66 protein-coding genes and 1 pseudogene (2 of these 67 running past the window's edge) are annotated in these 56,225 nt (G+C 53.3%); 55 read left to right on the top strand and 12 right to left on the bottom strand.

Annotated features, from left to right (window positions below; genetic code table 11):
- The 4 genes and pseudogenes from KQI17_RS04105 to KQI17_RS04090 all read right to left on the bottom strand — a co-directional run.
- A protein-coding gene (locus KQI17_RS04105; protein WP_216494933.1) for a Bro-N domain-containing protein crosses the window boundary here: on the bottom strand, positions 1-403 show its start. 482 nt of this gene lie to the left of the window's left edge; 403 of the gene's 885 nt are visible here — the first part of the coding sequence; its start codon is at positions 401-403; its stop codon lies off the left edge, out of view.
- Positions 387-869, bottom strand: coding sequence for a low molecular weight protein-tyrosine-phosphatase (locus KQI17_RS04100; RefSeq protein ID WP_216494932.1), 483 nt, complete (start codon positions 867-869; stop codon positions 387-389). Before KQI17_RS04100 ends, KQI17_RS04105 begins: the two co-directional genes overlap by 17 nt.
- Positions 870-957: 88 nt before the next feature.
- A pseudogene (locus KQI17_RS13845) lies at positions 958-1,293 on the bottom strand (DUF1016 N-terminal domain-containing protein); the annotation flags it as partial.
- Positions 1,294-1,591: 298 nt separating this feature from the next.
- Positions 1,592-1,903, bottom strand: a complete 312-nt coding sequence (locus KQI17_RS04090; RefSeq protein WP_177717471.1) for a helix-turn-helix domain-containing protein — start codon at positions 1,901-1,903, stop codon at positions 1,592-1,594.
- Positions 1,904-2,330: 427 nt separating this feature from the next.
- Between KQI17_RS04090 and KQI17_RS04085 the strand changes: the two genes are divergently transcribed.
- From KQI17_RS04085 to KQI17_RS03990, 20 genes are all read left to right on the top strand, one after another.
- Complete coding sequence (locus KQI17_RS04085; protein WP_216494931.1) at positions 2,331-3,110, top strand: DUF134 domain-containing protein; 780 nt, start codon at positions 2,331-2,333, stop codon at positions 3,108-3,110.
- A gap of 1 nt (position 3,111) precedes the next feature.
- Complete coding sequence (locus tag KQI17_RS04080) at positions 3,112-3,768, top strand: Crp/Fnr family transcriptional regulator (protein ID WP_216494930.1); 657 nt, start codon at positions 3,112-3,114, stop codon at positions 3,766-3,768.
- A gap of 66 nt (positions 3,769-3,834) precedes the next feature.
- Entirely contained in the window at positions 3,835-4,377 is a 543-nt protein-coding gene (gene rbr, locus KQI17_RS04075) for a rubrerythrin (protein ID WP_216494929.1), read from the top strand.
- 21 nt (positions 4,378-4,398) lie between these two features.
- Positions 4,399-4,773, top strand: a complete 375-nt coding sequence (locus tag KQI17_RS04070; protein WP_033120174.1) for a desulfoferrodoxin family protein — start codon at positions 4,399-4,401, stop codon at positions 4,771-4,773.
- Between the two features lie 76 nt (positions 4,774-4,849).
- Complete coding sequence (locus KQI17_RS04065; protein WP_033120173.1) at positions 4,850-5,062, top strand: DUF6219 family protein; 213 nt, start codon at positions 4,850-4,852, stop codon at positions 5,060-5,062.
- Positions 5,063-5,151: 89 nt separating this feature from the next.
- The gene (locus KQI17_RS04060; RefSeq protein WP_118601949.1) at positions 5,152-5,310 is read left to right on the top strand and encodes a rubredoxin; all 159 of its coding nucleotides are present in this window, start codon (positions 5,152-5,154) and stop codon (positions 5,308-5,310) included.
- A gap of 125 nt (positions 5,311-5,435) precedes the next feature.
- Complete coding sequence (locus KQI17_RS04055) at positions 5,436-5,681, top strand: ferredoxin-thioredoxin reductase catalytic domain-containing protein (RefSeq protein ID WP_118297397.1); 246 nt, start codon at positions 5,436-5,438, stop codon at positions 5,679-5,681.
- A 12-nt stretch (positions 5,682-5,693) separates the two neighbouring features.
- On the top strand, positions 5,694-5,897 hold the full coding sequence (locus KQI17_RS04050) for a 4Fe-4S binding protein (protein ID WP_005946404.1): 204 nt from the start codon (positions 5,694-5,696) through the stop codon (positions 5,895-5,897).
- Positions 5,894-6,469: a 4Fe-4S binding protein gene (locus KQI17_RS04045; protein WP_216494927.1), complete on the top strand. Its 576-nt coding sequence runs from the start codon at positions 5,894-5,896 to the stop codon at positions 6,467-6,469. Before KQI17_RS04050 ends, KQI17_RS04045 begins: the two co-directional genes overlap by 4 nt.
- A gap of 28 nt (positions 6,470-6,497) precedes the next feature.
- A complete protein-coding gene (trxA, locus tag KQI17_RS04040; protein ID WP_216494926.1) occupies positions 6,498-6,818 on the top strand; it encodes a thioredoxin in 321 nt (106 codons plus the stop codon).
- Positions 6,815-8,509, top strand: coding sequence for an FAD-dependent oxidoreductase (locus KQI17_RS04035; RefSeq protein ID WP_216494925.1), 1,695 nt, complete (start codon positions 6,815-6,817; stop codon positions 8,507-8,509). The genes trxA (KQI17_RS04040) and KQI17_RS04035 overlap by 4 nt, the downstream gene beginning before the upstream one ends.
- Entirely contained in the window at positions 8,506-9,177 is a 672-nt protein-coding gene (locus KQI17_RS04030) for a GTP pyrophosphokinase family protein (RefSeq protein WP_216494924.1), read from the top strand. Before KQI17_RS04035 ends, KQI17_RS04030 begins: the two co-directional genes overlap by 4 nt.
- 182 nt (positions 9,178-9,359) lie before the next feature.
- Positions 9,360-10,454 (top strand): GGDEF domain-containing protein, encoded by a 1,095-nt coding sequence (locus KQI17_RS04025; protein WP_371821946.1) that lies wholly within the window; start codon positions 9,360-9,362, stop codon positions 10,452-10,454.
- Positions 10,455-10,986: 532 nt separating this feature from the next.
- Positions 10,987-11,547 (top strand): Rrf2 family transcriptional regulator, encoded by a 561-nt coding sequence (locus KQI17_RS04020; RefSeq protein ID WP_253285676.1) that lies wholly within the window; start codon positions 10,987-10,989, stop codon positions 11,545-11,547.
- Positions 11,441-13,354, top strand: a complete 1,914-nt coding sequence (locus tag KQI17_RS04015) for an acyl-CoA dehydrogenase family protein (protein ID WP_216494923.1) — start codon at positions 11,441-11,443, stop codon at positions 13,352-13,354. Before KQI17_RS04020 ends, KQI17_RS04015 begins: the two co-directional genes overlap by 107 nt.
- Positions 13,355-13,376: 22 nt before the next feature.
- On the top strand, positions 13,377-14,588 hold the full coding sequence (locus tag KQI17_RS04010; protein ID WP_216494922.1) for an FprA family A-type flavoprotein: 1,212 nt from the start codon (positions 13,377-13,379) through the stop codon (positions 14,586-14,588).
- A gap of 165 nt (positions 14,589-14,753) precedes the next feature.
- Entirely contained in the window at positions 14,754-17,270 is a 2,517-nt protein-coding gene (locus tag KQI17_RS04005) for a ribonucleoside-diphosphate reductase subunit alpha (protein ID WP_216494921.1), read from the top strand.
- Between the two features lie 10 nt (positions 17,271-17,280).
- A complete protein-coding gene (locus KQI17_RS04000; RefSeq protein WP_216494920.1) occupies positions 17,281-18,324 on the top strand; it encodes a ribonucleotide-diphosphate reductase subunit beta in 1,044 nt (347 codons plus the stop codon).
- 34 nt (positions 18,325-18,358) lie between these two features.
- Positions 18,359-19,222 carry a nitroreductase family protein gene (locus KQI17_RS03995; RefSeq protein ID WP_216494919.1) on the top strand — a complete coding sequence of 288 codons (864 nt, stop codon included), beginning with the start codon at positions 18,359-18,361 and terminating at the stop codon, positions 19,220-19,222.
- Between the two features lie 128 nt (positions 19,223-19,350).
- Positions 19,351-20,532 carry an FprA family A-type flavoprotein gene (locus tag KQI17_RS03990; RefSeq protein ID WP_216494918.1) on the top strand — a complete coding sequence of 394 codons (1,182 nt, stop codon included), beginning with the start codon at positions 19,351-19,353 and terminating at the stop codon, positions 20,530-20,532.
- A 359-nt stretch (positions 20,533-20,891) separates the two neighbouring features.
- Here the strand turns inward: KQI17_RS03990 and trxB are convergent, their stop codons facing one another.
- From trxB to KQI17_RS03965, 6 genes are all read right to left on the bottom strand, one after another.
- Positions 20,892-21,821 (bottom strand): thioredoxin-disulfide reductase, encoded by a 930-nt coding sequence (trxB, locus tag KQI17_RS03985; RefSeq protein ID WP_216494917.1) that lies wholly within the window; start codon positions 21,819-21,821, stop codon positions 20,892-20,894.
- A gap of 14 nt (positions 21,822-21,835) precedes the next feature.
- The gene (gene trxA, locus KQI17_RS03980) at positions 21,836-22,159 is read right to left on the bottom strand and encodes a thioredoxin (RefSeq protein ID WP_216494916.1); all 324 of its coding nucleotides are present in this window, start codon (positions 22,157-22,159) and stop codon (positions 21,836-21,838) included.
- A 68-nt stretch (positions 22,160-22,227) separates the two neighbouring features.
- A complete protein-coding gene (locus tag KQI17_RS13765; RefSeq protein ID WP_256445947.1) occupies positions 22,228-22,356 on the bottom strand; it encodes a hypothetical protein in 129 nt (42 codons plus the stop codon).
- A 10-nt stretch (positions 22,357-22,366) separates the two neighbouring features.
- Entirely contained in the window at positions 22,367-22,687 is a 321-nt protein-coding gene (locus KQI17_RS03975) for a co-chaperone YbbN (RefSeq protein ID WP_118601970.1), read from the bottom strand.
- A gap of 12 nt (positions 22,688-22,699) precedes the next feature.
- A complete protein-coding gene (locus KQI17_RS03970) occupies positions 22,700-23,122 on the bottom strand; it encodes an Rrf2 family transcriptional regulator (RefSeq protein WP_253285675.1) in 423 nt (140 codons plus the stop codon).
- A complete protein-coding gene (locus KQI17_RS03965) occupies positions 23,119-23,541 on the bottom strand; it encodes a rhodanese-like domain-containing protein (RefSeq protein ID WP_216494914.1) in 423 nt (140 codons plus the stop codon). Before KQI17_RS03965 ends, KQI17_RS03970 begins: the two co-directional genes overlap by 4 nt.
- A 197-nt stretch (positions 23,542-23,738) precedes the next feature.
- Between KQI17_RS03965 and KQI17_RS03960 the strand changes: the two genes are divergently transcribed.
- Positions 23,739-23,918 carry a hypothetical protein gene (locus KQI17_RS03960; protein ID WP_216494913.1) on the top strand — a complete coding sequence of 60 codons (180 nt, stop codon included), beginning with the start codon at positions 23,739-23,741 and terminating at the stop codon, positions 23,916-23,918.
- On the top strand, positions 23,915-24,424 hold the full coding sequence (locus KQI17_RS03955; RefSeq protein WP_216494912.1) for a ferritin: 510 nt from the start codon (positions 23,915-23,917) through the stop codon (positions 24,422-24,424). The genes KQI17_RS03960 and KQI17_RS03955 overlap by 4 nt, the downstream gene beginning before the upstream one ends.
- A gap of 428 nt (positions 24,425-24,852) precedes the next feature.
- Here the strand turns inward: KQI17_RS03955 and KQI17_RS03950 are convergent, their stop codons facing one another.
- Positions 24,853-25,365, bottom strand: coding sequence for a hypothetical protein (locus KQI17_RS03950; protein WP_216494911.1), 513 nt, complete (start codon positions 25,363-25,365; stop codon positions 24,853-24,855).
- A 166-nt stretch (positions 25,366-25,531) separates the two neighbouring features.
- On the opposite strand from KQI17_RS03950, the gene KQI17_RS03945 reads away from it, so the two are divergent.
- From KQI17_RS03945 to KQI17_RS03785, 33 genes are all read left to right on the top strand, one after another.
- Positions 25,532-25,813: a hypothetical protein gene (locus tag KQI17_RS03945; protein WP_216494996.1), complete on the top strand. Its 282-nt coding sequence runs from the start codon at positions 25,532-25,534 to the stop codon at positions 25,811-25,813.
- 248 nt (positions 25,814-26,061) lie between these two features.
- Entirely contained in the window at positions 26,062-26,601 is a 540-nt protein-coding gene (locus KQI17_RS03940; RefSeq protein WP_216494910.1) for a hypothetical protein, read from the top strand.
- Positions 26,602-26,614: 13 nt separating this feature from the next.
- Complete coding sequence (locus KQI17_RS03935) at positions 26,615-27,577, top strand: relaxase/mobilization nuclease domain-containing protein (protein ID WP_216494909.1); 963 nt, start codon at positions 26,615-26,617, stop codon at positions 27,575-27,577.
- Between the two features lie 109 nt (positions 27,578-27,686).
- Positions 27,687-27,833 carry a hypothetical protein gene (locus tag KQI17_RS03930; protein WP_216494908.1) on the top strand — a complete coding sequence of 49 codons (147 nt, stop codon included), beginning with the start codon at positions 27,687-27,689 and terminating at the stop codon, positions 27,831-27,833.
- Positions 27,834-27,846: 13 nt separating this feature from the next.
- Positions 27,847-28,773 (top strand): ParB/RepB/Spo0J family partition protein, encoded by a 927-nt coding sequence (locus KQI17_RS03925; protein ID WP_216494907.1) that lies wholly within the window; start codon positions 27,847-27,849, stop codon positions 28,771-28,773.
- A gap of 14 nt (positions 28,774-28,787) precedes the next feature.
- A complete protein-coding gene (locus KQI17_RS03920; protein WP_216494906.1) occupies positions 28,788-29,198 on the top strand; it encodes a hypothetical protein in 411 nt (136 codons plus the stop codon).
- The gene (locus KQI17_RS03915) at positions 29,191-29,421 is read left to right on the top strand and encodes a helix-turn-helix domain-containing protein (protein ID WP_253285674.1); all 231 of its coding nucleotides are present in this window, start codon (positions 29,191-29,193) and stop codon (positions 29,419-29,421) included. The genes KQI17_RS03920 and KQI17_RS03915 overlap by 8 nt, the downstream gene beginning before the upstream one ends.
- A gap of 111 nt (positions 29,422-29,532) precedes the next feature.
- Positions 29,533-30,726, top strand: coding sequence for a tyrosine recombinase XerC (gene xerC / locus KQI17_RS03910; RefSeq protein ID WP_216494905.1), 1,194 nt, complete (start codon positions 29,533-29,535; stop codon positions 30,724-30,726).
- 214 nt (positions 30,727-30,940) lie between these two features.
- Positions 30,941-31,135, top strand: a complete 195-nt coding sequence (locus KQI17_RS03905; protein ID WP_216494904.1) for a hypothetical protein — start codon at positions 30,941-30,943, stop codon at positions 31,133-31,135.
- Between the two features lie 13 nt (positions 31,136-31,148).
- Positions 31,149-31,757 (top strand): helix-turn-helix domain-containing protein, encoded by a 609-nt coding sequence (locus tag KQI17_RS03900; RefSeq protein ID WP_216494903.1) that lies wholly within the window; start codon positions 31,149-31,151, stop codon positions 31,755-31,757.
- 324 nt (positions 31,758-32,081) lie between these two features.
- Positions 32,082-32,843, top strand: coding sequence for a phage antirepressor KilAC domain-containing protein (locus KQI17_RS03895; protein ID WP_216494902.1), 762 nt, complete (start codon positions 32,082-32,084; stop codon positions 32,841-32,843).
- Between the two features lie 46 nt (positions 32,844-32,889).
- Positions 32,890-33,741 carry a DUF6017 domain-containing protein gene (locus tag KQI17_RS03890; RefSeq protein WP_216494990.1) on the top strand — a complete coding sequence of 284 codons (852 nt, stop codon included), beginning with the start codon at positions 32,890-32,892 and terminating at the stop codon, positions 33,739-33,741.
- A 100-nt stretch (positions 33,742-33,841) separates the two neighbouring features.
- Positions 33,842-34,333 carry a PcfB family protein gene (locus KQI17_RS03885; protein WP_216494901.1) on the top strand — a complete coding sequence of 164 codons (492 nt, stop codon included), beginning with the start codon at positions 33,842-33,844 and terminating at the stop codon, positions 34,331-34,333.
- On the top strand, positions 34,330-36,099 hold the full coding sequence (locus KQI17_RS03880) for a VirD4-like conjugal transfer protein, CD1115 family (RefSeq protein WP_216494900.1): 1,770 nt from the start codon (positions 34,330-34,332) through the stop codon (positions 36,097-36,099). Before KQI17_RS03885 ends, KQI17_RS03880 begins: the two co-directional genes overlap by 4 nt.
- A gap of 135 nt (positions 36,100-36,234) precedes the next feature.
- Positions 36,235-36,450, top strand: a complete 216-nt coding sequence (locus KQI17_RS03875) for a Maff2 family mobile element protein (RefSeq protein WP_005934794.1) — start codon at positions 36,235-36,237, stop codon at positions 36,448-36,450.
- A 94-nt stretch (positions 36,451-36,544) separates the two neighbouring features.
- Positions 36,545-36,760, top strand: a complete 216-nt coding sequence (locus KQI17_RS03870; RefSeq protein ID WP_005934794.1) for a Maff2 family mobile element protein — start codon at positions 36,545-36,547, stop codon at positions 36,758-36,760.
- Between the two features lie 38 nt (positions 36,761-36,798).
- Positions 36,799-37,668 carry a VirB6/TrbL-like conjugal transfer protein, CD1112 family gene (locus KQI17_RS03865; RefSeq protein WP_216494899.1) on the top strand — a complete coding sequence of 290 codons (870 nt, stop codon included), beginning with the start codon at positions 36,799-36,801 and terminating at the stop codon, positions 37,666-37,668.
- Between the two features lie 10 nt (positions 37,669-37,678).
- The gene (locus KQI17_RS03860) at positions 37,679-38,269 is read left to right on the top strand and encodes an MT-A70 family methyltransferase (RefSeq protein ID WP_216494898.1); all 591 of its coding nucleotides are present in this window, start codon (positions 37,679-37,681) and stop codon (positions 38,267-38,269) included.
- On the top strand, positions 38,238-38,618 hold the full coding sequence (locus KQI17_RS03855; protein WP_216494897.1) for a PrgI family protein: 381 nt from the start codon (positions 38,238-38,240) through the stop codon (positions 38,616-38,618). The genes KQI17_RS03860 and KQI17_RS03855 overlap by 32 nt, the downstream gene beginning before the upstream one ends.
- Position 38,619: 1 nt before the next feature.
- Positions 38,620-41,019 carry a VirB4-like conjugal transfer ATPase, CD1110 family gene (locus KQI17_RS03850; RefSeq protein WP_216494989.1) on the top strand — a complete coding sequence of 800 codons (2,400 nt, stop codon included), beginning with the start codon at positions 38,620-38,622 and terminating at the stop codon, positions 41,017-41,019.
- A 14-nt stretch (positions 41,020-41,033) separates the two neighbouring features.
- Positions 41,034-41,645, top strand: coding sequence for a nitrogen fixation protein (locus KQI17_RS03845; RefSeq protein WP_216494896.1), 612 nt, complete (start codon positions 41,034-41,036; stop codon positions 41,643-41,645).
- A gap of 73 nt (positions 41,646-41,718) precedes the next feature.
- A complete protein-coding gene (locus KQI17_RS03840; RefSeq protein WP_371821949.1) occupies positions 41,719-42,666 on the top strand; it encodes a site-specific DNA-methyltransferase in 948 nt (315 codons plus the stop codon).
- On the top strand, positions 42,666-44,873 hold the full coding sequence (locus tag KQI17_RS03835) for a C40 family peptidase (protein ID WP_216494895.1): 2,208 nt from the start codon (positions 42,666-42,668) through the stop codon (positions 44,871-44,873). Before KQI17_RS03840 ends, KQI17_RS03835 begins: the two co-directional genes overlap by 1 nt.
- Positions 44,874-44,888: 15 nt before the next feature.
- Positions 44,889-45,137 (top strand): DUF4315 family protein, encoded by a 249-nt coding sequence (locus KQI17_RS03830; protein WP_216494894.1) that lies wholly within the window; start codon positions 44,889-44,891, stop codon positions 45,135-45,137.
- Positions 45,130-45,894, top strand: a complete 765-nt coding sequence (locus KQI17_RS03825; protein ID WP_216494893.1) for a DUF4366 domain-containing protein — start codon at positions 45,130-45,132, stop codon at positions 45,892-45,894. The genes KQI17_RS03830 and KQI17_RS03825 overlap by 8 nt, the downstream gene beginning before the upstream one ends.
- A complete protein-coding gene (locus KQI17_RS03820) occupies positions 45,891-47,960 on the top strand; it encodes a DNA topoisomerase 3 (protein WP_216494892.1) in 2,070 nt (689 codons plus the stop codon). Before KQI17_RS03825 ends, KQI17_RS03820 begins: the two co-directional genes overlap by 4 nt.
- Positions 47,957-48,718, top strand: coding sequence for a phosphoadenosine phosphosulfate reductase (locus tag KQI17_RS03815; RefSeq protein ID WP_216494891.1), 762 nt, complete (start codon positions 47,957-47,959; stop codon positions 48,716-48,718). Before KQI17_RS03820 ends, KQI17_RS03815 begins: the two co-directional genes overlap by 4 nt.
- Positions 48,719-48,729: 11 nt before the next feature.
- On the top strand, positions 48,730-50,733 hold the full coding sequence (locus tag KQI17_RS03810; protein WP_253285671.1) for a DUF3849 domain-containing protein: 2,004 nt from the start codon (positions 48,730-48,732) through the stop codon (positions 50,731-50,733).
- Between the two features lie 5 nt (positions 50,734-50,738).
- Positions 50,739-51,935 (top strand): DNA mismatch repair protein MutS, encoded by a 1,197-nt coding sequence (locus tag KQI17_RS03805; RefSeq protein ID WP_216494890.1) that lies wholly within the window; start codon positions 50,739-50,741, stop codon positions 51,933-51,935.
- 1 nt (position 51,936) lies between these two features.
- Positions 51,937-52,152 carry a transposon-transfer assisting family protein gene (locus KQI17_RS03800; protein WP_216494889.1) on the top strand — a complete coding sequence of 72 codons (216 nt, stop codon included), beginning with the start codon at positions 51,937-51,939 and terminating at the stop codon, positions 52,150-52,152.
- A 13-nt stretch (positions 52,153-52,165) separates the two neighbouring features.
- Positions 52,166-53,923, top strand: a complete 1,758-nt coding sequence (locus KQI17_RS03795; RefSeq protein WP_253285670.1) for an antirestriction protein ArdA — start codon at positions 52,166-52,168, stop codon at positions 53,921-53,923.
- A gap of 472 nt (positions 53,924-54,395) precedes the next feature.
- Positions 54,396-54,731 carry a helix-turn-helix domain-containing protein gene (locus KQI17_RS03790; protein WP_216494887.1) on the top strand — a complete coding sequence of 112 codons (336 nt, stop codon included), beginning with the start codon at positions 54,396-54,398 and terminating at the stop codon, positions 54,729-54,731.
- Entirely contained in the window at positions 54,728-55,780 is a 1,053-nt protein-coding gene (locus KQI17_RS03785; protein WP_216494886.1) for a DNA cytosine methyltransferase, read from the top strand. The genes KQI17_RS03790 and KQI17_RS03785 overlap by 4 nt, the downstream gene beginning before the upstream one ends.
- 34 nt (positions 55,781-55,814) lie before the next feature.
- Here the strand turns inward: KQI17_RS03785 and KQI17_RS03780 are convergent, their stop codons facing one another.
- Positions 55,815-56,225: the 3' portion of a restriction endonuclease PLD domain-containing protein gene (locus KQI17_RS03780; protein WP_216494885.1), read on the bottom strand. Its footprint extends 240 nt past the window's final position; the window shows 411 of its 651 coding nt (coding positions 241-651); its start codon lies off the right edge, out of view — the gene reads right to left on this strand; it ends in the stop codon at positions 55,815-55,817.

The raw sequence follows: 56,225 nt of genomic DNA, 5'->3' as shown, positions 1-56,225 counted from the left end.
AGGTTTCCAGAGCGCGGTCAATGGTCAGCTCCGGGTCGATGGTCTCCTCGATACGCTCTCGACCGACCTGTGCCAGCCACAACTTGAACGGTTCTGCCTTCGGGGAAGGAATAGACTGGATGATTCGGAGAAGCTGCTCGGTATCGGCTACATCAGTCAATCGTTTTTTGCCATCCGAAGCGGTCATTTTCAACTGGTTACAAGCTGTAACCGTTTCATTTCCCTCATCCTTCAGGCGTTTCTTCGTTACCTTCCAGTAGTTACGAGCTGCCTGATAATCTGGCTGATCAGTCAGCACAGCTACCACATCAACGACGGAAAAGTACCATTCTTCCTTTTCCTCATCCCATGCGGTTCGAATACGCTTGTCTTCGAACAGTTGGATATTATCGTTTTGTGCCATTTGAATCACCTCGTTCTGTCATGAATTCTTTCAAAAGTCCTTGGCAGCCATCCAGCACATCCTGCCAGGTCGCCTCGAAGTCCTCGGTGTACCATGGGTCTGCCACATTGCCGGGATGGGCGGTGTGATCCATCAGGAGGGACATCTTGCCGACATAGTCGCCGCCGCAGATACGGTACATATCCCGGAGGTTGGCCTGGTCCATGCCGATCAGGAGATCGTATTCGTCGTAATCCCGATTTGTCAACTGCCGTGCGGCATGGCCTTCGCAGGAGATCCCATGCTCGGCCAGCTTGCGCCGTGCCGGAGGATAGACTGGGTTGCCAATCTCCTCCCGACTGGTAGCCGCTGATTCGATATGAAATTGCGATGTCAGTCCCGCCTTTTTTACCAAGTCCTTCATCACGAACTCGGCCATGGGGCTGCGGCAGATATTTCCATGACAGATAAACAGAATCCTCTTCATACTGCGTTCTCTCCGAAATCTCATCGTTGCCCTCATTATACCACACATCGACCTTTTCGTCGAGAACACTTTCCAGATACGCAGAATCCTCGATCATTCGCAGAAGCTCCGCCTTGGATAGATTCCGTGCTGTAGCCTGCCGGATGTACCAGCGGCGCTCCTCTGCGGGCAGCTCTGCCTCCATGATCACAACGTTCTGTGTCCAATTCAAGCGAAGCGCTTCACCCAGCAGTTCCGGCATGCCGCTGTACAACTGCCAGAAATCCCGCATCCGGCGCACATTGCGCGGAGAGAAGCCGGTCATATCCGGGTATTGTTCTTTTATGAACTCCGCAGCAGCTACCGCTGCACCCTTTTCCGAGTGGGCACAGACGGCCTTGCCGATTTCGCAGTACAGCTCCATCTGCGGCAGATCTGCTTTCATGACAGATTCCAGTGTGGCAAACTGAACATATATACCACCTACTATGTTATTAGTTTACACCTCATTTGATTATCCTTGTAGAACTCATCAGTATGGTATATGGCAATCAAATGATGCGTACTTTGTGGTGATATACTATGCAATTCCGGCGTATTACCCAGAGTTAGAACTGCAAATTGTTTTTCTCTCAGGCTTCAATGCAAATCACCTCTATAAAGCAAAATTCCGCAAGGCATGGATTATACACCGATGCCTTGCGGTTTCTCTGTATTTACAAATGTGTTATTTCAGGGAATGGTCACTCACGGGTCAGCCGACGAATATTGCCGATGATGAGCATTAAGTCATCGTCATTCAGCTTTCGCAATTCTTCAATGGCCGTTTGCAGGAGTGCGGGATTTTCTTCGGATTCATCGAAGAATTGGCTTGGTGTAATATCAAAATAGTTACAGATTTGAAGAAATTCTGCCATAGGTGGCAACGATTTGCCAGAGGATATGTTATAAACATAGCTTCTGCTATGCCCGAGATCATAACTCATTTGATATTCAGAGACACCCTTTTTTAGTCTCAGCTGAGTAATTCGATCACGCACGAATTGTGTGTCCATATGATATTCACCACCTATCTTATGATTATTTTAGGTGATGACCGAAGAAAAATAACCCACGATTTTACGCCGTTTGCCTTGAAAGCATACAAGAGTTTATGCTATAATACAAAGAATTATGTTTTTTGCTCTGCGATTCAAGTCATTTATCGAATTGTGCTTGTTTATAGCGTATCAAAAATGTTTTAACCCGCATTGCATTGCAACAAAAAAACGAGTGCCACGGGCACTCGTTCAGGCGTCGCTTCTTTTCGTGAAGTATCTAACTTGAGGATAGCTCACTTGTTGTATTCAACTCCGACTATCAGCCTATCAGCCAGCATCTATATGAGGGCAGAAATTGCAGCGGCTTTTGAAAAGAATATTGCTTTTTCCTTTCCAAAGTGCTATAATCGGTATATACCGAAAACAAAGGAGGAAAGCGTCCATGCCAAGACCGCCACGGTGCCGTCGGATTTGTGGCGCACCACAAGTTGATACCTTCTGCCCCAACGGGTGCGAGAATACCGAGCCGATCCTGCTGACGCTGGACGAATACGAGGTCATCCGGCTGGTTGACTTGGAGCAGCAAACCCACGAGCAGTGTGCCGCACAAATGGACATTTCCCGATCTACCGTGCAGGAGATTTACGAAAGCGCACGGTGCAAGATCGCAGCGTGTCTTGTCCACGGGAAACCGCTGCACATCACCGGGGGAAACTACCGCATCTGCGGAGGACAGGAGGCAGCCCACTGCGGCCGCTGCTGCCGGATGCAGAGAGCCAACACAGAAAAATCCAACAAAAAATGCGAAGGAGATTCCATTATGAAAATTGCAGTTACCTATGAAAACGGTCAGATCTTTCAGCATTTCGGCCACACCGAACAGTTCAAGCTTTATGAAGCTGCGGACGGCAAAATCACTCATGCGGGAGTTGTTGATACCAACGGCAGCGGTCACGGCGCACTGGCAGGCTTCCTGATGCAGAACGGCGTGGACACTTTGATTTGCGGAGGCATCGGCGGAGGTGCGCAGGCAGCTCTGGCCGAAGCGGGCATCAAGCTCTACGGCGGTGTCAGCGGGGACGCTGACGCGGCGGTGAGCGCATTGCTCAGCGGAAATCTGGGCTACGATCCCAATGTCCACTGCGATCACCATGACCACGAGCACGGCGAGGCTGGGCACACCTGCGGTGACCACGGCTGCGGCAAGCATAGCTGCCACTGATATGGAGCACACACTGACACAGCTTCCGTTTTGGTCATCCTTGACTGAACAGGAGCAAGAAACGCTGCGCCGAAGTGCCTTTGTCCGTCATTATGAAAAGGGTGCGTTCGTACACAGCAGCGACAACGAATGTCTTGGAATGCTGTTCATCCTTTCCGGCGAGATCCGCACCTATCTTCTCTCCGAGGAGGGGCGAGAAGTCACATTGTTCCGGCTGTATCCGGGCGAATTATGCGTGCTTTCTGCCTCCTGCGTGATCAGTCAAATCACCTTTGATACGCAAATGACCGCGGGAATGGATACGGAGGTTCTGATTATCCCTGCAAATATCATTGCTGCGCTCAAGGAGCAAAATCTTCATGTCCGCTGCTTCCTCTATGAGTTGGCAACGAAACGGTTTTCTGATGTGATGTGGGCGATGCAGCAGATCATGTTTAAGGGGTTGGATCGGCGGCTGGCAGAATTTCTCCTGGCCGAAGCGGAGCGTACCGGCTCCGACACGATACGCATGACCCATGAGCAGATCGCCCAGCACATCAGCTCGGCGCGGGAGGCAGTGGCGCGGATGCTCAAAGGCTTCTCGGAGGACGGGCTGGTGGAGCTGAAGCGCGGTGCGATCACGCTGCGGGATACAGGCGGATTGAATCACTTAAAATGAAAATATTGTTTTTAACACGAATCCGTGTTATAATATGAGCAGAAAAAGCTGAAAGGAGCATCGACCATGAAAGAAGCGAAATACGCAGGTACTCAAACCGAAAAAAATCTGATGGCTGCCTTTGCCGGTGAGTCCGAGGCACGCAACAAGTACACCTATTTTGCATCTAAGGCCAAGAAGGAAGGCTACGAGCAGATCGCGGCGCTGTTCCTTAAAACCGCCGATAACGAGAAGGAACATGCCAAGCTGTGGTTCAAAGAGCTGAACGACATCGGCGACACCGCCGAAAATCTTCTCGCCGCCGCTGAGGGCGAGAACTACGAGTGGACGGATATGTACGACGGCTTCGCCAAAACCGCCGACGAGGAGGGCTTCCATGAGCTGGCCCAGCGTTTCCGCCTGGTAGCCGCCATTGAAAAGCATCATGAGGAGCGCTACCGTGCCCTGCTGCACAATGTGGAAATGGCGGAAGTCTTTGCCAAGAGCGAGGTCAAGGTGTGGGAGTGCCGCAACTGCGGGCATATCGTGATCGGTGAGAAAGCACCGGAGGTCTGCCCGACCTGCAACCATCCCCAGAGCTATTTTGAAATTCACGCAGAAAACTATTAAAGAAAGAAAAGGAGAATCATCATGGAGCAGAAGTTTTACATTTGCAAGCATTGCGGCAACATCATTGCCAAGGTCAAGGATACGGGCGTTCCCGTCATCTGCTGCGGTGAGCCGATGAGCGAGATCATCCCCGGCACGACCGACGCGGCCGTGGAGAAGCATGTCCCTGTCTGGACAGTGGAAAACGGCATCGTCCATGTCAAGGTCGGCTCCGTGGAGCATCCCATGCTGCCGGAGCACTACATCGAGTGGGTCTCTCTCCACACCAAGCAGGGCAACCAGCGTAAGGAGCTGCACCCAGGCGAGAAGCCCGAGGTCTGCTTCGCTCTCTGCGAGGGCGACGAGGTCGAAGCGGTCTACGCCTACTGCAACCTCCACAGTCTGTGGAAAGCGTGATCGTTCCGCGCATGGTATCTTAGAACCAACATAGAGAACTGAATGACATGTATTGCAGGCAGGAGGCAAACAAGTCATGAAAGCACATAAATATTGGTCAATCGGAGCGGTAATTACCATGTTTGGAACTTTTTGCACTGGATATAAAGGCTCAAAAACAGCGCATAAGTACCTTGCGCTTAGTTCCTTGATCTGCATGGTTATGGCAGTATATACGGGTCATAAAATGATTTCAGGGAATAAGAAAACAAAGAGAGTAAAACAAGCGGAAGCTGTGGATATTCTTTGAGTAAGATAGGAATCGTTATTGTTTCTGATGACGATAAAGTCGGGCTAATGTTGTGTGCGAAATAAAAAACATCAAAGGAGAATTTCATTATGAAATATGTATGTGATGTGTGTGGTTGGGAATACGATGAAGAAAAGGGCTATCCGGAAGGCGGCATTGCACCGGGTACAAAATGGAAAGATATTCCGGATGATTTTGAATGCCCCTTATGTTCAGTTGGCAAAGATCAGTTTTCTGCGGCTGAGTAAGGAAGCACAACAAAACCTATAAACAAAGAGCCGTGAAGCAGTATGTAAGATCCCGCTTCACGGCTCTTTCTCGCTTATATAAAAATTTGCCGTAACGTGACCTCGTCACAGAAAAATGCTTTGTCCTGCGGTATGATAAAGCCACAATCAAGAAAGAGGTGGCGAACATGAAAATCAAGCTCAATCCCGATCAAGAGATTGTCAATACCATCCGGGAAGGACTCAAGCGCACCGGCGGATACTGTCCCTGCCGCAGGGAGCGCACAGAGGCGACCAAATGTATGTGCCAGGAGTTTAAGGATCAAATTGCAGATCCGCTCTTCGAGGGATTCTGCCACTGTATGCTCTATTACAAATCCTTGCAGGATTAAGGGAGGAACGCTATGCTGTCAAAGAAACTGGCCGCCATAGATAAGACGCGGTGCGTCGCCTGCGGTGTGTGTGAAAATACCTGTCCACTGGGGGCCGTCAAGGTGCGCCGTGGCTGCTACGCCGCCGTGGAGGCGGAACGCTGCGTAGGCTGCGGCAAGTGCGCAAAGCTCTGCCCCGTCGGCTGCATTGAGGTGAAAGTGAGGGCTGACGCATGAAAGCGAAGCATTGGTACGATTACCTGTGGGTATATGCCATCATCTATTTTGCACTGGGCTTTTTCAATATCCTGTTCGCGTGGCTGGGCATGATCGATTTTCTCTTGCCGCTGTTCTTAGCCATCTTTGGCGGGAACAAATTCTTTTGCAACCACCTCTGCGGACGGGGACAGCTGTTCAGCAAGCTGGGGACTGACCTTAAATGCTCCCGCTGTAAGCCCACGCCCCGCTGGATGTCCTCCAAGTGGTTCCGTTATGGCTTTTTGCTCTTTTTCCTGACGATGTTCGGCAACATGGTGTTCCAGACCTATCTGGTCGTTGCTGGTGCTGCGTCCCTACGGGAGGCCATTAAGCTGTTCTGGACATTCCGTGTGCCTTGGGGCTGGACTTATACAGCCGGTACAGTCGCCGATTGGGTGGCGCAGTTCAGCTTTGGCTTTTATAGCCTCATGCTGACTTCTCTGCTGCTGGGTCTGATCGTTATGGTGCTCTACAAGCCCCGGACATGGTGTGCCTTTTGCCCTATGGGAACCATGACACAGGGTATTTGCAAGCTGAAAAACAAAGAATAAACAAAGATAACAGAAAGGAGCCTTTCTCATGGCTGAACTGAAAATCACTGCTGCGAATTTTGAAAACGAGGTACTGCGTTCCGACAAGCCCGTCCTGCTGGATTTCTACGCGGACTGGTGCGGACCGTGCAAAATGCTCTCTCCTATACTGCATGAGCTTGCCGAAGAAAAAAGCGGTGCCCTCAAGGTGGGCAAGGTCAATGTGGACGAGCAGATGGAGCTGGCGATGCGTTTTCAGGTGTCCAGCATCCCGATGCTGGTTGTATTCAAGGATGGAAAGGCCGTTGCCAAATCGGTGGGCTATCGGCCTAAGTCGGAGATCGCCGCCATGGTGGAGGGTGCAAGATGAAAGTTGTGATCGTAGGCGGTGTGGCGGGCGGTGCTTCTGCCGCCGCCCGCATCCGCCGTCTGGATGAACACGCGCAGATCGTCATGATCGAGCGCAGCGGCTATGTGTCCTATGCCAACTGCGGCCTGCCGTATTATGTGGGCGGTGTGATCAAGGAGCAGGAAGAATTGACGCTGCAAACTCCGGAGAGCTTCTGGGATCGTTTTCGCATTGATGTGCGGGTACGGCAGGAAGTAACTGCGATCAATCCCACAGAGAAAACCGTCACCGTTCACGCATTGGATAGTGGAAAGGTCTACACGGAAACCTATGACAAACTGCTCCTCGCACCCGGCGCAAAGCCGACGGTCCCTGCGCTTTCCGGCGTCAGCAGTGAGCGTGTTTTCACGCTGCGCACCGTGGAGGACACCATCCGCATCAGGCGCTTTGTAGAGAATCAGAAGCCGAAAAGCGCTGTTTTGGCTGGCGGCGGTTTTATCGGTCTGGAAATGGCGGAAAACCTTGTGGAGATGGGAGTTTCCGTCACCATCGTCCAGCGTCCCAAGCAGCTTTTAGCGCCGCTGGATGCGGATATGGCGAGCTTTGTCCATGCGGAAATGCGCAGACACGGCGTGGCTCTGCGGTTGGGTGAAACCGTCACCGGATTCCGACAGGACGGAGATTCCGTGCTGACGCTGCTGGAGGATAGTGAGCCACTGCATTCGGATATGGTACTGCTGGCCATCGGTGTTACCCCGGATACACATTTAGCAAAAGAATCCGGACTCAGACTTGGTATTCGTGGCAGCATCGCTGTCAACGAGCGGATGGAAACCTCCGTGCCGGATATCTACGCTGTGGGCGATGCCGTAGAGGTCACCCATTTCGTGACCGGCCAAAAAGCATTGATCTCGCTGGCGGGGCCTGCCAACAAGCAGGGACGAATTGCCGCTGACAATATCTGCGGCGGAAACAGCCGCTTTCACGGCTCTCAGGGCTCGTCTGTTCTGAAGCTGTTTGGCTTGACAGCAGCCTCCACGGGAATCAATGAAAAGGCAGCGCAGGCAGCAGGGATCACTTACGACAAAGTCGTATTGTTCCCAGCATCCCACGCCACCTATTATCCCGGCGCACAGTCTATGGCAATGAAGGTGCTGTACGAAAAGGAAACTTTGCGGCTGCTGGGAGCGCAGATCGTGGGCCGCGAGGGTGCAGACAAGCGTATCGACGTGCTGGCCACCGCCATCCGCGCCGGTATGACGGCGCTGGAGCTGACGGAGCTGGACCTCGCCTACGCGCCGCCCTATTCCTCTGCCAAGGATCCGGTCAATATGGCCGGTTTTATGATCGAGGATTTGGAGAGCGGGAAAGTGCGGCAGTTCCATTGGGATGAGGTGGACGACCTGCCCCGCGATGGCAGCGCGGCGCTGCTGGATGTCCGCACGGAGTGGGAGTATCAGCGGGGCCATCTGGACGGCTTTCGGAACGTTCCCTTGGACGATCTTCGGGAGCATTTGGACGAGTTAGACCGGAGTAAGCCTGTTTATGTGAATTGCCAGACAGGGCTTCGCAGTTATCTGGCCTGCCGGCTTTTGACGCAGTATGGTTTTACCTGTGCCCATCTCTCCGGCGGATACAGCTTTTATCGGGTCGTAACAAAAGAGCAGCAGACAGCGCGGAGCGCCTATCCCTGCGGAATGGAGAAGCTATGAGTGAAAATCTATTCGGTTTGACGGTTGCGGCAGATAAAGGCTTGGATGATCTACAATGCCAGCGCCTTTTAAGCGAAAATCGCAGGTATCAGGAAGTCATGCTGCAATACCGCTGCGCACTGAAAGCACTTGAAAGCAGGTTGGAAATTCTGAACGAAGAATTTTCATTGCAGCATGACCGCAATCCGATAGAAAGTATGAAAAGCCGCTTGAAGTCGCCGTCCAGCATTATGAATAAGATGCAGAAGCGCGGACTTCCTCTGGATTTTCCGACCATGCAGGCAAATATCATGGATGTTGCCGGTGTGCGTGTGATCTGCTCTTTCGAGGAGGATGTGTTCTTTTTGGCAAAGTGCTTAAAAGACCAGTCTGACATTGAAATCATCACAGAGAAAGATTATATTTCACACCCTAAGCCAAATGGCTATCGCAGTCTGCACCTGACGATCCGGTTGCCGGTATTCTTTGCGAAAAAAGAGATCCATGTGCCGGTGGAGATACAACTCCGTACAATCGCCATGGACTTCTGGGCAAGCCTTGAGCATACCATCCGCTATAAGAAAAACCTGCCGATAAATACTGAAATCGAAACTGAACTGAAAGAGTGCGCCGATTCCAGCAGAGAGTGGGATGGTAAAATGGAGCATCTACTGCACATCCTAACTTAATATGCACTGAATCAAGGCTCAAAAAACCAGCCCCGCAGCAGGGGGAAAATATAGATTATTTTATCATGCCGATTATTCTGGGGAGACAGTAGAAAAATTTCCATTGTTATTGACATGATGTGCGTTACTGAGTAAAGTATTCATCAAGACTGATTCGCAATAAAGAATATCATGGTCGTTCCGTGATCGAGGTAGTTATGATAAAAGGAAATGTAAAAATAGATCGCAAAAATCTCATCAGCATCCTGCAAAGCTGCCTTGTGCTGATTTTGGTGATCCTTGTCACTCTGATGATGGTCGAGATCGGCAACCTGAAGGGCACGGCCCGCGTCATCAATTATGCCGGGCTGGTGCGCGGAGCCACGCAGCGGGCGGTAAAGCTGGAGATCACAGGCACCCGAAACGATGAGTTGATCGCGTATTTAGACGATATTTTAAGCGATCTGACATCCGGGGATGGGCACTACGAATTGGTAGAGCTCAAGGACGCGGCCTATCAGGAAAGGCTGGACATCCAGCGTGACTACTGGGAGCGGCTCAAGGCGGAGGTCGCGGCGGCCAGACAGCGTGGATATGAGAACACCCAAATCGTTGCCATGAGCGAGACCTATTTTGAAATGGCGGACGAAACGGTGTCTGCCGCGGAACACTATTCAGAAAAGATCGCCATGAAGATCCGCACTATTGAGATCCTCTCGGCACTGGATATGCTGTGCCTGGTGATCCTGATCATGCTCCAGACCGCCATGGCACTGAAAATGGACCGGAAAAACCAACTGCTGGAGCAGAAGGCATACATCGACATCCATACCGGCCTGCCCAACAAAGGCTCCTGCGAGGAGCTTCTCAACAACAGGGAAATTCTCCGGGAGCCTACGGCCTGCGTCATATTTGACCTGAACAATCTGAAAACCGTCAACGATACGATGGGTCATTCGGCAGGTGACCAACTGATCCTGAGCTTTGCCCGGCTTTTACGCCGGGTGATCCCGGAAAAGCATTTCGTGGGCAGATACGGCGGCGACGAATTTATGGCGGTCATTTACCATACGGACCGGCAGGAGGTGGAGGGCATACTGGACAGTCTGCGCAGGGAAGCCGACGCTGCAAACCGTGACGGCAATCAGCTTCCTCTCAGCTACGCCTACGGTTGGGCGATCTCCGCCGATTATGAAGGCTGCGTCATGCAAACGCTGCTGGACAAGGCCGACTATTGCATGTACGAAAATAAGCGGACCTACTACGCCACCCACGACCGGAGAGTGCCCAGGTCATAAGGCTCTTTTCAAACGAAAAACAGCAAGAACGAATTCGTTGCCACTATTGCGAAAAAAGCCTGGCCTGACGAAGAAAGGACAGGGAGGCGGCACTGAACGTCCACGTCGCAGTTGTGATGGAGGTACTGAAGGCTGGTGGCAGCGTGCAGTTCATCTTATTCAGTGCACATTAACTTAATTCGTCGAATATAAAATGAAAAGCACGCACTTTATTGCTTGTTTCGGTTGGATGGCTTAGGCTTGTCAGGGCTCGCCACATCCGCCTTGGGTGGGTGATCGCTGAGAGCCCCAACCGATTTCTCTGTTTTCTGGTTTTCAGTCATAGTCTTTTCTGCTTTCGGCGGGCTGCCACGGCACAGCTTTTTCGGCTTCTATAATTGGAAGGAACATGGCTTTTCGCTGAATGGAAGGCGAAACTGACCCAAATCGGGGCGGTCTGTATTATTGCAATAATCATTTCAAAATTATCTTGACAAAATTTATCGAGATTGATATGATGGCAGTACAAGCAAGCGAAAAGAGGATGCGGGACATGATCATCACCAAAGAGACGGACTACGCGCTGCGCATTTTGCGGGTGCTGCTGGACGGGGAGAAGCATTCGGTGGCCGAGATGTCGGAAACGGAGCTGATCCCTACTCAGTTTGCCTACCAGATTCTGCGCAAGCTCTCCGCCGGCAATTTGGTGCGGGTGAGCCGCGGCGCTCTCGGCGGCTGCGAGCTGTCCTGCGACCTGGACGCGACCTCCCTCTACGATCTCATGGGGGTCATGGGGGAACGGGGCGTTCTGTGCGCCTGCATGGAGCCGGGATTTGAGTGCCGCTGGCAGGACAAGCATGGGCGGTGCGCCATCCACTGTCAGCTGGCGGCCTTGCAGCGAAAGCAGGACGAGGCGTTCTGTGCCGTGAGCCTGCGCAGGCTGCTGACCGGCGGATCCGATCCCCAAGATACAAGCGAGCTGTATAATTTTAAGAGGAGGTACCCGTATGCTGTTTCAAACCACGGCGGCGCACGAAGAGCTGCGCACGAAGATCCGGAGTTTTGCGGAGGAGGAGATCAAGCCCCTCGCGTTTATGATGGATCAGAACAATGAGTTTCCCGAGGAGGCTGTCAAGAAGCTGGGTAAGCTGGGCTGGATGGGCATTCCCTTCCCCAAGGAGTACGGCGGTGCCGGTCTGGACGCCCTGAGCTACGCCATCGCGGTGGAGGAGCTGGCTCGTGTGGACGGCGGCGCGGGCGTGATCCTCTCTGCCCACGTCTCCCTTGGCTCATGGCCCATTTTCGCCTATGGCACCGAGGAGCAGAAGAAGAAATATCTGGTTCCGCTGGCCAAGGGCGAGAAGATCGGCGCCTTCGGCCTCACGGAGCCCAACGCCGGATCCGACGCCGGCGGCACGGAGACCACGGCGCTGGATAAGGGGGACTACTACCTCCTCAACGGCGGCAAGATCTTCATTACCAACGCCCCTAAGGCGGACACCTATGTGGTTTTCGCTGTCACCACGCCGGACATCGGCACCCGGGGCATCTCCGCTTTCATCGTGGAGAAGGGCTGGAAGGGCTTTGAGTTCGGCGACCACTATGACAAGATGGGTATTCGCTCCTCCTCCACGGCGGAGCTGATCTTCAACGACGTGAAGGTCCCCAAGGAAAACCTGTTGGGCAAGGAGGGCGAGGGCTTCAAGATCGCCATGTCCACGCTGGACGGCGGACGCATCGGCATCGCCGCGCAGGCGCTGGGCATCGCCCAGGGCGCGTTTGAGCACGCGCTGAGCTATTCCAAGGAGCGTATTCAGTTCGGAAAGCCCATCGCGGCCCAGCAGAGCATCGCCTTCAAGCTGGCGGATATGGCCACCAAGCTGCGCTGCGCCCGGTTCCTCATCTACTCCGCGGCGGAGCTGAAGGAGCAGCACGCGCCTTACGGCATGGAGTCCGCCATGGCGAAGATGTACGCCTCGGACATCGCGCTGGAGGTCACCAACGATGCCTTGCAGATCCACGGCGGCAGCGGCTTCCTCAAGGGCATGGAGGTGGAACGGGCCTACCGCGACGCCAAGATCACCACCATCTACGAGGGCACTAACGAGATCCAGCGGGTGGTCATCGCCTCCCATCTCATCGGCAGGCTGGGCAAGAGCTCCGGCGGCGAGAGCCGTTCGGCGGCCAAGAAACCCGCGCCCATCACCGGCATTCGCAAAAAGACCATCTTCCGGGAGGGGGACGCCGCCCAGCAGGTGGCCGACCTTGTGGCGGCGCTGAAGAAGGACGGTCACGACTTCTCCGTGGGCATCCCCATGGATACGCCCATCCCGCAGGCGGAACGGGTGGTCTCCGCGGGCAAGGGCATCGGGGAGAAAAAGAACATGAAACTGGTAGAGGCGCTGGCCAAGGCCGCCGGCGCTGCCATCGGTTCTTCCCGCCCTGTGGCGGAGACCCTCAAATATCTGCCGCTGAACCGCTATGTGGGTATGTCCGGGCAGAAGTTTACCGGCAATCTGTACATCGCCTGCGGCATCTCCGGCGCGTCGCAGCACCTTAAGGGCATCAAGGACGCCTCCACCATCGTGGCCATCAATAAGAACGGTAACGCGCCTATCTTCAAGAACTGCGACTACGGCATCGTGGGCGATGTGGAGGAGATCCTGCCCCTGCTCACTGCTGCGCTGGATAGCGGCGAAAAGCTGCCCGCGCCGCCCATGGTAAAGATGAAGCGGCCCATGCCGCCGAAGCCCGCCCCCATCGGCGACCGCTACGTCTGCAGCGGCTGCGGCTACGAGTATGTGCCGGAGTTGGGCGACGAGGACGGCGAGATCGCGCCCGGTACGCTCTTTGAGCAGCTTCCCGCCGAGTGGGTGTGTCCCGAGTGCGCGGAGACGAAGGATCAATTTGTAAAGGCTTGAGCCGTGAAGGAGGTAAGATAAGATGTATTGCGTGCGTAAAGTAACGAACGACCTCTACTGGGTGGGCGCCAACGACCATCGTCTGGCCCTGTTTGAAAACTGCTTCCCCATTCCCCGGGGCGTAAGCTACAACTCCTACTGCCTGCTGGATGAAAAGACGGTGCTCTTTGACACGGTGGACTGGTCTGCCTGCCGCCAGCTTTTGGAAAATCTGGCGTATGTGCTGGATGGCCGCGAGTTGGACTACCTGCTGGTCAACCATCTGGAGCCGGATCACGCCGCCTGCATCGAGGAGATCCTGCTGCGCCATCCCAAGGTGAAGCTGATCTCCAACGAGAAGGCATTCATGCTCATGCGGCAGTTCGGCTTCCATGTGGACGGACATGAGTGCATCGAGGTGAAGGAGGGCGACACCTTCTCCTTCGGCAAGCACACCGTCACCTTTGTGGGAGCGCCTATGGTTCACTGGCCGGAGGCCATGGTGACCCTCGACGTTACCGACGGCGTCCTCTTTTCCGCCGACGCCTTCGGCACCTTCGGCGCGCTGGATGGCAAGCTGTTTGCCGACGAGGTGGACTTCGAGCGGGACTGGCTGGACGACGCCCGCCGCTACCTCGCCAACATCGTGGGCAAGTACGGCCCCCACATCCAGCTCCTGCTGAAAAAGGCCGGCGGCGTTTTGGATCAGATCAAGTACATCTGCCCGCTCCACGGCCCCGTGTGGCGCAAGGATCTGGGCTGGTTCATCGAAAAGTACGACACATGGAGCCGCTATGCCCCTGAGACCCAGGGCGTGCTCATCGTCTACGCCTCTATGTACGGCAACACGGAGAACGCGGCGCAGGCGCTGGCGGCGTCGCTCTGCGATAAGGGCATGAGCAAGGTGGCGATGTACGATGTGTCCTCCACTCATGTCTCCCAGCTGATCTCCGAGGCGTTTAAGTACAGCCACATTGTTCTGGCCTCTGTGACCTACAACCTCGGCATCTATCCCGCCATGCACGATTTCCTCATGGATATGAAGGCACTGAATCTGCAAAACCGCACCTTTGCCATCATTGAAAACGGCTCGTGGGCGGTGAAGTCCGGCGACCTCATGCAGAAATTCGTCAACGATGAGCTCAAGAACATGACAGTGCTCAACGAGCGCCTCAGCCTCGCCTCGTCCATGGGCACGGACAAGTGCACTGAGCTGGAAGCACTGGCGGACGCCATTCTGGAATCTATGAAGTGACTGGCAGGGAAGCCAAAACCAAGACAACAGACAACAAACTGCCCCGCCGCGTCGGCTGCAGAAAAACCGGCTTTCAAAAACAGAGCGGGCAAGCGTGATACTGCGCTTGCCCGCTCTTTGCCCAAAAGGACATGAGAAGTGACCGGAGAAGATGAGAGGATCGAAATGGAGATCAGAAAACGAAACGGGGAGTCTGTTCCCTTTCAACAGGAGAAAATTTTCAACGCCATGAAAAAAGCGTTTGATGGACAGGGACGGGAGATCGGGAGCAGAGAGCTGAATGAGATCCTCGCCGCCGTTCTTGACAACCTCGCCGCCGCAGCGCCGCTCACCGTGGAACGTGTGCAGGACGAGGTGGAGCGGACGCTCATGGAGCGCGGACACTATGAGGTGGCCAAGGCATACATCCTCTATCGCGAAAAGCGGTCTGCGCTGCGCCGCGTCCGGCATACCATCGCGCAGACGGTGGGGGATGACTCGCTTGACGAGGTGCTGCGCCGCATCCAGATGGATTTTACCGAGGAAGTCTACTCCCTCGCGGCGCTTCAAATGAAGTTTGAGAGCTTCTGTCGCCCGGGCATGACGGAGGATGAGCGGGCTGAGGCACTGACCAAGGCAGCGGTAGAGCTGACTACGGCAGAGGCACCCAAGTGGGAATTCGTCGCGGCGCGGCTTCTGAACCACTCCTTTCGCTGTCGCAACGCACAGGAATGGGCGGGGCGCGGCGTCGGCGACCTCTATGGCAGGCTTCGCTATCTGACGGATAATGGACTCTACGGTGACTATATCCTTGCCCACTATACCCACGAGGAGATCGCCATGGCGGAGGACTTTCTCTGCCCGGAACGGGACGAGCTATTCACCTACTCCGGCCTTGACCTGCTGCTCAAACGCTATGTGATCCAGTCACGCAGCCGCGTGCCGCTGGAAACACCGCAGGAGATGTTTTTGGGTATCGCGCTGCATCTTGCTATGAACGAAGGCTCTGACCGCATGGGGTGGGTAAAACGCTTTTACGATATGCTCAGCCGTATGGAGGTCACGATGGCGACACCTACCATGTCCAACGCACGAAAGCCCTACCATCAGCTTTCAAGCTGCTTTGTGGACACTGTGCCGGACAGTCTGGACGGCATCTACCGTTCGCTGGACAACTTCGCAAAGGTCTCTAAATTCGGCGGCGGAATGGGGATGTACTTCGGTAAGGTGCGCGCTGCAGGCAGCACCATCCGCGGCTTTCAAGGGGCGGCGGGCGGTGTTATCCGCTGGATCCGGCTGGTCAACGACACCGCCGTGGCGGTGGATCAGTTGGGGATGCGGCAGGGCGCTGTGGCGGTTTACTTAGACGCATGGCACCGGGATCTGCCGGAATTCCTTCAACTGCGCACCAACAACGGCGACGACCGCATGAAGGCGCATGATGTGTTTCCTGCCGTGTGCTATCCGGATCTCTTCTGGCGACTGGCGGAGGAGAACATAGACGCGCCGTGGCATCTCATGTGTCCGCATGAGATCCTCACGGTCAAGGGCTACGCACTGGAGGATTACTGGGGTACGGAATGGGAGAAGCGGTATCTGGACTGCGTCAATGACCCGCGCATCGAAAAGCGCAGCGTCACCGTCAAGGACATCGTGCGGCTGGTGCTTCGCTCGGCAGTGGAGACCGGCACGCCCTTCGCCTTCAACCGCGACAGCGTAAATCGTATGAACCCAAACGGCCACACGGGAATGATCTATTGTTCCAATCTCTGCACGGAGATCGCGCAGAACATGGCGCCCATCGAGCATATCAGCACTGAGGTACACACGGAGAACGGCGACACAGTGGTGGTGACGGCCACACGCCCAGGTGAGTTTGTGGTCTGCAACCTGGCGAGTCTGTCTCTCGGTAATCTGCCGGTGGAGGACGAGGCCTATATGGAACGCACGGTGGAAACGGCCATCCGCGCACTGGATAATGTGATCGACCTCAACTTCTACCCGTTGGAATACGCGCGGCTTACCAATCAGAAGTACCGCAGCATCGGCCTGGGAGTCAGCGGCTACCACCACATGCTGGCAAAGCGCGGCATCCGCTGGGAGAGCGAGGAGCACCTTGCCTTCACCGACGCGGTGTTCGAGCACATCAACTACGCCGCCGTCAAGGCGGACACAACACTGGCACGGGAAAAGGGCCGCTACGCGCTCTTTGAGGGCAGCGACTGGCAGACGGGCGCGTATTTTGAAAAGCGGGGTTATACCTCCGAAAAGTGGCGGGCGCTTGCGGAAACGGTGGCGGTGCAGGGAATGCGCAACGCCTATCTGCTGGCGGTCGCACCGACCTCCAGCACATCTATCCTCTCCGGCACGTCGGCGGGCATCGATCCAATTATGAAGAAATTCTTCTTAGAGGAGAAAAAGGGCAGCATGCTGCCCCGCGTTGCGCCGGAGCTTTCTATGGATACATGGTGGTACTATAAGGCGGCGCATCTGATCGACCAAAGCTGGTCGGTACGCGCCGCGGGCCTTCGCCAGAGACATATTGACCAGGCGCAGAGCATGAATCTCTATATCACCAATGACTATTCCATGCGTCAGGTGCTCAGACTGTATTTAGAGGCGTGGAGGGTCGGCGTCAAGACCATTTACTATGTCCGCAGCAAGGCCCTTGAAGTCGAGGACTGCGAAAGCTGCTCGTCATAAGGAGGATAGCATGACGGAACTGAAGAAAAAGCCCCTCTTTAACCCGGAGGGCGACCTTGATGTGCGCCTGCGGCGCATGATCGGCGGCAATACCACCAACCTCAACGACTTCAACAATATGAAGTACGCTTGGGTCAGCGACTGGTACCGGCAGGCCATGAACAACTTTTGGATCCCTGAGGAGATCAATCTCTCGCAGGATGTGAAGGACTATCCCCGCCTGCTGTCAGCCGAGCGCAGCGCCTACGATAAAATTTTGAGTTTTCTTGTCTTTTTGGATTCCATTCAGACAGCGAACCTGCCTAATATCGGCGCTTACATTACCGCCAACGAGGTCAATCTCTGCCTGTCCATTCAGGCGTTTCAGGAGTGTGTCCACTCACAGAGCTACAGCTATATGCTCGACACCATCTGCTCTCCTGTGGAGCGCAATGACATCCTCTACCAATGGAAAACGGACGAGCATCTGCTGCGCCGCAACACGTTCATTGGGGACTGCTACAACGAGTTTCAGGAGCGGAAGGACGCTCCCACGCTGCTGCGCGTGATGATGGCGAACTATATTTTGGAGGGCATCTATTTTTACAGCGGCTTTATGTTCTTCTACAATCTCTCCCGAAACGGGAAGATGTCCGGCTCGGCGCAGGAGATCCGCTATATCAACCGCGACGAGAACACGCACTTGTGGCTGTTCCGCAATATCATCACGGAGCTGCAAAAGGAGCAGCCGGAGTTATTCACCGCCGAGAGCGTACAAGCGCTGTGCGAGATGATGCGCGAGGGCGTGGAGCAGGAGATCGCATGGGGGCATTATGTGATCGGCGATGACATCCCGGGGTTGAACCGGCAGATGATCAGCGATTACATCCGCTATCTCGGCAACCTCCGCTGGACGAGCCTTGGCTATCCCGCATTGTATCCAGGCTTTGAGAGCGAACCGGAGAGCATGGAATGGGTCAGCCAGTACGCCGACGCCAACATGGTCAAGACCGATTTCTTTGAGGCACGCAGTACCGCCTACGCCAAGAGCACTGCACTGATAGACGATTTATAAGAAAACCAAAGACATCAGAATAGGAGATACTACTATGAATTACAGCGCTATGATTCAAAATCGCAGATCCGTTCACGCATTCCGCGAGAAGGAAGTTCCGAGCGAGGCTATCGGCCAGCTCCGATCCTACTATGAAAAGACCTGCCCCCGTCTTGTCCCGGAGATTGCAACGGAGTTGATCGTCTTGGACAAGGATGCACAGCCGGCGCTGGAGAGCTCAGCGGGCTATAAGCAATTTCTCATCGGAGCACCGCACTACCTGCTCCTTATGTCTGCCCCGCATTCCTATGCGGGCATCAACGCCGGCTACATGATGGAAGATCTCGTCCTCAAGCTGACTGAGTTGGACATTGACACCTGCTGGATGACCTTCACCGACAGCGACAAAATCAAAAAGGCACTTTCTCTCACCACCCCGTTAGAGGTGGCGGCAATCGTTGCCTTTGGCTACGGGGAAAAGACCGCAAAAAAGCTGCGGCTGAATATCCTAAGTATGTCTCAGATCGATGTGCGGGCCGAGCAGCAGTACTACGCGCCCAAAAAGGGCGTGCATGATTTGGTTCACATGGGGAGCTGGAGCAACAAGTCTGGGCTTGACGAGATGATGGACTTCTACGACGATATGCTCTGGCAGTCCTTCTACGCCGCTTCGCTCTCCCCCAGCTATCTCAACCGTCAGCCCTATGGCTTCCTTGTGCAGGATCACAGCATCTATTTGGTGCAGCAGGAGGATGCCTACACCGATAATTTGGATGCCGCATTGGATCTCGGTATTGTCATGCTCCACTTCTCCGCCGTCGCCTCCCAGTGGGCGGGGCAGGTACGCTGGGAACTTTCACCTGCTGCGCCCGACGGCCTGCCGGAAGGACTTCGCTCCGCTGCGGTGTACCACATGTAACGACTCTGGGGGAAGCAAGACAACGGCAAAATGCGCGACCGTCGATCCGCGGTTGAGCGTATGTTCCGTTAGAAAAGAAGAACCTATCAGTCAGAGTCTGAGTAAGGAAAATAGGAGGTATTCTTTATATGGCTATCCGAACGGTAACAGATGCCATCCGCTATGTAGGGGTGGATGATAACACATTGGCACTCTTTGAAAACCAGTACCCCGTCCAGCCTATGGGAGTGAGCTACAACTCCTATGTCATTCTGGATGAGAAGATCGCCGTGATGGACAGCGTGGACGCACGGGCGGCGGAGGAATGGCTTTCCAATGTGACGCGGGTGTTGGAGGGGCGCAGCCCTGACTATCTTGTGGTCACACACATGGAGCCGGATCATTCCGGCAGCCTCATGCGGCTGGCACAAAAGTACCCGGAGATGAAGATCGTGGGAAACGCGAAAACATTTACCCTGATCAAGCAGTTCTTCGGCACAGGTGCATTGTCGGAAGACCGTATGCTGGAGGTTGGCGAAAGAGATACGCTTTCCTTGGGTTTGCACCGGCTGCGCTTTCTGCTGGCACCGATGGTACACTGGCCGGAGGTGATGGCAGCGTATGAAGAGGAGGAAAAGATCCTGTTCTCGGCGGATGCCTTCGGCCGCTTCGGTTCACTGGAACGGACGGCCCGTGCTCCCTGGGCGCCGCAGGCCCGGCGGTATTATTACAACATCGTCGGAAAGTATGGCGCACAGGTGCAGGCGCTGCTGAAAAAAATCTCCGCGCTGGAGATCAAAACGATCTGCCCGCTCCATGGCCCCATGCTCACAGAAGACTTGGGGGAGTATCTGCGGCTCTATGATCTCTGGTCACAATGGAAACCGGAAGAACCGGAGGGCATCCTGATCGCTCACGCATCCATCCATGGAAATACCGCATATGCATCGGAGGCCCTCAAGAGCAAGCTGGAGGGAAAAGGTGCGCAAGTCACCATGTGCGATCTGACGGCAACAGACCTTTCCTATGCCGTGACCAGCGCATTCTACTGTGGGAAACTGGTGTTGGCCTGCTCCACTTATGACGGAGGACTGTTCCCGCCCATGAAGGAGTTTTTGGAACATTTACAGACAAAGGGATTCCGAAACCGCCGGATCGGCCTCATGGAAAACGGCTCATGGGCCCCTGCTGCCGCGCGGCTGATGCGTGCCGAGTTGGAAAAGATGAAGGAACTCCGACTGTGTGAAACGGAGGTATCGCTGCGCGGCGCACTGAACCAAACCAGCGAAGCGCAGATGGACGCTCTGGTGGCGGAGCTCTGCGCGGAATAAGCTGCAACAAACCGCAGCTATTGCAGCTATTCTCGTACAGATGATGGTCTTACTCATCTGCTTTATGTCCCAAGGGCAGAGTACCGTCATCTCAGGTTGAGGTCACGGTGTGGTGTGGGGCGAGACCGGAGTCTTGAGAACGCATAAAAGCACAGCCGCAGAGTACATCTGTGGCTGTGTTTTGTGTTCAGTTGCTCACTGTTGCGTGGACTGGATATGGAGAGACAACATATCTCCCGATCTTACATGGGTTATCTTATCTGCCATTACTCTGGCAGTTTGCCTTGCGGATATGTCGGCATCCCCACTGCGGTCGTATCCGGCCTGACCTTAAACATGGCTTTTTCAATCTACCTCCCTTATCGGTTTTCCACGATATATTTCTCCGCCATGTGGACTGCCACCGCGCCGTCCGCCACGGCGGTGACCACCTGACGGAGGGGCTTCGTCCGCACGTCGCCCACGGCGTAAACGCCGGGAATACTGGTTTCCGTGGTCTCTCCGGCCACGATATAGCCGCCGCCGTCCAGCGCCAGTTGACCCACCGCCAGCGCCGTGGCGGGCTGTCGGCCCACGCTGACAAATACGCCGTCGCAGTCCACCACGCTTTCCTCACCGGTGACGGTGTCCCGCAGGCGTACGCCGGTCAGCCTGTCCCCGGAAAGCAGCGCGGAAACGGTGCTGTTCCAGCGGAATTCCACATTTTCGGCCTGTTCCAGTGGCTCGTGGTAGATCTTGGTGGCCCGCAGGGCGTCTCTGCGGTGGACGAGGATCACCTTCTTCGCCACACGGCTGAGAAGGAGGGCGTCCGCTGCAGCGGAATTGCCGCCGCCCACCACGACCACCGTTTTGCCCTTGTAAAACATCCCGTCGCAGGCGGCGCAGTAGGCCACGCCCCGGCCCACCAGCTCCGCCTCTCCGGCAACGCCCAGCGTTCTGGGGTCTGCGCCGGTAGCCAGCACCACGGTTTTCCCCCGGAAGATCCCCTCACTGGTTTCCAGGAGCTTGGGAACCGCCGTCAGATCCATGCGGAGGACTTCTGCGTATTCGCTGCGTACCCCGAAGCGCTCCGCCTGCTTTTGCATCTTCTCCGCCAGAGAGAAGCCGTCGATCCCGTCCTCAAAGCCGGGATAGTTGTCGATCTGCTCGGTCAGTGCCATCTGCCCACCGGCGGACAGTTTTTCCAGCACGACGGTGTCCAGCCCCGCCCGTGCCGCGTACAGGGCGGCGGTGTAGCCGCCCGGGCCGCCGCCCACCACGAGCATATCATAAACATGATTGTTGTTCATATCTGAACCCTCCGTTATTTCGCCAAGGCTTCCTGAATGAAACGATCGATCTCTGCCTTTGAGCCGAGTGCGGTGACGGAATCCACGGCCTTTCCGTTTCGGTACAGCACCAGAGTTGGGATGACCTCGATCCCCTCGGCCCCCGCCAGCCGCGGCTCCTCGTCAATATTGATCTTGCCGACAACGAGGCTGTCCGCGTATTCCTCTCCGATCTTCTCATACGCAGGGCCGATCCTCCGGCAATGGCCGCACCAGGGCGCCCAGAAATCCACCAAAACAGGCTTTTCCTCCCGGATCAACTGCTTAAACTGCTCCTGATTCATATTCATAGCTGCCATATCTGTCAGCTCCTTTCCTTTGTTTGGGTATAGTATACCGCGTGACAAGCGGTTTTACTGTGACGGTGTCACATAATCTCTGCGGCTGCGCTTTTGTATTCCGGCCACGGCGCAAACGGATGGCTTTGACCGTTGCCCTCGGTTTCTAAGGAGACACGAAGCGTGCTACATGGAAGCGTATCATAGATCTGCTCCATAGCCACGCCCTCACTGCGCCAGCGTTTCCCGGATAAATGTCTCAATGGCGGCTTTGGAGCCGGGCGCTACCACAGAACCGATCACCTCGCCGCTCTTAAAGAGCATCAGCGTGGGGATGGTGTCGATGCCGAAACGCTCGATGAGCTGCGGCTCCTCGTCGTAGTTGATCTTGCCAGCGATGAGCGTGTCGGCGTACTGCTCCCCCACCTTGTCGAAGGCCGGGGCAATACGGCGGCAGTAGGGGCACCACTGCGCCCAAAAATCCACCAGCACGGGCTTGTCCGCGCGGAGAACATCGTTTTCAAAGCTGTTGGTCGTAATGGTAAGCATCATAAAATCCTCCTATTTCTGTGTAAAAAGTCGTGTTTCAATGTCTGCGATGGTAATTTGCGAGATATAGGCGGCGCACTGCTCGTTCATGTTCCGGTACAGCGTGTCCATCACGCCCGCCATGCCGGAGCAGATGGCGCAGTCCCGGTCAATGTCGCCGCTGTGCCACGCGCAGTCCACAAAGCGGGTATTTACCGCCTCCGCCACCTGCCGCAGGGTCAGCGTCGCTGGGTCTGCCGTCAGGCGGTAGCCGCCGTCCAAGCCCTCCCGGGTCTCCACCATTCCCGCCTTTTTCAGCCCCGCCAGCACCCGGCGGACGCGGGTGGGATTGGTGCAGATGTTCTCCGCCAGCGCTTCGCTGCTGAGGGAGCGTCCACTGTGGCTCAGGAAGACCAGCGCATGGACGGCCAGATTAAAAGAACTGTCCACAATCATCCCTCCTTCACAAGCTCGTAGGGCCAGTCGATGACGCCGCCGAAGTCGTAGACGCTCTGATACCCCAGCGCCAGCAGCTTTTGTGCAGCATCCTTGCTGCGGCGGCCGCTGCGGCAGTAGATCAGCAGTGTCGCCTCCTTATCGGGCAGCGTCTCGGGCATTTCGCTCCCGATGCTCTCATTGGGCACAAGGACGGCGTTTTCAATATGACCGCCATCGTATTCCTCCCGGGTGCGGACGTCCACCACCACGACCTCCTGCGAGACCATCATCTCATAGGCGTCCTCGGCGCTGATCTTCTGATACGCCGCCTTGCCTGTCATGTCCTCCGCCGTGTCCGCTTTTGTCTTGGACAGCGCGCAGCCGCTCAGTAGCGCAAGCGAGGTGGCAAGTGCCGCAAAAAGAAATATCTGACGCATAATCAACCTCCAACACAACTGTGTTTTCTGCTGATACAGTTTGTGCTGTGATTATAACAGATACAGTTAAAGCTGTCAAGGTACTTCGGGGCAGCTTTTGGGGCACAAGCCTTTTGTGGTTGTTGACAGAGAAAAAAATATAGGTATAATAAAAGCAAAATAATAAGACTCATTCTTGCATTTGGAGGGTTGGCGGTATGCCAAAATACGCAGAGGAGATATTGGCCGCCGTAACGGAGCTGCAGCAGCATCCCACGGCGGAGCAGGTGTTCCTGGAGATGAAAAGGGAGCATCCCAGCATCGCTCTGGGTACGGCATATCTGCCCCGCCTGCCGGGAGCAGGAAAAAGACAATCTTATGGAGGAGAAGTATCATGAACGCTAACGTATCTAAGCTGCTCAACGAGCAAATCAATAAGGAGTTCTACTCCGCCTATCTGTATCTGGACTTTGCCAACTACTACGCCGCCGTCGGACTGGACGGCTTTGAGAACTGGTACCGGGTACAGGCGCAGGAGGAACGGGATCACGCCATGCTGTTTTATCAGTATTTGCAGAATAACGGCGAGGGCGTTACCTTTGAGGCTATCGCAAAGCCGGAGTGGGAACGAGGCGACCACATGACCCCGCTGAAAAAGGCACTGGAGCATGAGAAGCTCGTCACCGCCAGCATCGATGCCATCTACGCCGCCGCATACGAGGCCAAGGACTTCCGCGCCATGCAGATGCTGGACTGGTTCATTAAGGAGCAGGGCGAGGAAGAGAAGAACGCCGCCGACCTTATCACCAAGATGGAGCTGTTCGGCGGAGACAGCAAGGGGCTGTATATGCTCAACAGCGAGCTGAAGACACGGGTCTACACCGCGCCCTCGCTGGTGCTGTAAGCCCCGCGCGTCTGCGGGCTTTCGCATCAGGCAAAAGGCAGACTGCATACAGGTGGCCTGCCTTTTCTTCCAGCAGACGGTTAGAGTAGACTAACTATTTATAAAACAGAAAGGACTTCAGAACTTGAACAAGGAAAAGGAGATCGAAACCGTTACCCTCATGGTGCGCCGGTATTGTTGGGGCGTGCATGGGACAAGGGGCGAGGCGCTTGGCCGATACTCCCTACCGCAGTTCTTTTTCCTGCGGAGCCACTCAGGCCTCCCGGGTATGACAAACATAACAATGTCAGGTGTGCCGTGCTCTTGGACTCCGGCGTGTTTTCCCGGTCTTGCAGTTAGCGACCGTTCCTTGTTGATGACCGCGGAGGCACATGGCCATCCCACACAATCGATTCTATGACGGAGCTCTATCACTTCACGCTTTCGCATTACGGCCTTCCTGCTCTCTGTCCTACATAGCCCCAGCCGGACTCCCATGCGTGGATGGCGTAGGTCACAAGGTCGGCTGCATTTTTATTGGCGGGATCAACAAAGCCGGAGATGTCCAGCTCAATGCTGGCTCCGTCGCCTCGGAGATACTCGCCGCTGTAGCTGCCGCCGCCTGCGGCGCCGGCGATCATGGTATAGATGTGGTTGATGTTGCTCTTATCATCCTCTGTGATCGTCCGGTCAAGCTCCGCTTCCAGATTGGCATACGCCTGATATAACGAAACCGGAACAGCGACGGTGTATTCTTCTGTTGTACTGGTAACCGTGCCATCCTCGTTCTCCACTTCTACCGTGCGGGTACGGGTTTCCCAAGTGTAGAAGCACTCCACAAAGCGGCTTGCCGCCCGTGCGGACGGCGCATCCTCGCCAAAGCAGAGGGAATAAAAAACGGCCTTGACTCGAATCGGGTCAAGGCCGTTTCCGCTCTCCGTCTGTCCATTGACGGAAGCCACTGCCGAATCCAGAAGAGAAAAAGCGGTACGCATCTCCTCAATATGATACCGGAATTCTGCGGGTACTTCTGTTGAGTAACTCACACCATAGAAGGCTGCAGCTACCGCTTGGTTGTTGTGATCCGCACCTCCGGAGCCAATAGAACACAGAAGTGCGATGAGTACAATGACTGGCGAGAGAATTGCGACCAGCGTCCATCCCACGCCTTTGCGCAGCTTTTCGTTAGAGAGCGCCGTCGCCGCGGCTTTTGCGATCATGCCTGCAGATACTGCCATCAGCGACCACCCGCCGTGCCAAACAGCTTTTCTTTATAGGTTGGCGCATGCATCGAAGCGTATTGGCACTGCTTTTCGCCTCGGTGCTGCTGCTCAGCGGCTGCGCTTCGTCCCCTACGAAAAAATGGAGGCCGAGGGCTACGGATACCTGCTGTACCTGTTTGAAAAATAGGACGCAAGCGGTCGGCAGTTCTCATGCAAGGAACTATCAGCACATCACAGCATATCGGACTGCCCGGTGGCAGTCCGATATGCTGTGAATGGAATTTTCTGGCACTCTCAATGAGCCGATTTCGAAACGAAGAAGCACATGTATCTTTTTCAAATAAGCAACTGCGATGACCCCGCCGTGGACAGAGAAACCGCAGAACTGCTGCACCGGCATTTGGAAGCTGAGAGTCGGCAGCGCTGCCCCGCTATGTGGAATGCGATAGACCGCATCAGAACTCACGCCGCGAAAGGCCCGGCGCGCGAAAGGCGGACAGTGCGCTGCCGCATTTATGGCGTGTTCCTGCTGGCTTTGGGCCTTTTGACATTGATTCTTGGCTTGATGCCGCCAAGAACCACCGATGTGATCATTGTGGGCGGAGCCGTGATTATTGCAGGCCTGCTGGAGTTTGCCCTTGCTCGCGGAAGAACGCCGCCGCGCATACCGGCATCCTGCAAAAAGGAGGCGCGGAAAGCGCTGGAGCTGCGGCGGGGCCGTTGATTGGGAAAAACTCAAAAACCGCCATCCGCTTCGAGGATGCCGGCATAATGATCTGCGCGGAGGAGAACGAAGAACATCTCTCTTATACACGGATAAAGAGCGCCTTTGAATCATTGCATCTGTGGCTTGTGGTCTGCGACGATGAATGCGCGCTGCTGCTTCAGAAAAAGGACCTGAGGTCCGGGAACGCAGACAGCTTCCTCTCCGACATCATTTCAAAAATGAACACAGGAACAGATGTATCCGGCTGAACGCAGCAGCTATGTGACGTTACCAGCCCGTTTGTCCCAGTGGGACTTCAACTATGGTCCAGCTATCGACAGAAGCATACAAATGCCGATGGCGGTGACGAAGATCTGGGCGATCCATGACAGCGTCAGCCGTGTGGTGGACTACTGCACCAACCCTAGCAAGACCAAGCTGAGCGACCTGGAGCAGGTGCTGCTGTATGCTGCCGACAAAGAAAAAACTCTGGATGAGGGGGAGCAGCAATACGCCGTTACCGGAATTGGCTGCAGGGCGGAGTCTGCCGCAAGGGAGATGGCTGCCGTGCAGAGGCGCTTCGGCAAAGCCGGCGGCAATGTGGCCTACCACGCCTACCAGTCCTTCAAGACCGGTGAGGTCACGGCGGAGGAATGCCATCTCATCGGCGTGGAGACGGCGCGGCGGCTTTGGGGGAACGACCGGCAGGTGCTTGTTGCCACTCACTTCAACACCGGCACTTATCACAACCACTTTGTTGTGAATCCGGTGAATATGTGGACGGGTAAAAAGCTGGAGGCAAAATACGAGGTCTATTACAAGCTGCGGGATATGTCCGACCATGTCTGCAAGGAGCATGGCCTGTCGGTGGTGAAAAATCCCCAGCGGCATAAAACGGCGCGGTCGGTCTACTTTGCCGAAAAGAACGGTGAGCCCACCCGATACAACCTTATGCGGCGGGCGCTGGACGAGGCACTGACGATGTCGAGCAGCTGGACGGAGCTGAGTGCCGTGCTGCGGAAGAAGGGCTATGTGTTCGCGTGTGATCCCTACCACAGGTACGCCACCATCCGCTCTCTAAGCGCTAAAAAGTGTATGCGCACCTTCCGGCTGGGAGCCGAATATGACAAGGAGGCGCTGCAGGACAGGCTGCTGGAGAACCAGCGGGACATCCGTGTGACCCGGCGCTATTTTGAATTCATGAGGCCCTACGCACGGGAATATGCCAGGAAAAATCCGCAATAAGCAGCGAGGCTGCGCCGATCCTGCGGAGAGGGTCGAGCTGAAAAAGTCCTGCGCCGCCTGCACCGCAGAGCTTTCCCGGCTTCGGAAGCAAAAGCAAACCGCCTATAACATGATTGAGGATAACCCAAAGCTGAAAGCCCTCTTGGCGTGTGAAATGGATGCGTGGGCGGAAAACGACCCCTACCTCTCCCCGCGGGAAAAGCAGGTGCTGCGAAATCAGCGACCGCCCCAAGAGGACAAGACGATTATACGATGAAAGGAAGGATTCGATGAAGAACGACCGATCGATTGATTTGGGGCTGACCGGGTATGAGGAGCTTTTTATGAGCACGGAGGAACGGCTCGATGCGAAAAAGCCAAAGGTAGAGGCAATCCCGCTGGCTGACCTCACACCCTTTCGAAATCACCCCTTTAAGGTGAAGGAGGACGAGGAAATGGCGCAGCTCATGCGGAGCATTGCCGATGCCGGCGTGCTCTCTCCGGCGCTGGCAAGGTCGCTGCCTGACGGCGGCTATGAGCTGATCTCCGGCCACCGGCGGCTGGCAGCGTGCAAGGCGCTGGGGATGGACACCATGCCGGTGATTATCCGTGACCTGACGGACGAGGAGGCTGTTATCACCATGGCGGACAGCAACCTGCAAAGGGAGCACATCCTGCCATCGGAAAAAGCATTTGCGTACAAGATGAAATACGATGCTTTGAAACATCAGGGAACTTCGTCCCAACTTGGGACGAAGTTGAGAACAGACAAACTGCTTGCACAAAACAGCAGCGACAGCCGCAACCAAATCCAACGATACATCCGCCTCACCAACCTGATCCCCGACATCCTGAAGCTGGTGGACGAGGGCAAGATCGCCCTGACTCCGGCGGTGGAGCTGTCCTATTTGCAGCCGTCCGAGCAGGAGATGCTCTTCTCCGTGATGGACAGCGATGAGGTAACGCCGTCCTTGTCTCAGGCCCGGCGGCTGCGGCGCATGAGTGAGGCGCAGACTCTCACGGATGACGCAGTGCTGCAGCTTCTGTCCGAGGTTAAGGGCAATCAGGTGGAATATGTGAAGGTGCCGGTAGACAAGCTCCGCAGCTTTTTCCGACCGGACACCTTCGTGAAGCAGATGACCGAGACGCTTGTCAAGGCCATGGATTTTTACAACAAATACTTGGCGCGGCAGCGCAAAGACCGGGATGCCCGGTGAAAGGAGATTAAATTATGAAAGCTAATTTTGATTTTAACCGTTTGAGCGAAAGCAGAAAACAGGAGCTTGACCGTATGGTCGCAGATTTTTCCGAGGCGGGTTGCCTCTTTGTTGAGGATCTTTTCCTTGAATTTCTCATCGATGCTGATAACGGTATTGACCGCAGCGATGATAAGCTTGTGGCAACCTTTGATGATGAGCGCGGACACGAGCTTGTGTTTATTCTCTCTCAGGAAGAGGTTCACTATGTAATCCATGCTATTTCGGAAAAGCTGGATAATATCGTATGCGAAGGCGGCACTCCCTTCGGTGAGGATGAAAACGAAGAGGGTATTGTCAGCCTCTCGCCGGTGAACACAGAAGAAGAGCTTGGTATGCTTCTCGCACATGTGCTTGGTGACGATGGAGGTGGTGCCGATGACTAAAATCGAAATTCAGACCCTATACGAGGTGATGTTCACGGACTACCCCGACATTGTAAATGTGGCGCAGGTGCAGGCGATGCTGGGCATCAGCCGTCATCTGGCCTATGCGCTGATCGGCGACGGCGACATCCCCGGTATGAAAATCGGCAATGCATACCGCGTACCGAAAATCAATGTGATCCGCTACGCACTCTCGGTGGGAAATCCGCAGCCGGCGGCGTAGCCGGGATTTGAACCTGTATGGCACATTGGACGGGCATTCCCGCCGGGCGTATAATAAAAACGGTCCGAAAGGGTGCCCGTTCATGTGCTATCCGCAAAGGAGGTAGAGTTTATGATAGCAGGACACCTGCAAATAAAAAACGACAATTACTACATGGTGCTGAATTACACGGATGCCAACGGCAAGCGCAGGCAGCCGTGGATTCCCACAGGACTTCCCGCAAAGGGAAACAAGCGCCGCGCAGAGAAGTTGCTGCTGGACACTCGCAAGAGCTTTGTCCCGCCGGTTGTGAGCAAGGAGAACGAGGACATCTCCTCGAATATGCTGTTTGCCGACTACATGGAGCTGTGGCTGGAGATTATCCGCAGCTCGGTGGAAAAGACCACCTTTTCCTCTTACACGCAGATGGTAAAGGGGAAGATCGCACCGTATTTCCGAAACACCGGACTGACGCTGGACGGAATTCAAGCCAAGCACATTCAGAGCTTTTATCTGCATGAGCTGAAAACCGTGTCGCCCGGTACGGTGATCCACTATCACGCCAATATCCACAAGGCGCTGAAATACGCCGTAAAAATAGACCTGATTCCCTTCAACCCCGCCGACAAGGTGGAGCGCCCCAAGAAGCATCGGTACATTGCAGACTATTACCGGCAGGAGGAGCTGGAGAGGCTGCTGGAAGCGTCCAAGGATCATCCGTACTCCCTGCTGATTCAGATGACCGCCTTTTACGGCCTGCGCCGCAGCGAGGCGCTGGGGCTGAAGTGGGACGCCATCGACTTTGAGCGGGACACCATCACCATTAAGCACATTGTAACCAACGCAAAGATAGACGGCAAATGTGAAATCGTCTGCGCCGACCGTGCCAAGACGAAATCCAGCCTGCGCTCCCTGCCGCTGGTCAGCAACATCCGGGAAAAGCTGCTGGCGCTGAGGGAGCAGCAAAAGGAGAATCGGCGCGTATGCGGAAATTGCTACAGCAAAAAGTATGACGGCTATGTTTTTGTGGATGCCATGGGCAATATCTTCAACCCCAGAAGCGTTACCGCCAATTTCAGCAAGCTGCTGGAGCAGAACGGCCTGCGGCACATTCGCTTTCACGACCTCAGACATAGCTGCGCCTCACTGCTTTTGGCAAACGATGTGCCTCTGAAGCAAATCCAGGAGTGGCTGGGCCACAGCGATATCAGCACCACGGCAAACATCTACAGCCACTTGGATTATAAGTCCAAGCTTACGTCCGCAAACGTAATGGACAACGTCCTGACCCTGCCGGAAACCGAGGCCGTCGGATGGCAGACATGACTTCTTGCCGAAAATCATGTGCAGCAATGGCAGATTAGCAAAAAGAAAAGCCCAGTCATATGGGCGCAAAGCCTTGATATGACTGGGTTTTTCGCTGGCGGAGGGCGTGGGATTCGAACCCACGGACGGTTTTTGGCCGTCAAACGATTTCGAGTCAGAGTCGCTATTCCGACATTAGCGGAAAACGCCGGAAACTCACGGACAATGTGGGAGGATGCAAACCCTTGAAAAATCAAGACTTTTCCGCACTTGGAGATGGAAAATCCCGAAAAGCCAGACAGGGCAAGGAGTTCGAAAGAAATCCGATTTTGGGGAGAAAAATGCTCTTTGGGGAGAAGATGGGGAGAACTCGGGGAGAAAACACAGTCATACGCAGATGACACCTACCTATACCGAACATCAAAATTAAGGTGGTTATCAGCATGACTGAAAGCGCAAAATACTACAAAGCACTCCGCAAAGAATACCCCGAAACGATCTCAAAGGATCAGTTCTATCGGATGGCTCATATCAGCAAAGCAACAGCTCTTCATCTTCTGCAAAGCGGTTTAGTCCCCTGCAAGGACACCGGCAAAAAAACTCGTCGGTACAAAATCCGGACCGACGATGTAATCTGCTATATGATTGATCGGGAAATTCACCCGGAGATTTATCGCGCACCGGATCAGTGGTATCAGCACCGCTCCGGTCATTACAATTCCCGTATCACATATCGGAAGGAACTAATGAATCTTTCCGATGACGAAAAGGCAGCTTTCCGTGAATACATTGAGGATGAGTTGTGGCAGTATGGCGATCTTCTTACCATAGTTGAAGCAGTTGAGGCTATCGGCTACTGCGATACATCTCTTCACCGCTGGTGTAATACTAAAAAACTGAGGGCATTCAGCATCTCCGGTAAGTTTCTCATACCGAAGATCAGCCTTACAGACTTTCTCGTTTCGCAGCACAGTTTCGACATTATTCGGAAGAGTTGGAAGCACACCCTTCTAATAAAGGGATTTCTCGATACACTCAACACAACAAAATAATTCAAAGGGTAAGCCCCCGTTATTGCACTGCGCATAGCAGAACAATGACGGGGGCTTTTTCTATTATCTGAAATTGGAGGTTGATAAAAATGTACCCGGCAAATTGTTTTATGGCGTTTGACTTTCTGATGAAGGAATCGCCGAACCAAAATCACTATGACAGTGGGCATGACGGCATCTGCTCTGAGTGCCGCACCTGTCGGTTTCACCGTCCCTTCTGGAAATATCAATCCTGTGTCTTTACGGAATGTCCGTACTGCGTATATCCCCTGTCTACCATCAAAACTGAAAGGAGCAGCATCGCTGCCGGAAAGGAAATCAATCATGGATAACAAAATCGAAATCTTCAACAACAGTGAGTTCGGAAATGTTCGAACCTACTACGACGGCGAACAGCTTCTCTTCTGCGGCTCAGATGTGGCAAGGGCGTTGGGGTACATCAGACCGAATGAAGCGGTTGCCCGTCATGCCAAGGGTACGTTGAAACAGCGTATCCTTACAAACGGCGGTGAGCAAGAGATGCTTTTTATAACCGAAGGTGATGTGTACCGTCTCATTGTACGCAGTAAGCTCCCTGCGGCTGAGAAATTTGAACACTGGCTGTTCGATGAGGTGGTCCCTACGATTCGAAAAACCGGCTGCTACATGACAGACTCCGTGCTGGAACGCATCCAAAAAGACCCGGCATTTGCCTTGGTGATGGCGAAAGCTGTGCTTAGAGAAAGAGACCGTGCCGATGCACTTGAAGCGGAACTCAATGTTGCAAGACCGAAGGCGGACTACTTTGACGCCTTCATCAATCCCGATGACTGCACCAATATCCGCACCACGGCGAAGGAGCTGAAAATCCCTGAGCGCAAGTTTGTCAAGTTCCTGCTTAACGAAGGCTATCTGTTCCGCTCTCCATCCGGTCAGCTTCTTCCCTACAACAAGAAGAGCAACGAAGGACTTTTTATTGTCCGGGATTTCGTGACATTCCGATATACCGGCTCTCAGACCTACTTTACACCGAAAGGCAAGGATGTTATCCGCATCCGGTACTTTGGTATCTGCGGCGTTGAAGTGTCTACGAAAATGGCAGGGTGATTATGTGTCCGTCTATCGCGTCAATAAAACCCGTGACTTCACGGTCATGGGCAATACCCATTTGAGGGATAAGAACCTGTCCCTCAAGGCAGTCGGGCTTCTTTCAAAAATGCTGTCGTTCAATGACGGCTGGCAATTCTCCACTCGCGGGCTGGCGGCTATCTGCAAGGAAGGTCCTGATGCCATTCTCTCGGCACTCAAAGAGCTTGAGAAAAACGGCTATCTTGTTCGTCACAGAGGAAGAGACAGCAAGGGCAGACTTGTCACCACGGAGTTTGACATTTTCGAGTCTCCACAAGCTGGTTTACCACGCAGGGAAAAACCACATAGGGAAAATCCCGATGTGGATAGTCCAGATGTGGAGAATCCCTATAGGGATAATCCCGCACAAATAAGTACTATCCAAGTAACTAACCAAGAAAGAAATACTCTCTCAAAGAACAACCAATCTATCAATCTTGATGGGATGGATAGGATGGACGTGCGAAGCGAGTATGCGGAATTGATTAGGGAGAACCTTGACTACGACATTCTGAGCCAAGACCCAATGTTCGACAAAGACCGCGTTCAGGAGATCATGAACATCATGTTAGATGTTGTCTGCTCTACTGCTCCTACCATCCGTATCAACGGCGAGAATATGCCGCAGGAGGTTGTGAAGTCCCGTTTTCTCAAGCTGAACAGCAGTCACATTGAGTACGTCATTGATGTCATGAACAAGAACCCATCTGACATTCGCAACATTCGCGCCTATCTGTTGACGGCGCTCTATAACGCCTCTCTGACGATAGATAACTACTACTCTGCGCTGGTCAACCATGACTTCTACGGTCAGGACAGCAAATGCGGCAGAAAATGCTATGACGAATACGATTACAACGCCGGTGAATCGCTGTAAACCGGCTTGGGAAAGGAGGCACACAATGACAGTAATCTACCGGCGCGGTTTTCCGCCTTAGCGGTAAGTGTCCCATTCAATTTTCGGAAAGGAGGTTCCCATGCAGGACGAAGTAAATACCAAAGTTGTTGCCATTATGATCAAGGGCGGCAAAATCTCAGCCGAGGTGCTGAAAAAGGCGCTGGATAAGTTTGTGCAGGAGCTTGAAAAGGCTCAGAAGCAGATGTCCCAGCCTAAAACCTATCGCGGCAAGCAGTCCATCAAGCATCTGATGAGCCAGAATGCCGCCATATCCAACATCGAAGTGACAGACGGCAATATCAAATCCTTTGAGCGAACGGCAAGCAAGTATGGGCTGGATTTTGCACTCAAAAAGGACATCTCCGTTGAGCCGCCCAGCTATCTGGTCTTCTTCAAGGGGCGGGACGTTGATGTGATGACCGCCGCCTTCAAGGAGTTCTCCGCCAAGACGGTCAAACAGAAGGAACAGCCGTCCATCCGGCGCAAGCTGGATCAGGAGAAAGCCCAGAGCAAAGCGCAGCACAAGGAGAAGGTCAAGGTCAAAACCAAGGATCGGGGTGTGGAGCTGTGAACAAGCCCGACGTGAAAAAGCTGATTCTTCTGAATCTCCCGTATGTTCTCGCCTTCTACTTTGCGGATAAGATCGCCGCCGTGTTCCGCCTCGCTCCCGGCACGGAGTTTATCGACAAGCTGACAAACGGCTTTGCCGTATTCGGCACAGCCTTTGTAAATCCGCTCCCAAGCTTTCATCCCGTTGATCTACTCATCGGTCTGGTGGCTGGCGTGTTGCTCAAGCTGGCAGTCTACGTCAAAGGCAAGAACCGCAAGAAGTTCCGGCAGGGCGAAGAGTACGGCTCTGCCCGATGGGGGAAGCCGGAGGACATCAAGCCGTACATGGACCCGGAGTTTTCCAACAATGTCATTCTGACGCAGACGGAGTTCCTGACCATGAACAGCCGTCCGAAACAGCCGAAGTACGCTCGAAACAAGAACATCCTCGTAATCGGCGGTTCCGGCTCCGGCAAGACAAGGTTTTTTGTAAAGCCAAATCTGATGCAGATGCACAGCTCCTATGTGGTCACGGACCCGAAAGGGACTGTGCTGGTAGAATGCGGCAGGATGCTCGAAAAGGGCGGCTATGTGATCAAGTCGCTGAACACCATCAACTTCCGAAAATCCATGCACTACAACCCGTTCAGCTACATCCGCTCAGAGAAGGACATCCTCAAGCTGGTCAATACAATTATCGTCAACACGAAGGGAGATGGCGATAAGTCCGGCGAGGATTTCTGGGTGAAGGCTGAAAAGCTGTACTACACAGCCCTCATCGGCTATATCTGGTATGAGGCACCGGAACAGGAGAAAAACTTCACGACGCTCCTTGAGATGATCAATGCCTCGGAAGCCAGAGAAGACGATGAAACCTTCAAAAACCCCGTGGACATCATGTTCGATGAGCTGGAAGCCCGTGACCCGGATCACTTTGCTGTGAAGCAATACCGCAAATATAAGCTGGCGGCTGGCAAAACAGCCAAGTCGATCCTGATTTCCTGTGGCGCACGGCTTGCCCCATTTGACATCGCGGAACTCCGTGAGCTGATGAGCTATGACGAGATGGAGCTGGACACTATCGGAGACAGGAAGACGGCGTTGTTTGTCATTATCTCCGATACGGATGACACCTTCAATTTCGTCGTGGCAATCATGTATTCCCAGCTTTTCAACCTTCTCTGCGACAAAGCAGATGACGTTTATAACGGACGGCTTCCGGTCCATGTGCGTTGTCTGCTGGATGAGTTTGCGAACATCGGACAAATTCCGAAGTTCGATAAGCTCATTGCCACCATCCGAAGCCGCGAAATTTCGGCGTCGATTATCTTGCAGTCTCAGTCCCAGCTCAAGACCATCTATAAGGATGCGGCTGACACCATCACAGGCAACTGCGACTGCACACTCTTCCTCGGCGGCAAGGAGAAATCCACCCTCAAGGAAATCAGTGAGGTGCTTGGAAAAGAGACGATTGATCTGTACAACACCTCAGAAACCCGTTCCAACAACAACTCCTATGGCTTGAATTATCAGAAAACCGGCAAGGAACTGATGTCTCAGGATGAGATCGCCGTCATGGACGGAGCCAAGTGTATTTTACAGCTTCGCGGCGTGAGACCTTTTCTCAGTAATAAATACGATATTACGAAGCATCCCAAATACCGGCAGCTCTCCGACTTTGATAAGCGAAACGCCTTTGACATTGAAAAGTACCGAACACGTAAGCTGATCGTCAAGCCTAATGACACGTTCGACCTCTATGATATGGGCGAGGTCGAGGCGGACTAAAGCCCCGTCGCTGCACTGCGCAGTGGGTAAAGCCTTATGGCTCATCCCAAAGCAGAACAGCGACGGGGCTTCTTTTTTTATGCCCATTTTCAAAAATACACGCTCAATTTTCAACAATTCAAGGAGGAAAAATCTATGGCATTCATCAATCAGGCAGTTACGGTTCTCCAGACGCTCGTTATCGCCCTCGGTGCCGGTCTGGCGGTGTGGGGTGTAGTCAACCTAATGGAAGGCTACGGCAACGACAACCCCGGTGCCAAGTCGCAGGGCATCAAGCAGCTCATGGCTGGCGGCGGTGTCGTTCTCATCGGCACGACGCTGATTCCGCTGCTCTCCGGTCTGTTCGGTTAATCCGGCAGGCACACAGAAGCAGCTACAAGGGAGAGTGCTTGAAAAGGCACTCTTCCTTCCACTTTAACAACAAATTCAAGGAGGAAATTCAAGTATGGCATTTATCAATCAGGCGGTTACGGTTCTTCAGACGCTCGTGATTGCGCTCGGCGCAGGTCTGGCGGTGTGGGGTGTTGTAAACCTCATGGAGGGCTACGGCAACGACAACCCCGGTGCCAAGTCGCAGGGCATCAAGCAGCTCATGGCTGGCGGCGGTGTCGTTCTCATCGGCACGACGCTCATCCCGCTGCTTTCCGGACTGTTCGGTTAATCGCGGCAAGCCCAGCTTAACCGAAAGGTGGTGAAATATTGGGCAGCATTTTAGAAAAAATCGAACAGGCTATCAAAGACCTGCTGATCGGATGGATTGAAAGCAACCTGACCAATATGTTCACCGATGTCAATGAGAAGGTGGGAACGATTGCCGCCGAGGTCGGGCAAACTCCGTCCGGCTGGAACGGCGGCATTTACCAGATGATCCGGGGACTATCCGAAAACGTGATAGTCCCCATCGCTGGTATCATCATCACCTTTGTCCTGTGTTACGAGTTAATTTCCATGATTACCGAGAAAAACAACCTTCATGACATGGACACTTGGATGTTCTTCAAATGGTTTTTCAAGGCGGCTGTGGCGATCTATCTCGTGACGCACACGTTTGACATCGTGATGGCAGTTTTCGACATTGGGCAGAACGTGGTTGCCGGTGCAGCCGGTGTCATTCACGGAAATACAAGCATCGACATTGCCGCGACGCTCGACCAGATGCGAACCGGCATGGAGACAATGGAGATCGGTGAACTTCTCGGCTTATCCATTGAAACACTGGTTATCAGTCTGTGCCTCAAAATCATGTCCATTCTCATTACAGTCATTCTCTATGGCAGAATGATTGAGATTTACTGCACAGTCAGCGTTGCCCCGATTCCTGTTGCCACAATGAGCAACCGAGAATGGGGCAGCATCGGTACGAACTACCTCAAAGGTCTGTTTGCTCTGGCATTTCAGGGCTTCCTCATCATGGTGTGCGTCGGCATTTACGCCGTCCTCATCAACGGTATGATCATCGCAGATGACATCCATTCGGCGCTGTTCTCTGTGGCGGCGTACACGGTCATCCTGTGCTTCTCGCTGTTCAAAACAGGAAGCCTCGCAAAATCTATCTTCCATGCGCACTAAGGAGGTCGGCATGAAAAAGTACAGCATCATCTACGCCGATCCCCCTTGGGCGTATCGGACGTACTCAAAGAAAGGAAAAGGGCGTTCGGCGGAAAGCCACTATCCGACGATGGACATTGAAGCAATTAAAGCTCTACCTATCGGAGAGCTTGCCGCGAAGGACTGCGCTCTTTTCCTCTGGATCACATTCCCATGTATGCAGGAAGCCTTTCAGGTTCTTGACGCATGGGGATTTTCTTATAAAACCGTAGCTTTCGTGTGGGTAAAGCAGAACCGGATCAGTGACAGCCTTTTTACCGGCATGGGTTACTGGACGCGGGCAAACGCGGAAATCTGCATTCTTGCTACAAAGGGACACCCAAAGCGAGTGAACTCAGGTGTGCATCAGGTCATCATGAGTCATATCGAGCAGCACTCCAAAAAGCCGGATGAAGCCCGCAGCCGCATTGTTCAGCTCATGGGTGATCTTCCACGCATTGAACTCTTTGCCCGCCAGTCTCCCGATGGATGGGACGTCTGGGGCAACGAGGTTGAATGCAGCATCACACTCGGAAAGGAGGCGTCAGGCAGTGGCATTTGTACCGGTTCCGAAGGACCTTAACCGTGTGAAAACGAAGGTCATGTTCAATCTGACCAAGCGGCAGCTTATCTGCTTTTCTATCGCCGCAACAGTCGGTGTTCCGATCTTCTTTCTCACCAAAGCACACCTTGGCTTGTCCACGGCGGCAATGCTGATGGTGGTATTTATGCTCCCGTTCATTTTCGTTGCACTTTACGAAAAGGACGGTCAGCCCGCCGAAAAGTACCTGTACCACATCGTACAGTCCATGTTTATCCGTGATAAGGTGCGCCCCTACCGCACCGGCAATCTCTACGCTGTGATTCAGCAGGAAATCAAAGAACAGGAGGAATTGCAGATTGAACAACAGCACAGCAAAGGCAAAGCCTAAGATGACCGTGAAAAATGGTGTCATTTACGGCGATGCCCTTTCCGCTCAGGAAAAGAAGCGGATTGTCTCTCAGAAGAAAAAAGACAGAGGCGCAAAGAAGGTCCGTAAATCCGCCCAGCAGACCATCCCCTATGTGGAGATGTGCCGCGACGGTATCTGCAAGGTCAATTCCCGCCTCTACACCAAGTCCATTGGCTTTGAGGACATCAATTACCAGCTTGCGCAGAACGAGGACAAGACCGCGATCTTTGAGAACTGGTGCGACTTTCTGAACTACTTTGACAGCTCGATTTTCGTCCAGCTCTCTTTCATCAATCAGCGGGCAAGCCTCGGCGAGTTTCGCAAGCGCATCAATATCCCGGCACAGGAGGATGCCTTCAACGACATCCGCTCCGAGTATTCCGGGATGCTCCAAAATCAGCTCACCAAGGGCAATAATGGTCTGATCAAGAAAAAGTACATCACCTTCGGCATTGAGGCAGATTCCATCCGCACGGCAAAACCGAAGCTGGAACGCATTGAAACGGACATCCTCAACAACTTCAAGACGCTGGGCGTCAGGACGGAACCGCTGTCGGGCTATGAGCGGCTGAAAGTTTTGCATGATGTGTTCAATATGGACACCAATGAGCCGTTCCGCTTTTCCTTTGATATGGTTGCCCGGACGGGGCTTTCCACCAAAGACTTTATCTCGCCCACCTCCTTTGACTTCCGTGAAGGCAAGTGCTTCAAAATGGGAAGAACCATCGGTGCAGTGAGTTTCCTGCAAATCCTCGCCCCGGAGTTGAGTGACAGGATGCTGGCTGACTTCCTTGAGATGGACAGCAACATCACGGTCAATTTTCATATCCGAACGATTGACCAGGCGAAGGCAATCAAGAGCATCAAGTCGAAAATCACCGACCTTGACAAGATGAAGATAGAGGAACAGAAGAAAGCAGTCCGTTCCGGCTACGACATGGACATCATTCCCTCTGACCTTGCCACCTTCGGCGGCGAAGCGAAGCGGCTGTTGCAGGATCTCCAGACCCGCAACGAGCGGCTGTTCCTTGTGACGATCCTCATCATGAACACGGCATCCAGCCGTCAGAAGCTTGAGAACGCTGTGTATCAGACCGCCGCCATTGCGCAGAAATACAACTGCGCACTCAAGCGGCTGGACTTTCAGCAGGAAGAAGGGCTGATGTCCTCGCTTCCTATCGGCGTCAATCAGGTGGAAATTGAGCGCGGACTGACCACATCCAGCACAGCGGTTTTCATTCCGTTTACCACACAGGAGCTTTTCCAGTCCGGGGAAGCTCTATATTACGGACTGAATGCGCTCTCCAACAACATGATCATGGTTGACCGCAAGCAGCTCAAAAACCCCAACGGCTTGATTCTCGGTACGCCCGGTTCCGGCAAGTCCTTCTCCGCCAAGCGTGAAATGACGAATGCCTTCCTCATCACGGAGGATGACATCATCGTTTGCGATCCCGAAGCCGAGTATTATCCGCTGGTGCAGAAGCTCGGCGGTCAGGTTATCCGTATCTCTCCGATCAGCACGGACTACATCAATCCGCTGGACATCAATGTCAACTACTCCGAAGAGGAAAACCCGCTGACGCTGAAATCCGACTTCATTCTCTCGATGTGCGAGTTAATTGTCGGCGGCAAGGACGGCTTGCAGCCGGTTGAGAAAACCATCATTGACCGCAGCGTCCGCATGGTCTATCAGGAGTTTCTTGCAGACCCCAAGCCGGAGAAAATGCCGATCCTTGAAGACCTCTACAACATTTTGAGAAATCAAAAGGAGCCGGAAGCACAGCGCATCGCTACGGCGCTGGAAATCTATGTTCACGGCTCTCTGAACGTCTTCAATCACAGAACCAATGTTGATGTCAACAACCGATTCGTCTGCTATGACATCAAGGAACTGGGCAAGCAGCTCAAAAAGCTCGGAATGCTCATCGTGCAGGATCAGGTGTGGAACCGCGTAACCATCAACCGCGCCCAGCATAAGGCAACTCGCTACTACATGGACGAGTTCCATCTTTTGTTGAAGGAAGAGCAGACTGCGGCGTACAGCGTGGAAATCTGGAAGAGATTCCGTAAATGGGGCGGCATCCCCACAGGGATTACCCAGAACGTCAAGGATCTGCTTGCCTCCCGTGAGGTGGAGAACATCTTCGAGAACTCCGATTTCGTGTATCTGCTGAATCAGGCGTCCGGTGACCGAGAAATTCTCTCGAAGGCGCTGAACATTTCGCCCAGCCAGCAGAACTACATCACCAACTCCAATGCCGGTGAGGGCTTGATCTTCTACGGCTCGACCATCGTTCCCTTCAAGGACGATTTCCCGAAAAACACCCAGCTCTACCGCATTATGACCACCAAACCCGAAGAAACCGTACAGAATTAAGGAGGATTTTGAATATGAACAAGAACTTCAATACCAAGAACATTACCGAAGAGATCAAGGACGTTCCCGTCAATACCACGATGGGCAGTGTCACCAAGCTGCTTGATCTGCTGTTTGAGGTCATCGACATGAACGCTGACATAATCGCCCTTATCCGTGAGGAAGCAGAGCTGAAAAAGCATCACCGCGCCTATCTCCATATCCGTGAGGAACTGGAGGACTGCACTGACCGGACTTCTACCCGTATGCAGGGCATTCTCGAAGAAACACGTAGCTGTGTCATTGGGCTGATGCAGGATGTCCACAAAACCTTCCGCGCCCGCGAACAGGAGGCAGATGATGACGATACCGTCACCATCGCCAAGGAAGACTATGACACCATGATCGACGATCTGCTCACGATGTCCGAAATCATTCAGTGCGTCGCAGATATGCGCACGCAGGACATGAAGGCAATCCGCGAGTTTGGCAAGTTTGTTCCCGCCTTTGCCGCCTTTGAGAAGAACCGTCTGAGCCTCTACCGCGAGGCTGCGAAGGAAGCCGAGGAAATCTTCGACCGCTGGGCGGACTGTGTTGACGAAGAGGACGAGGACGATTATGAGCCGGACGAGTTTTTCTCCGACTAAGAGCTTCTATTGAAAACTTCTACATAAAATCCGGCTACATTTCAATAAGCCCAAGGAACAGGAGGTAACGACCATACAACTCGATACGATTTACACCGGCAACTGTCTTGAAGTCCTGAAGACGCTGCCGGATGACAGCATTCATTGCTGTGTGACCTCTCCGCCGTATTACGCCCTGCGCGATTACGGGATGGATGCCCAGATTGGAAGAGAGACAACACCGGCAGAATATATCTCGCGCCTGACCGAAGTGTTTACCGAAGTCAGGCGCGTTTTGCGTCCTGACGGTACGCTCTGGCTGAACATCTCGGACACCTATGCAGGAACGAGCAATCAGGGCGGCTATGTTGATCCCAAGAACCCAAACGGCAGAAATGGTCAGGCGGTAGCGCTCAACCATAAGGTTGAGCGCTGCAAGCCCAAGGACATGATCGGCATTCCGTGGATGCTTGCCTTTGCACTGCGCGACTCCGGCTGGTATCTCCGGAACGACGTCATCTGGATGAAGGAAAACCCCATGCCCGAAAGCGTGAAAGACCGCTGTGCCAGATGCTATGAGCATATTTTCCTGTTTTCCAAATCCAAGAAGTATTTCTTTGACCACAAGGCAATCGCAGAGCCTATTGCCCCAGCCACCTACGAGCGCATGAAGCGCGGTATGCGGGGCGGAAACAAATACGGTAAGCCCATTCCCGGTCAGCCGCAGGCACAGCGAATCAACCGTCCTCGTGAACCGGGCGAAATCAAGGACAGCGACATCAATCCTCTGAGAAATAAGCGCGATGTATGGGTGATCAACACGGTTCCCTTCAAGGGCGGTCACTATGCCGCTTATCCTCCGAAGCTGGTGGAAACCTGTCTGCTTGCCGGTTGTCCTGAAGGCGGCATTGTCCTTGATCCGTTCATGGGTAGCGGCACAACCGGCATGGTCGCAAAGCAGATGGGACGCCATTTTGTCGGCATTGAGCTGAATCCGGAATACACAGAGCTTGCCTATCAGCGGATCGGAGGTGAGATTTAATGCCAAAGGAATCGGAGCTGAAAGCCCGTGACAAGGTGGTTATGAAGATGACCCGTGACGGCGCAGTGGAAGAAAACCTGACCGAAGGCACGAGCAAAAGCGTTACCGGGCGGACAGCAGATGCAGAACTTGTAAAGCCGGTTGAAGCATCAAAGCCCGCTGAGGCGCTTTCTGCGGAGGAACAGAAAAAGGTGCAGATGCGCCGACAACAGCGTCAGTTTCGGGAGGAACACACGGACAATACCGGCACTCAGCCGACTTCCGAAACGACTGTCACAGAAGAGAAAAAATCGGAAAATCCACCCCAGAACGCACACGAAGCCGTTCCAGTGTCAGAAACACCGCTAAAGCTGCCTCTCTCAGAGCAGCACAGCAGCCCTTCTCATACCGGCGCGGTAATTGCCGAAACGGTTGTCATGCATAAGCTGCGTAAGACATCTGCGGTTGAAGCAGTTGACGCGGATGCTGTTCTGTCCCAAGCGGCTGAAACGGCTGCGGAAGCCCCGATCCCGGATATTTCTGCATCCTCTCCGAAAATGCATCGTCTTGAGCGCAAATCCCAAAAGGCACACGAGCGGCTGGATGCTGCCCGCGAGAAGCTGCCCACACACAAGGTACTCAAAAAGGAGCGCGTTTTTGACGAGGCATCCGGTAAGGGCAAGACGCGCCTGCATTTTGAGGATGAGCTGAAAAAGCCCAAGCAGCAGAGCAAGCTTTCCTTTGAAACGGAGAAAACCGTCCGTAAGATCGGGGACTCACTCGGCTCCGTCGTTCACGGTAAGCTTCATGAGGTTGAGCAGGATAACGCCGCTGTTGAGGGAGCGCACAAGACGGAGATCGTCGCTGAGACGGCAATCCGTCATTACAGTCATCACCGTGAAAACAGCGTCAATAAGCCCTATGAGAAGGTGTCCAAGCTGGAACATAAGGCGGAAACCGCAGACGCCAAGCTCCAATATGAGAAAAATCAGCAGGAGCATCCTGAGCTGCACAGGCAGAACATGAACAGGCATTATCAGAAGCAGAACATCAAGAAGGAGTACGCTGCCGCCCGAAAAGCCGGTTCTCAGACAGCCGGGACAGCAACAAAAAGCACCGGAAAGAAAGCCGGTGAAAAGGCGGCTGATAAACTCAAGGAGTTCTTTGAGAAGAACAAAAAGGCGTTTCTCTGGATCGGCGTTGGACTTGGTATTCTCGTATTTCTTGCTGCCGGTATCAGTTCATGCAGCTCGATTTTCACGCAGACAGGTGCCGGCATCATTGCTTCCTCCTATCTCAGCGAGGATGACGCGATGCTCGGTGCAGAAGAACAGTATTGCCGGATGGAACAGGAATTGCAACGCTATCTCGACACCTATGAAAGCACACATGACTATGACGAATATCACTTCGATCTGGATGACATTGAGCATGATCCCTATGTGCTGATCTCCATTCTCTCTGCTCTTCACGAGGGCGAGTTCACGCTGGACGAGGTACAGGGGACGCTTCAAATGCTGTTTGACAAACAGTATATCCTTACCGAAGAGGTCATCGTCGAAACCCGATACCGGACAGAAACCGACACATGGACGGATTCAGACGGCAACACCCATACGGAAACCTACCGTGTTCCCTATGATTATTACATCTGCTATGTGACGCTGGAAAACTTCAATCTTTCCCATGTTCCGGTCTACATCATGTCTCAGGATGAGCTATCCTTGTACGCAACCTATATGTCGGGACTTGGCAACCGAGAGGATCTGTTTCCCAATTCCGATTATGTGGACAAGTACATCACAAATCCCCCCGCCGACTACGATGTCAACCCGGAATACCTGAACGACGAGAAGTTTGCAACGCTGATCGAAGAGGCTGAAAAGTACATCGGCTATCCCTATGTGTGGGGCGGCTCCAATCCCGACACATCTTTTGACTGCTCCGGCTTTGTGAGCTACGTTTTCACAAACAGCGGACTTGTCAATACCGGGCGACTCGGTGCGCAGGGACTTTACAACGTCTGTACGCCTGTCTCCAAGGCAAATGCAAAACCCGGCGATCTCATCTTCTTTGTCGGAACATACGACACGCCCGGTGTCTCCCACGTTGGCATCTATGTTGGGGATGGAGTCATGCTGCACTGCGGCGATCCCATTCAGTACACGTCAATCAATTCTTCCTACTGGCAGCAGCATTTTTACGCCTTTGGAAGACCGAACTATTGAAAGTGGAGGTTTTATATGAATCCCAAGTATCAGAAAGTCCTCTCTGACATTGAGAAGGCAGAAAAGAAAAAATCTGAGCTGGAAGCCCAGCTCAAGGCGCTTTACGACAAGAAGACAGAGATGGAAAACCTTGAAATTGTCAACACCATCCGCGCTCTGTGCATGGACAAGGATCAGATCATGTCCTTCCTCTCTGACATGAAGGGCGGCAAGCCGTCCCGTCCGGCAGCATCTATCGAACAGGAGGTATCTGAGAATGACTAAGCGTATTCGTTTTTTGACCATGTTTGCGGTCTGCATCGCGGTTCTGTCCTGCTTCTCCGTGACGGCGTTTGCCTACGCGGATGACACCGAGCAGAATCTTCCTGTCACTGAGGCATCTCAGCCGGAGGACACTCCTACACCGGAAAAGCCGAAGCAGGGTGAACCGATTGATGATGAGGGCAACGCCTATACCCGTGATTTGCTCTATGACAAGGCAACAAACAAGCAGTTTATCACTATTCAGACGAAAAGTGGCAACACCTTCTACATTGTCATTGACTACGATGCGCCGGTCAATGAGGATGAGGAACAGTATAAGACCTATTTTCTCAATCTCGTGGATGAGCGTGACCTGACCGATCTGCTGGATGAAGAGGATATTCCTGCCGTTGTCTGTACCTGCGCCGATAAGTGCGAAGCCGGTAAAGTCAACACTTCCTGCCCTGTCTGCAAGAACAACCCGAGTGAATGCACCGGCAAGGCGGCGGAGACGGAAGCCCCCTCTACGGAGCCTGATCCCTCTGAGGTTGAGCAGCCCAAAAAGAGCAGCAATACCGGCATGGTGATCGGCATTGTTGCGGTGGTCGGTATCGGCGGTGCGGCATACTACTACATCAGGTTTGTTCGCGGCAAGAAGCAGCAGGATGAGGATCTGGATTTCTTTGACGATGAAGGCTATGAGGAAGAGCCGTACATCAATGAGGATGAAGAGCCGCAGATTACGGAGGACGAGGAAACGGACGGTGATGAAGAATGATTTTAGTTATTGCTGAAAAACCCAGCGTTGCCCAGTCCATTGCAAAGGTACTGGGCGCAGCGTCCAGAAAGGACGGTTACATGGAGGGCGGGAACTACATCGTCTCGTGGTGTTTCGGACATTTGGTGGAGCTGGCGGACGCCAGCTCTTATGATGAACGCTACGGCAAGTGGCGGTACGACGATCTGCCCATCGTCCCGGATAACTGGATGTTCGAGGTCACAAAGGACAAGGCACAGCAGTTCAAGGTGCTGTCCTCTCTCATGAAGGACAAGCGCGTCACCGAGCTTGTCTGTGCGACCGACGCCGGACGTGAGGGGGAGCTGATCTTTCGGCTGGTGTACAACAAAGCCGGATGCACGAAACCCTTCAAGCGCCTGTGGATCAGCTCTTTGGAGGACTCCGCCATTCGGGACGGCTTCAATCATCTTCGTGACAGCAGTGAGTTTGACCGCCTTTATGAAGCGGCGCTCAGCCGCTCCAAGGCAGACTGGATTGTCGGCATCAATGGTACGCGGCTGTTCTCCACGCTCTATCACAAAAAGCTGGTGGTCGGACGAGTGCAGACGCCGACCCTTGCAATGCTGGTAGAACGGGACGGCAAAATCTCCACCTTTCAGAAAGAGAAGTATTTCAATGTCCACATCGGCAAGGACGGGCTGACCGCCGATCTGGAAAAGATCAAAAACGAAGACGAGGCAAAAGAAATTGCGGCGGCTTGCGATAAAAAGCAAGCCGTCGTTTCTTCTCTCAAAAAGGAAACTAAGACGGTCAATCCGCCGAGGCTTTATGACCTGACCACCTTGCAGAGGGAGGCAAACCGCTATTACGGCTTCACCGCCCAGCAGACGCTTGATCTCGTTCAGACACTCTACGAAAAGAAGCTCCTGACCTATCCGCGCACGGACAGTCAGTTCATCACCGATGACATGGAGGCTACTGCCCGTCAGGTGATCTCTATTGTCTGCCGCCAGCTTCCGCTCTTTGACGGAGTATCGGCTACGCCGGACATTGCCCGTATTACGGACAGCGCCAAGGTCACAGACCACCACGCCATTCTTCCCACTGTCCAGCTCGAAAAGCAGGATATTTCCACACTCCCGCTGTCTGAGCAGAAGATTCTCAATCTTGTCGGGATGCGTCTTCTGTGTGCAGTTGGAGAAAAGCACATCTTCAATGAAACCTCCGCGACGCTCTCCTGCGAGGGCTATGAGTTCAAAACGAAGGGCAAAACCATCGTGCAGGACGGCTGGAAAGCCATTGAGCAGCGTTTCAAGAACTCCCTCAAAGACAAGGAAGCGGTTGATGCTGAGAAAGCCATTCCCAGCTTCAAAGAAAACGACATAATCCAGTCTGTATCTGCCAGCGTGACGGAACACTTCACAAGCCCTCCCAAAGCCTTTACAGAAGATACTCTCCTGTCGGCTATGGAGACTGCCGGAAACGCGGAGTTCGACGATGATACCGAGAAGAAGGGACTCGGAACTCCTGCCACCCGTGCCGGTGTGATTGAGAAGCTGGTGAAGTCCGGTTTCGCGGAGCGCAAGGGCAAGTCCATTGTCCCGACAAAAGACGGATGCAATCTCGTCTGCGTTCTGCCGGAGCAGATCACCTCTCCCACCATGACAGCGGAATGGGAAAACACGCTCATGCAGATTGAGCGCGGCAATGCGGATGCAGACACCTTTTTGAGCGGCATCGTCCAGATGACCGGGGAACTTGTGAAAGCCTACCCCTTCCTGTCCGACGCCGAGGCTCAACGTTTCGGAACGGGCAGGGAGGAAATCGGTAAGTGTCCCCGCTGCGGTTCTCCGGTCTATGTGGGCAAGGGCAACTTCTATTGTTCCAGTAAGGAATGCAACTTCTGCCTGTGGGAAGACAACAAGTTCTTCTCTTCCAAGAAAAAGAAGCTGACAAAGAAGATCGCAAAAGAGCTGCTGGATAAGGGGTGGTGCAGAGTAACCGGACTTTATACGCCAAAAAAGCCGCAGCTCTACGATGCTGTCATCCGGCTGGATGATACCGGCGGCAAGTATGTCAGCTTCAAGATGGAGTTTGACCGATGAGCCGCCCGAAATATGTTGCCTCTTGTAGCGGAGGCAAGGATAGTGTGGCAACCCTTCTGCTGGCTGCACAGCACAATGAACCGCTTGATGAAGCCGTGTTCAGTGAGGTCATGTTCGATGAAACAACAAGTGGTGAAGTCCCGGAACACCGGGACTTCATCTATGACCGCCTCAAGCCTTTTTGTGAAAAGGAGCTTGGCATCAAGTTCACCATCCTACGCGCCGACAAGACCTATGATGATGTGTTCCATCACATTATCACCCGCGGACCCAACGAAGGGAAAAAGCGCGGCTTTGTCTGGCCGGGAATGTGCGCAGTCAACCGTGACTGCAAAGTACCCCCGATCCGCAAGTACAATGCCGCGCTGTCTCCTGACACGGTGAGCTATGTCGGCATTGCATCCGATGAACAAAAGCGCCTTGCCCGTCTGGATGGGATTCACAAGGTCAGTCTTCTCGGTAAGTACGGAGTGACGGAAGCAGAAGCCCGAACACTCTGCGAGGAAAGCGGTCTTTTGTCACCGATCTACACACACTGCCGGAGAAACGGATGCTGGTTCTGCCCCAATGCCAGCGATGCCGAATTGCGCCACATGATTACTCATCACCCGGAAATGTTTGACCGGCTCATTGAATGGGAACATGAAGAAAATGTCTTCCATCGCCGGTTGACACGAAAAGAAACCCCGTCTGAGATCAAAGCTCGTTTGATGAGCAAACCTCAGCCGGGGCTTTCTTCTAACCAAAATCAAGGATAAGGAGGTCGTAAATGGCTGAAAACAGAAATGCCCAGCAAGTCCGCGAGATTACGGACAAGCTGGAACAGGGTATCAAGGAATTGTTTGAATCTGAGCGTTTCAAGGAATATCTCCGCACAATGTCCAAGTTTTACAGCTATTCCTTCAACAATACGTTGCTCATTGCCATGCAGAAGCCGGATGCAACCTATGTTGCTGGATATACCTCATGGCAGCGAAATTTTGACCGTCAGGTCATGAAGGGCGAAAAGGGCATCAAGATTCTTGCACCCGCACCCTATAAAGCACAGGAAGAACGCGAGAAGATTGACCCCGCTACACAGAAGCCGGTACTGGATGCGGACGGTAAGCCCGTAACGGAGACTGTGGAAATCATGCGTCCCGCTTTTAAGGTGGTGAGCGTATTCGATGTATCTCAGACGGACGGCAAGGAGCTTCCAGACATCATGGTGGATCAGCTCACCGGTAAAGTCGAACGATACGAAGACTTTTGGCGCGTCCTCAAGGAAGTTTCTCCCGTGTCTGTCGAGCTTGAGAAAATCGAAGGCGGCGCACATGGATATTACCATCAGGTCGATAAGCGTATTGCCATTGATGAAGGCATGAGCGAGATGCAGACAATCAAAACGCTGATCCATGAGATTGCTCACGCAAAGCTCCATGCTATTGATCCTGACGCAAAGACAGCTCCCGAAGATAGAAAAGACAGGCACACCAAGGAGGTTGAGGCAGAAAGCGTTGCCTACACCGTCTGCCAGCGGTACGGCATTGAAACCTCGGACTACTCCTTCGGGTACATCGCTGGTTGGTCATCCGGCAAGGAAACCAAGGAGTTGAAAAGCTCTCTGGACACCATCCGCAAGACGGCGGCTGAGATGATCGAGAGCATTGACGCCAAGCTCAAAGAGTTGGTGGCATCCAGAGAACAAGCGGTAGAGCAGGCAGGCGAAATTGCCGTAAGCATCGGAGAACGTGGCTATATCGAAGTCCATGCTACGGACGGCGGCTTTGACTACTCACTCTATGACAGCAGTATGAAGCTCAAAGATGGCGGCTTTGTTCCAGACGAGGACACCACGGCACATTCCGTTATGAAGTCTCTTTGCACAGAGTTAGGCGTTCTGGATGATGAGATTACCATACTGGATTATGGGGAGTTTCAAGAAAAAGCGGCAAAAGCCATTGAGATCACACCATCCTACATCGAAGTACCAATCTATCACGAAATGGCAAACTACGCCTACGAAGCCGGTGAGATGGACGTATATCGGGCATCTCTCCTTGCCAATATTGCTTGCCGTGATTCGATTGAAACAACGATCAATGAGAACTACGGCGATAATCGGTTGAATGCGCAAGCTGCCGTTCAAGGAGTCATGGAGAAGTTCTCTTCCGAAAGGATTGCTTATGTGCTGGCAAACACTGTCCAGCAGAAATCCCATGACGGACGGATTACGACTTCCGTAAAGGAATGGGCGAAAAAGGTGGAGGTTTGCGCCGAAAACCGCACGGACTTCATCGTGGATAAGGTCAACCCCGGACTTCTTGATTTGTTCACCGTAGAATTTCAGAAGCAGACAGCATCTGAGGTTGTACAAGCTCCTGTTGAACCCGCAAAGCACCGCCTGACGCCGGAGGAAAAGAAGATCAAGGATGCCGTCATGGACACGCTCAAGGGGCAAATCGCCTACCATAACGACGGCATGAGGTCAACCTACCGCTCGTCCGAGCAGTCCTTCCGCACGATGGCGCAGTACAAGGTGAAAATCGAGGGCAACACCGTCACCCGAAACGGTGAGCCGATGTTCAAAATCCATCGCCGTCACGCCGCAAGGAAGACACAGGGCTGCTATCGGGAGCTGATGCCGACGCTGGAATACATCGGACGCGAGAAAGCTCAGGAAACGAAGCAGGAAAAGCCGTCCATCCGGGACCAGCTCAAGGCTGCTGCCAAGTTCCAGTCAGAGAAGAAAGCTCCTGCGAAGCAGAAATCTCACGACATTGGATTCGAGTGATGCCTATGAAGAAGAAACATACGAACGTGGATATTATCGCGGAGCTGAAAAAGCTGGTGGACTCCCATGTAGACAGTTACAAGGAGGACTTTGACATCGACAAGCGCATCATCCGCTGCGCAGCGGAAAGCAAGGAGCCAGAGGACAAGGTACTGATGTGGTTCTGCCGTCCGCATGGGACGCACTGTCTCAGAGAGAATCAGGTCTTCATTCAGGGAACAAGGGATCACAACACCTATCGGTTCTATGCCGAGCAGACCCGTGACGAGTGCATTGCCCGTGTCATCATACCGAAGGAAGTGCGCAAAGGCAAGGTGTACGGAGATGTGTTCGAGGTCAATTACCGCGAACAGGCGGCGAATGTGGCGCAGAACTCTGTCGCACCGGATCATGACCGTCTGACATTTGCGGACGGCTATATGCTGGACGCGCCCTGCCGTAGCAGCTTCGATGCAGCAATGGCTCTGGTTGGTGAGCATGGCAGCGTCAAAACCCACCGGACGCTCCCGAAGGACGCGGATGCTCTGGCGGAAGTGTTGACCAAGCAGAAAAGCCGCCGTGACAGACTGCCGGAGGCTGAGAGGACGGAGGTGCTTGCCCCTCTGCCCGTTGCAGAACTCCGCAAGTACGAGGCAGTCAAACAGGCGCATCCCGAAGCGCTGGTCTGCTTTGCTCAGAACGGCTATTTTGAGCTGTACGGCAAGGACGCGGAAAAAGCCGCGCCTCTTCTCGGCACAAAGGTTCTGGAGAAGAAAGTGCGCGGCAAGTCCGCTATGCCGGTCACGGGCTTTCGTGAAAGCGCGTGGGTTGCTGCGTCCAAAAAGCTCTGGCAGTCCGGCGCAGATGTCTTTCTCTCAAAGGACGGCGATACCTTCAAAGACCTCAAGGGCGCAGATTACATCCCCGTTGGCGCAACCCTCATGATGGACGGAATGAAGTGCCGGATCGACGCAGTTGATTATACCGCAAATGAGGTCAAGCTGACCGACATCACGAAACCGGACAAGCCCTTCAAATTCAGTGAAGACATTGCCTATGTCCGCAACTTTGTGGAGGATGCGGGAATTGCGATTTATGACACCATTCCGAAAAAACCTGCTGCCCGTGAATCCATCCGGGAAAAGCTGAAAGCCTCACAGAAAGCACAGCCGTCCCAGCCGCAGAAACCGCAGAAATTAAAAGGAAAGGATATGGAACTCTGATATGAAGAACTTTACCGTGGAAGAAACCAACCTGATGTGCTGCTTTAACACCTCCAGCCGGAAGCGACTGATCGACGATATGAAGAGCGTCACCTTGAACGATATGGACGGCGAGATCGCAGAGCTGATGTATAAAACCGTCCAGAAGCTCGAAGCGATGACTGACGCTGAGTTTGACGAACTCTACATCATGCCGGACAGCATGATGGATGACTGAAAGGAGGATGCCTATGCCCGTATTGGATGGAGATTTTGAAGCCTTTGTCACCAATCTCGGAAAGTACAACGAGGGTGAGCTGGTCGGTGAATGGGTGAAGTTTCCCACAACCGAGGAAGAAATGCAGAAGGTTTTTGAGCGCATCGGGATCGGCTCGAAGGATGAGTTCGGTCAGCCCTATGAGGAATGGTTTATTACCGACTATGAATGCCCGATCTATGGCGTTCAGAAAATGCTTGGCGAGTACGAAAGTCTTGATAAGCTCAACTACCTTGCCGCCTTGATTGACGAGCTTTCCCTGAGCGATCAGGAAAAGCTCGTTGCCATTATGGAAGCCGGATGCGATGAAGTCAGCGACATTGACGATCTCATCAATCTGACCTTCAATCTGGATTGCTATGATGTTATGCCTGGTATCAACGACGAGTCCGATCTTGGCTATTACTATGCTCACGAAATCGGTATTTACTCCGAAAAGGATCTCGGACCGTTGGCAGACTACATCGACTATGAGCGCTATGGGCGCGACATTGCAATGGATGAGCAGGGACGCTTTACCGACGCCGGTTATGTCCGATGCACCGGCGATAGCTGGGACAGGCAGTTCGACGGTTCTCTGGATGACATTCCCGACGAATACCGGATCACCGGCTCTGCTGAGTCTCAGGAGCAGGACAGCAGAATGACCGTTGTGGTGGTTGAACCGGAAAAAGCTCCGCGCATTGCCGATGTCGGCTCTGATCTCAGTTCCCTGCAAAGCATGGTAGGCGGTTGTATCGAAGCTGTTTATCCGTTTAATGACCCGGTTGCCATTGTCTGCAATGGGGAAGCCAAGCTCGAAGGTCTGCCCCTCAACCGCGCCCTTCGAGATGAAGACGGGGACATCTATGACATTGTTGCCGGAACATTCATGGTTGTGGGGCTGGCGGAAGACAGCTTTGGTTCTCTCTACGGTGATCTTGCACTCAAGTATGCAGAGTTCTTCAAACAGCCGGAGATGTTCGCAAAGCTGGGAGATAAAATCGTGGCGATCCCCATGATCAGTGAGGAACAGCATAAGCAGGAAGCTGTGGAGCAGAAAGACTTTGAGATGAATATGGACACCTCCGGTCTGGCAGTTGCCGGTCATATCGGTACTTGGCACACCATTGACCACAAAGAGGTGGACGGTCACAGCTTCTTCCTCATGGAGCATGATACCTACGGAGACGATGCCGCCTGTATCATTGTCGATGAGCGCGGCAAGCTGGTTCTCGATCAGGTCTACAACGGCTTTGATGATGACACAATGCGTCTTCTCAAGCTCGAAGTCATGGAAGTGCCGGAAATGCCTGATCCTGCGCTTTCCGTGCAGGACATGAAGAATTACGGCTACGCATGGGCTGGTGTTCTTCCTGCCGGTCAGGAAGCGGCTGAAAAGGCACTCGAAAAGGGCTGCGAGGTTTACCGGCTCTATTCGGATAACACCGAAGGCTTGTGTGTGGATGCCAAGGAAATTGCCGATCATGCTGCAAAGGGCGGGATGCTCGGCATCAGCAAGGAAAGCTGGATGGCGGCACTTGAAAAGGAAAACTATCTCAAGTCGGCTGAGATGGCAATGGAGGATGATTACGGCATGATTGACGGGATCATCAATAACGGTCCGAAGGAAGATAAAGTCCCGGAGCGAAGTGAGAAGTCATCTATCATGGATCGGCTCAAGTCCGCAAAGAGTGAGAAACAGAAGGAGTGCTGCCCGCCCCAAAAGCACAAAGGAGAGCTTGACTTATGAGCAGAAGCCAAAAATGGCGGCAGGAATGGTCATTCTTCATCGGAGACAGCGGACGACGGAGATATAACCGCTTTTGTGTCCGCTGCATCCACGGATGCAAACAGAGCTTTCGGGCTGAACTGCTTGCCTGTCCGAGCTTCACCCGGAAGCATCCGCAGAGTAGACAATTAGAGGTCGAAAAGGGCTGAAATATCAAGCCTCCCAGCCTCACAAACTGACTGCCCCTTGTGATTATATTCCCTGTGAGGATTCGAATTTACAGCGCAAATAAGTGTCGATTTCGCCACTTGTTTGAATGCTCTGAGAACAAGCCAAGAGCCTCTGTCGATGCCCAGTTGGGTGTCGGCAGAGGCTCTTTTTTTGTTCTATGTATTACGCTTTTGTAAAATCGCTGCGTTACCGCAGCGATTTTGCAAAAACTATTGCATTTTCGCAGCGATTATGCTATAATTGAGTATGGTGAGGTGGTCGTATGAACAATATAGGTGATTTTCTTAGAAAAGCAAGAGAAGAGAACGGGTTAAGCCTAAAAGATGTACAGGTTAAAACCGGAATCAGCAATTCCGTTCTTAGCAGAATTGAAAACAACAAGAATCAGTCAGGAGTAAATCCGACGGTTCTGCGGTCTTTATCCAAGCTCTATGGTTGCAACCTCATTGAATTGTTCATTATGGCTGGCTATCTGGATGATGAAGCTCTTTCTTCCTACAAGCAGGTTTTTCACAATGCAGATCTGCTTACTGATGACGAAAGAAAAAACACCCAAGAACAAATAGATCTGTTCACGAAAGGAAGGAAGAAACAATGATTTTCAAATTAGGAGAACTCTTCTGCGGACCCGGAGGACTCGCGTGGGGAGCAACCCATGCCGACATAGGTGATCCGAACTATAGCATCGTCCATGCTTGGGCAAACGATTATGACGAGAATACATGTAAAACGTACCGTCGCAACATCTGTCCTGACGCTCCGGCGAGTGTTTACCATGCCGATGTCAGAAAATTTGATTTGACCAAGTTATCTCCCATCGATGCATTCGCATTCGGTTTTCCCTGCAATGATTACAGTGTTGTTGGTGAGCAAAAAGGTATGGACGGTGTTTACGGCCCCCTTTACTCCTACGGCGTTAAGGTTTTGAAGCTCTATCAGCCGCAATGGTTTCTTGCAGAAAACGTAGGTGGTCTTCGTAACGCAAATGACGGTAAGGCATTCACAAAGATTCTCGACGAGATGCGTAAAGCCGGTTACAAACTCTATCCCAACTTGTACAAGTTTGAAAACTACGGGATTCCACAAGCCCGACACAGAATTATAATTGTCGGCATAAGAAATGATATTGATGTAGAGTTCAAAATCCCCTCATACGCTCCTTATGCAGGAATCGACAATACCTGTAAGACGGCAATAGAAGTTCCGCCTATCCCAGATGACGCTCCAAACAATGATGCAACAAAGCAGTCTGCAACTGTTGTTGAACGGTTAAAGTATATTAAACCGGGGCAAAATGCCTTCACCGCAGACCTACCCGAAAATCTGCAGCTGAATATTTCTGGTGCAAAGATCAGCCAGATATATAAGAGACTCGATCCAAGTAAACCGGCGTACACTGTTACTGGAAGCGGTGGTGGAGGAACGCATATCTATCATTGGTCAGAGCCTCGTGCGTTGACAAACAGGGAACGGGCAAGACTCCAAACATTTCCCGATGACTTTATTTTTGAGGGAAATAAGGAGAGCGTCCGCAAACAAATTGGCATGGCAGTACCGTGTCGTGGTGCGCAGATTATCTTTGAAGCGATACTGAAAAGCTTCGCTGGCATCCCATACGATTCAATGCCCGCAAATATTGATGAATAAAAACAACGGCATGACAAAACGTCATGCCGTTGTTTTATACGGAGAAATCCATTAGATATGTCTCTTCATCCAGTTTGACAAATGTTACGTCTGTTCTCCCATAGCGATCAAGCGCATCACGGGTAACAAACTCGCCGTTCGCAAGCCCTAAGCGGTTTCGGAAGTATTCACCTAAATCACTGTTCCGTGCTGGTGTGGTAATTGCTTTGTCATTTTGCTGTTCAACTCGTAATATCAGTTGATGACGATCATCCGTGATAGCTGTGAAGTGTCTCTCTTCTAATGGAAAAAAACCACTCTTGGCTATGCGTCTTGGTAGATGTATATAAGCCTCATTCGGATTTCTGTTTGGTCGCTGTCCCCAATTTAATCCCGAACGCTGACCTGGTACTCCGTCGCGCGTCAATAGACTCAGATTAACCGTTTCATACTGATGCTCCGTCTG

This window comes from Oscillibacter sp. MSJ-31, assembly GCF_018918025.1.
Classification (GTDB): Bacteria; Bacillota; Clostridia; order Oscillospirales; family Oscillospiraceae; genus Hominicoprocola.
The sequence above is the reverse complement of the archived record's forward strand: the minus strand, read 5'-3'. Positions and strand labels throughout refer to the sequence as shown.

Coding starts and splice junctions, on each gene's coding strand:
- KQI17_RS03800 (WP_216494889.1), top strand. CDS start 51,937: ATGAAGAACTTTACCGTGGAAGAAACCAACCTGATGTGCTGCTTTAAC.
- KQI17_RS03915 (WP_253285674.1), top strand. CDS start 29,191: ATGACTAAAATCGAAATTCAGACCCTATACGAGGTGATGTTCACGGAC.
- KQI17_RS03925 (WP_216494907.1), top strand. CDS start 27,847: ATGAAGAACGACCGATCGATTGATTTGGGGCTGACCGGGTATGAGGAG.
- KQI17_RS04020 (WP_253285676.1), top strand. CDS start 10,987: ATGATCATCACCAAAGAGACGGACTACGCGCTGCGCATTTTGCGGGTG.
- trxA (WP_216494916.1), bottom strand. CDS start 22,159: ATGGCAGCTATGAATATGAATCAGGAGCAGTTTAAGCAGTTGATCCGG.
- KQI17_RS04050 (WP_005946404.1), top strand. CDS start 5,694: ATGCTGTCAAAGAAACTGGCCGCCATAGATAAGACGCGGTGCGTCGCC.
- KQI17_RS04015 (WP_216494923.1), top strand. CDS start 11,441: ATGCTGTTTCAAACCACGGCGGCGCACGAAGAGCTGCGCACGAAGATC.
- KQI17_RS03975 (WP_118601970.1), bottom strand. CDS start 22,687: ATGCTTACCATTACGACCAACAGCTTTGAAAACGATGTTCTCCGCGCG.
- KQI17_RS03830 (WP_216494894.1), top strand. CDS start 44,889: ATGAATCCCAAGTATCAGAAAGTCCTCTCTGACATTGAGAAGGCAGAA.
- KQI17_RS03960 (WP_216494913.1), top strand. CDS start 23,739: ATGCCAAAATACGCAGAGGAGATATTGGCCGCCGTAACGGAGCTGCAG.
- trxB (WP_216494917.1), bottom strand. CDS start 21,821: ATGAACAACAATCATGTTTATGATATGCTCGTGGTGGGCGGCGGCCCG.
- KQI17_RS04100 (WP_216494932.1), bottom strand. CDS start 869: ATGAAGAGGATTCTGTTTATCTGTCATGGAAATATCTGCCGCAGCCCC.
- KQI17_RS03970 (WP_253285675.1), bottom strand. CDS start 23,122: ATGATTGTGGACAGTTCTTTTAATCTGGCCGTCCATGCGCTGGTCTTC.
- xerC (WP_216494905.1), top strand. CDS start 29,533: ATGATAGCAGGACACCTGCAAATAAAAAACGACAATTACTACATGGTG.
- KQI17_RS04090 (WP_177717471.1), bottom strand. CDS start 1,903: ATGGACACACAATTCGTGCGTGATCGAATTACTCAGCTGAGACTAAAA.
- KQI17_RS03820 (WP_216494892.1), top strand. CDS start 45,891: ATGATTTTAGTTATTGCTGAAAAACCCAGCGTTGCCCAGTCCATTGCA.
- KQI17_RS03900 (WP_216494903.1), top strand. CDS start 31,149: ATGACTGAAAGCGCAAAATACTACAAAGCACTCCGCAAAGAATACCCC.
- KQI17_RS03920 (WP_216494906.1), top strand. CDS start 28,788: ATGAAAGCTAATTTTGATTTTAACCGTTTGAGCGAAAGCAGAAAACAG.
- KQI17_RS03860 (WP_216494898.1), top strand. CDS start 37,679: ATGAAAAAGTACAGCATCATCTACGCCGATCCCCCTTGGGCGTATCGG.
- KQI17_RS03895 (WP_216494902.1), top strand. CDS start 32,082: ATGGATAACAAAATCGAAATCTTCAACAACAGTGAGTTCGGAAATGTT.
- KQI17_RS03885 (WP_216494901.1), top strand. CDS start 33,842: ATGCAGGACGAAGTAAATACCAAAGTTGTTGCCATTATGATCAAGGGC.
- KQI17_RS03995 (WP_216494919.1), top strand. CDS start 18,359: ATGAATTACAGCGCTATGATTCAAAATCGCAGATCCGTTCACGCATTC.
- KQI17_RS04070 (WP_033120174.1), top strand. CDS start 4,399: ATGGAGCAGAAGTTTTACATTTGCAAGCATTGCGGCAACATCATTGCC.
- KQI17_RS03810 (WP_253285671.1), top strand. CDS start 48,730: ATGGCTGAAAACAGAAATGCCCAGCAAGTCCGCGAGATTACGGACAAG.
- KQI17_RS03815 (WP_216494891.1), top strand. CDS start 47,957: ATGAGCCGCCCGAAATATGTTGCCTCTTGTAGCGGAGGCAAGGATAGT.
- KQI17_RS03835 (WP_216494895.1), top strand. CDS start 42,666: ATGCCAAAGGAATCGGAGCTGAAAGCCCGTGACAAGGTGGTTATGAAG.
- KQI17_RS03785 (WP_216494886.1), top strand. CDS start 54,728: ATGATTTTCAAATTAGGAGAACTCTTCTGCGGACCCGGAGGACTCGCG.
- KQI17_RS03795 (WP_253285670.1), top strand. CDS start 52,166: ATGCCCGTATTGGATGGAGATTTTGAAGCCTTTGTCACCAATCTCGGA.
- KQI17_RS03845 (WP_216494896.1), top strand. CDS start 41,034: ATGAACAAGAACTTCAATACCAAGAACATTACCGAAGAGATCAAGGAC.
- KQI17_RS04060 (WP_118601949.1), top strand. CDS start 5,152: ATGAAATATGTATGTGATGTGTGTGGTTGGGAATACGATGAAGAAAAG.
- KQI17_RS04035 (WP_216494925.1), top strand. CDS start 6,815: ATGAAAGTTGTGATCGTAGGCGGTGTGGCGGGCGGTGCTTCTGCCGCC.
- KQI17_RS04065 (WP_033120173.1), top strand. CDS start 4,850: ATGAAAGCACATAAATATTGGTCAATCGGAGCGGTAATTACCATGTTT.
- rbr (WP_216494929.1), top strand. CDS start 3,835: ATGAAAGAAGCGAAATACGCAGGTACTCAAACCGAAAAAAATCTGATG.
- KQI17_RS03955 (WP_216494912.1), top strand. CDS start 23,915: ATGAACGCTAACGTATCTAAGCTGCTCAACGAGCAAATCAATAAGGAG.
- KQI17_RS03825 (WP_216494893.1), top strand. CDS start 45,130: ATGACTAAGCGTATTCGTTTTTTGACCATGTTTGCGGTCTGCATCGCG.
- KQI17_RS13765 (WP_256445947.1), bottom strand. CDS start 22,356: ATGGAGCAGATCTATGATACGCTTCCATGTAGCACGCTTCGTGTCTCC.
- KQI17_RS04030 (WP_216494924.1), top strand. CDS start 8,506: ATGAGTGAAAATCTATTCGGTTTGACGGTTGCGGCAGATAAAGGCTTG.
- KQI17_RS03965 (WP_216494914.1), bottom strand. CDS start 23,541: ATGCGTCAGATATTTCTTTTTGCGGCACTTGCCACCTCGCTTGCGCTA.
- KQI17_RS04005 (WP_216494921.1), top strand. CDS start 14,754: ATGGAGATCAGAAAACGAAACGGGGAGTCTGTTCCCTTTCAACAGGAG.
- KQI17_RS03870 (WP_005934794.1), top strand. CDS start 36,545: ATGGCATTTATCAATCAGGCGGTTACGGTTCTTCAGACGCTCGTGATT.
- KQI17_RS03990 (WP_216494918.1), top strand. CDS start 19,351: ATGGCTATCCGAACGGTAACAGATGCCATCCGCTATGTAGGGGTGGAT.
- KQI17_RS03805 (WP_216494890.1), top strand. CDS start 50,739: ATGAAGAAGAAACATACGAACGTGGATATTATCGCGGAGCTGAAAAAG.
- KQI17_RS03930 (WP_216494908.1), top strand. CDS start 27,687: ATGATTGAGGATAACCCAAAGCTGAAAGCCCTCTTGGCGTGTGAAATG.
- KQI17_RS04010 (WP_216494922.1), top strand. CDS start 13,377: ATGTATTGCGTGCGTAAAGTAACGAACGACCTCTACTGGGTGGGCGCC.
- KQI17_RS03905 (WP_216494904.1), top strand. CDS start 30,941: ATGCAAACCCTTGAAAAATCAAGACTTTTCCGCACTTGGAGATGGAAA.
- KQI17_RS03945 (WP_216494996.1), top strand. CDS start 25,532: ATGACTGGCGAGAGAATTGCGACCAGCGTCCATCCCACGCCTTTGCGC.
- trxA (WP_216494926.1), top strand. CDS start 6,498: ATGGCTGAACTGAAAATCACTGCTGCGAATTTTGAAAACGAGGTACTG.
- KQI17_RS03890 (WP_216494990.1), top strand. CDS start 32,890: ATGGGCAATACCCATTTGAGGGATAAGAACCTGTCCCTCAAGGCAGTC.
- KQI17_RS03875 (WP_005934794.1), top strand. CDS start 36,235: ATGGCATTCATCAATCAGGCAGTTACGGTTCTCCAGACGCTCGTTATC.
- KQI17_RS03850 (WP_216494989.1), top strand. CDS start 38,620: ATGACCGTGAAAAATGGTGTCATTTACGGCGATGCCCTTTCCGCTCAG.
- KQI17_RS04045 (WP_216494927.1), top strand. CDS start 5,894: ATGAAAGCGAAGCATTGGTACGATTACCTGTGGGTATATGCCATCATC.
- KQI17_RS03790 (WP_216494887.1), top strand. CDS start 54,396: ATGAACAATATAGGTGATTTTCTTAGAAAAGCAAGAGAAGAGAACGGG.
- KQI17_RS04000 (WP_216494920.1), top strand. CDS start 17,281: ATGACGGAACTGAAGAAAAAGCCCCTCTTTAACCCGGAGGGCGACCTT.
- KQI17_RS04085 (WP_216494931.1), top strand. CDS start 2,331: ATGCCAAGACCGCCACGGTGCCGTCGGATTTGTGGCGCACCACAAGTT.
- KQI17_RS04080 (WP_216494930.1), top strand. CDS start 3,112: ATGGAGCACACACTGACACAGCTTCCGTTTTGGTCATCCTTGACTGAA.